59 protein-coding genes and 5 pseudogenes (2 of these 64 running past the window's edge) are annotated in these 57399 nt (G+C 42.3%); 17 read left to right on the forward strand and 47 right to left on the reverse strand.

Features of this window, described 5'->3' with window-relative positions; genetic code table 11:
• Positions 1-313: the 5' portion of a SepM family pheromone-processing serine protease gene (locus G4V62_RS05075; RefSeq protein ID WP_165199872.1), read on the reverse strand. 728 nt of this gene lie to the left of the window's left edge; the window shows 313 of its 1041 coding nt (coding positions 1-313); the start codon lies at positions 311-313; its stop codon lies off the left edge, out of view.
• A 99-nt stretch (positions 314-412) separates the two neighbouring features.
• Here G4V62_RS05075 and spoVV point away from each other — a divergent pair, with 99 nt between their 5' ends.
• Entirely contained in the window at positions 413-1603 is a 1191-nt protein-coding gene (spoVV, locus tag G4V62_RS05080; protein ID WP_165199874.1) for a dipicolinic acid transporter SpoVV, read from the forward strand.
• On the opposite strand, the gene coaD is transcribed toward spoVV, so the two are convergent.
• Both coaD and rsmD read right to left on the reverse strand, forming a co-directional pair.
• A complete protein-coding gene (gene coaD, locus G4V62_RS05085; RefSeq protein WP_165199876.1) occupies positions 1593-2075 on the reverse strand; it encodes a pantetheine-phosphate adenylyltransferase in 483 nt (160 codons plus the stop codon). The genes spoVV and coaD overlap by 11 nt on opposite strands.
• Positions 2068-2640, reverse strand: coding sequence for a 16S rRNA (guanine(966)-N(2))-methyltransferase RsmD (gene rsmD / locus G4V62_RS05090; RefSeq protein WP_165199878.1), 573 nt, complete (start codon positions 2638-2640; stop codon positions 2068-2070). Before rsmD ends, coaD begins: the two co-directional genes overlap by 8 nt.
• Before the next feature lie 544 nt (positions 2641-3184).
• Between rsmD and G4V62_RS05095 the strand changes: the two genes are divergently transcribed.
• The gene (locus G4V62_RS05095; RefSeq protein WP_165199880.1) at positions 3185-3583 is read left to right on the forward strand and encodes a DUF7147 family protein; all 399 of its coding nucleotides are present in this window, start codon (positions 3185-3187) and stop codon (positions 3581-3583) included.
• A gap of 65 nt (positions 3584-3648) precedes the next feature.
• Here the strand turns inward: G4V62_RS05095 and G4V62_RS05100 are convergent, their stop codons facing one another.
• The 8 genes from G4V62_RS05100 to G4V62_RS05135 all read right to left on the reverse strand — a co-directional run bounded on the left by G4V62_RS05100 (position 3649) and on the right by G4V62_RS05135 (position 8778).
• The gene (locus G4V62_RS05100; protein WP_312855430.1) at positions 3649-3960 is read right to left on the reverse strand and encodes a YlbG family protein; all 312 of its coding nucleotides are present in this window, start codon (positions 3958-3960) and stop codon (positions 3649-3651) included.
• A gap of 3 nt (positions 3961-3963) precedes the next feature.
• Positions 3964-4413, reverse strand: a complete 450-nt coding sequence (locus G4V62_RS05105; RefSeq protein ID WP_165199884.1) for a YlbF/YmcA family competence regulator — start codon at positions 4411-4413, stop codon at positions 3964-3966.
• Between the two features lie 27 nt (positions 4414-4440).
• Positions 4441-4803 (reverse strand): hypothetical protein, encoded by a 363-nt coding sequence (locus tag G4V62_RS05110; protein WP_165199886.1) that lies wholly within the window; start codon positions 4801-4803, stop codon positions 4441-4443.
• A 96-nt stretch (positions 4804-4899) separates the two neighbouring features.
• Positions 4900-5142 carry a YlbE-like family protein gene (locus tag G4V62_RS05115; protein ID WP_165199888.1) on the reverse strand — a complete coding sequence of 81 codons (243 nt, stop codon included), beginning with the start codon at positions 5140-5142 and terminating at the stop codon, positions 4900-4902.
• A 3-nt stretch (positions 5143-5145) separates the two neighbouring features.
• Positions 5146-5520 carry a spore coat protein YlbD gene (gene ylbD / locus G4V62_RS05120; RefSeq protein ID WP_165199890.1) on the reverse strand — a complete coding sequence of 125 codons (375 nt, stop codon included), beginning with the start codon at positions 5518-5520 and terminating at the stop codon, positions 5146-5148.
• A gap of 156 nt (positions 5521-5676) precedes the next feature.
• A complete protein-coding gene (locus G4V62_RS05125; protein WP_165200060.1) occupies positions 5677-6654 on the reverse strand; it encodes a Gfo/Idh/MocA family protein in 978 nt (325 codons plus the stop codon).
• A complete protein-coding gene (locus G4V62_RS05130; RefSeq protein ID WP_165199892.1) occupies positions 6654-7655 on the reverse strand; it encodes a Gfo/Idh/MocA family protein in 1002 nt (333 codons plus the stop codon). The genes G4V62_RS05125 and G4V62_RS05130 overlap by 1 nt, the downstream gene beginning before the upstream one ends.
• A gap of 97 nt (positions 7656-7752) precedes the next feature.
• Positions 7753-8778 (reverse strand): CAP domain-containing protein, encoded by a 1026-nt coding sequence (locus G4V62_RS05135; RefSeq protein WP_165199894.1) that lies wholly within the window; start codon positions 8776-8778, stop codon positions 7753-7755.
• Positions 8779-8902: 124 nt separating this feature from the next.
• Between G4V62_RS05135 and G4V62_RS05140 the strand changes: the two genes are divergently transcribed.
• Complete coding sequence (locus tag G4V62_RS05140; protein WP_165199896.1) at positions 8903-9265, forward strand: YugN family protein; 363 nt, start codon at positions 8903-8905, stop codon at positions 9263-9265.
• Between the two features lie 118 nt (positions 9266-9383).
• Here the strand turns inward: G4V62_RS05140 and G4V62_RS05145 are convergent, their stop codons facing one another.
• The 9 genes and pseudogenes from G4V62_RS05145 to cyoE form a co-directional block, all read right to left on the reverse strand.
• A complete protein-coding gene (locus G4V62_RS05145) occupies positions 9384-10538 on the reverse strand; it encodes a GNAT family N-acetyltransferase (RefSeq protein ID WP_165199898.1) in 1155 nt (384 codons plus the stop codon).
• Positions 10535-11032: a GNAT family N-acetyltransferase gene (locus G4V62_RS05150; protein WP_165199900.1), complete on the reverse strand. Its 498-nt coding sequence runs from the start codon at positions 11030-11032 to the stop codon at positions 10535-10537. The genes G4V62_RS05145 and G4V62_RS05150 overlap by 4 nt, the downstream gene beginning before the upstream one ends.
• Before the next feature lie 165 nt (positions 11033-11197).
• Positions 11198-11659, reverse strand: coding sequence for a DUF420 domain-containing protein (locus G4V62_RS05155; RefSeq protein ID WP_246218267.1), 462 nt, complete (start codon positions 11657-11659; stop codon positions 11198-11200).
• Positions 11660-11674: 15 nt separating this feature from the next.
• On the reverse strand, positions 11675-12553 hold the full coding sequence (gene ctaG / locus G4V62_RS05160) for a cytochrome c oxidase assembly factor CtaG (protein ID WP_312855431.1): 879 nt from the start codon (positions 12551-12553) through the stop codon (positions 11675-11677).
• A gap of 144 nt (positions 12554-12697) precedes the next feature.
• Positions 12698-13039 carry a cytochrome c oxidase subunit IVB gene (gene ctaF, locus G4V62_RS05165; protein WP_165199902.1) on the reverse strand — a complete coding sequence of 114 codons (342 nt, stop codon included), beginning with the start codon at positions 13037-13039 and terminating at the stop codon, positions 12698-12700.
• A gap of 7 nt (positions 13040-13046) precedes the next feature.
• On the reverse strand, positions 13047-13655 hold the full coding sequence (locus G4V62_RS05170; RefSeq protein WP_165199904.1) for a cytochrome (ubi)quinol oxidase subunit III: 609 nt from the start codon (positions 13653-13655) through the stop codon (positions 13047-13049).
• Positions 13655-15519, reverse strand: a pseudogene (gene ctaD, locus G4V62_RS05175) (cytochrome c oxidase subunit I). The gene G4V62_RS05170 and the pseudogene ctaD overlap by 1 nt, the downstream one beginning before the upstream one ends.
• Positions 15520-15543: 24 nt before the next feature.
• The gene (gene coxB, locus G4V62_RS05180) at positions 15544-16599 is read right to left on the reverse strand and encodes a cytochrome c oxidase subunit II (RefSeq protein WP_165199906.1); all 1056 of its coding nucleotides are present in this window, start codon (positions 16597-16599) and stop codon (positions 15544-15546) included.
• Between the two features lie 54 nt (positions 16600-16653).
• Positions 16654-17543 (reverse strand): annotated as a pseudogene (gene cyoE, locus G4V62_RS05185) (heme o synthase).
• Between the two features lie 457 nt (positions 17544-18000).
• Between cyoE and G4V62_RS05190 the strand changes: the two are divergent.
• On the forward strand, positions 18001-18948 hold the full coding sequence (locus G4V62_RS05190) for a COX15/CtaA family protein (RefSeq protein WP_165199908.1): 948 nt from the start codon (positions 18001-18003) through the stop codon (positions 18946-18948).
• A gap of 140 nt (positions 18949-19088) precedes the next feature.
• On the forward strand, positions 19089-19385 hold the full coding sequence (locus G4V62_RS05195; RefSeq protein ID WP_212508673.1) for a hypothetical protein: 297 nt from the start codon (positions 19089-19091) through the stop codon (positions 19383-19385).
• A 19-nt stretch (positions 19386-19404) separates the two neighbouring features.
• On the opposite strand, the gene G4V62_RS05200 is transcribed toward G4V62_RS05195, so the two are convergent.
• The 3 genes from G4V62_RS05200 to glsA all read right to left on the reverse strand — a co-directional run bounded on the left by G4V62_RS05200 (position 19405) and on the right by glsA (position 22054).
• Positions 19405-20598, reverse strand: coding sequence for an FtsW/RodA/SpoVE family cell cycle protein (locus G4V62_RS05200; protein WP_165199910.1), 1194 nt, complete (start codon positions 20596-20598; stop codon positions 19405-19407).
• Positions 20599-20734: 136 nt separating this feature from the next.
• Positions 20735-21019 (reverse strand): Fpa/YlaN family protein, encoded by a 285-nt coding sequence (locus tag G4V62_RS05205; protein ID WP_165199912.1) that lies wholly within the window; start codon positions 21017-21019, stop codon positions 20735-20737.
• Positions 21020-21124: 105 nt separating this feature from the next.
• A complete protein-coding gene (gene glsA, locus G4V62_RS05210; RefSeq protein ID WP_312855432.1) occupies positions 21125-22054 on the reverse strand; it encodes a glutaminase A in 930 nt (309 codons plus the stop codon).
• Between the two features lie 97 nt (positions 22055-22151).
• On the opposite strand from glsA, the gene G4V62_RS05215 reads away from it, so the two are divergent.
• Positions 22152-22595, forward strand: coding sequence for a molybdopterin-binding protein (locus G4V62_RS05215; RefSeq protein ID WP_165199916.1), 444 nt, complete (start codon positions 22152-22154; stop codon positions 22593-22595).
• 264 nt (positions 22596-22859) lie between these two features.
• Here G4V62_RS05215 and G4V62_RS05220 read toward each other — a convergent pair whose 3' ends face one another.
• Together G4V62_RS05220 and hbs are read right to left on the reverse strand one after the other, a co-directional pair.
• On the reverse strand, positions 22860-24182 hold the full coding sequence (locus tag G4V62_RS05220; RefSeq protein WP_165199918.1) for a PhoH family protein: 1323 nt from the start codon (positions 24180-24182) through the stop codon (positions 22860-22862).
• 503 nt (positions 24183-24685) lie between these two features.
• Positions 24686-24958 (reverse strand): non-specific DNA-binding protein Hbs, encoded by a 273-nt coding sequence (gene hbs, locus G4V62_RS05225; protein WP_165199920.1) that lies wholly within the window; start codon positions 24956-24958, stop codon positions 24686-24688.
• Positions 24959-25184: 226 nt separating this feature from the next.
• Between hbs and G4V62_RS05230 the strand changes: the two genes are divergently transcribed.
• On the forward strand, positions 25185-25370 hold the full coding sequence (locus G4V62_RS05230) for a YlaI family protein (protein ID WP_165199922.1): 186 nt from the start codon (positions 25185-25187) through the stop codon (positions 25368-25370).
• A 5-nt stretch (positions 25371-25375) separates the two neighbouring features.
• A complete protein-coding gene (locus G4V62_RS05235) occupies positions 25376-25810 on the forward strand; it encodes a hypothetical protein (RefSeq protein ID WP_165199924.1) in 435 nt (144 codons plus the stop codon).
• Between the two features lie 84 nt (positions 25811-25894).
• Here the strand turns inward: G4V62_RS05235 and G4V62_RS05240 are convergent.
• The 3 genes and pseudogenes from G4V62_RS05240 to typA all read right to left on the reverse strand — a co-directional run bounded on the left by G4V62_RS05240 (position 25895) and on the right by typA (position 29073).
• Positions 25895-26649, reverse strand: a pseudogene (locus G4V62_RS05240) (class I SAM-dependent methyltransferase).
• Between the two features lie 149 nt (positions 26650-26798).
• Positions 26799-27191: a YlaH-like family protein gene (locus G4V62_RS05245; protein ID WP_376768273.1), complete on the reverse strand. Its 393-nt coding sequence runs from the start codon at positions 27189-27191 to the stop codon at positions 26799-26801.
• A gap of 46 nt (positions 27192-27237) precedes the next feature.
• The gene (gene typA, locus G4V62_RS05250; protein WP_165199926.1) at positions 27238-29073 is read right to left on the reverse strand and encodes a translational GTPase TypA; all 1836 of its coding nucleotides are present in this window, start codon (positions 29071-29073) and stop codon (positions 27238-27240) included.
• A gap of 178 nt (positions 29074-29251) precedes the next feature.
• Between typA and G4V62_RS05255 the strand changes: the two genes are divergently transcribed.
• Positions 29252-29440 (forward strand): DUF5325 family protein, encoded by a 189-nt coding sequence (locus G4V62_RS05255; protein ID WP_312855433.1) that lies wholly within the window; start codon positions 29252-29254, stop codon positions 29438-29440.
• 114 nt (positions 29441-29554) lie between these two features.
• Here the strand turns inward: G4V62_RS05255 and G4V62_RS05260 are convergent, their stop codons facing one another.
• Positions 29555-30352 carry an inositol monophosphatase family protein gene (locus G4V62_RS05260; RefSeq protein ID WP_165199930.1) on the reverse strand — a complete coding sequence of 266 codons (798 nt, stop codon included), beginning with the start codon at positions 30350-30352 and terminating at the stop codon, positions 29555-29557.
• Between the two features lie 274 nt (positions 30353-30626).
• The gene (locus tag G4V62_RS05265) at positions 30627-30830 is read right to left on the reverse strand and encodes a YkzI domain-containing protein (protein ID WP_165199932.1); all 204 of its coding nucleotides are present in this window, start codon (positions 30828-30830) and stop codon (positions 30627-30629) included.
• Between the two features lie 202 nt (positions 30831-31032).
• On the opposite strand from G4V62_RS05265, the gene G4V62_RS05270 reads away from it, so the two are divergent.
• Together G4V62_RS05270 and G4V62_RS05275 are read left to right on the forward strand one after the other, a co-directional pair.
• Positions 31033-31668 (forward strand): YktB family protein, encoded by a 636-nt coding sequence (locus tag G4V62_RS05270; RefSeq protein WP_165199934.1) that lies wholly within the window; start codon positions 31033-31035, stop codon positions 31666-31668.
• A gap of 91 nt (positions 31669-31759) precedes the next feature.
• Positions 31760-33232, forward strand: coding sequence for an aminotransferase class I/II-fold pyridoxal phosphate-dependent enzyme (locus tag G4V62_RS05275; RefSeq protein WP_165199936.1), 1473 nt, complete (start codon positions 31760-31762; stop codon positions 33230-33232).
• Between the two features lie 358 nt (positions 33233-33590).
• On the opposite strand, the gene G4V62_RS05280 is transcribed toward G4V62_RS05275, so the two are convergent.
• The gene (locus tag G4V62_RS05280; RefSeq protein WP_165199938.1) at positions 33591-34313 is read right to left on the reverse strand and encodes an SDR family NAD(P)-dependent oxidoreductase; all 723 of its coding nucleotides are present in this window, start codon (positions 34311-34313) and stop codon (positions 33591-33593) included.
• A gap of 125 nt (positions 34314-34438) precedes the next feature.
• Positions 34439-35428, reverse strand: a complete 990-nt coding sequence (locus G4V62_RS05285; RefSeq protein WP_246218268.1) for a polysaccharide deacetylase family protein — start codon at positions 35426-35428, stop codon at positions 34439-34441.
• A gap of 88 nt (positions 35429-35516) precedes the next feature.
• Here G4V62_RS05285 and G4V62_RS05290 point away from each other — a divergent pair, with 88 nt between their 5' ends.
• Positions 35517-35903: a hypothetical protein gene (locus tag G4V62_RS05290; protein WP_165199940.1), complete on the forward strand. Its 387-nt coding sequence runs from the start codon at positions 35517-35519 to the stop codon at positions 35901-35903.
• 186 nt (positions 35904-36089) lie between these two features.
• Here the strand turns inward: G4V62_RS05290 and lpdA are convergent, their stop codons facing one another.
• The 5 genes and pseudogenes from lpdA to G4V62_RS05315 all read right to left on the reverse strand — a co-directional run bounded on the left by lpdA (position 36090) and on the right by G4V62_RS05315 (position 42091).
• A complete protein-coding gene (gene lpdA / locus G4V62_RS05295) occupies positions 36090-37502 on the reverse strand; it encodes a dihydrolipoyl dehydrogenase (protein ID WP_165199942.1) in 1413 nt (470 codons plus the stop codon).
• Between the two features lie 3 nt (positions 37503-37505).
• Complete coding sequence (locus tag G4V62_RS05300) at positions 37506-38819, reverse strand: dihydrolipoamide acetyltransferase family protein (RefSeq protein WP_165199944.1); 1314 nt, start codon at positions 38817-38819, stop codon at positions 37506-37508.
• Positions 38820-38855: 36 nt separating this feature from the next.
• Complete coding sequence (locus tag G4V62_RS05305; RefSeq protein ID WP_165199946.1) at positions 38856-39833, reverse strand: alpha-ketoacid dehydrogenase subunit beta; 978 nt, start codon at positions 39831-39833, stop codon at positions 38856-38858.
• Positions 39834-39836: 3 nt separating this feature from the next.
• A pseudogene (pdhA, locus tag G4V62_RS05310) lies at positions 39837-40879 on the reverse strand (pyruvate dehydrogenase (acetyl-transferring) E1 component subunit alpha).
• 531 nt (positions 40880-41410) lie between these two features.
• Positions 41411-42091 carry a YkyA family protein gene (locus tag G4V62_RS05315; RefSeq protein WP_165199948.1) on the reverse strand — a complete coding sequence of 227 codons (681 nt, stop codon included), beginning with the start codon at positions 42089-42091 and terminating at the stop codon, positions 41411-41413.
• Between the two features lie 149 nt (positions 42092-42240).
• On the opposite strand from G4V62_RS05315, the gene def reads away from it, so the two are divergent.
• Entirely contained in the window at positions 42241-42795 is a 555-nt protein-coding gene (gene def / locus G4V62_RS05320) for a peptide deformylase (RefSeq protein ID WP_165199950.1), read from the forward strand.
• Between the two features lie 67 nt (positions 42796-42862).
• Here def and G4V62_RS05325 read toward each other — a convergent pair whose 3' ends face one another.
• On the reverse strand, positions 42863-43633 hold the full coding sequence (locus G4V62_RS05325; protein WP_165199952.1) for a Cof-type HAD-IIB family hydrolase: 771 nt from the start codon (positions 43631-43633) through the stop codon (positions 42863-42865).
• Between the two features lie 346 nt (positions 43634-43979).
• On the opposite strand from G4V62_RS05325, the gene G4V62_RS05330 reads away from it, so the two are divergent.
• Both G4V62_RS05330 and rnjA read left to right on the forward strand, forming a co-directional pair.
• Positions 43980-44189, forward strand: coding sequence for a DNA-dependent RNA polymerase subunit epsilon (locus G4V62_RS05330; RefSeq protein ID WP_165199954.1), 210 nt, complete (start codon positions 43980-43982; stop codon positions 44187-44189).
• 3 nt (positions 44190-44192) lie between these two features.
• Complete coding sequence (gene rnjA, locus G4V62_RS05335) at positions 44193-45860, forward strand: ribonuclease J1 (RefSeq protein WP_165199956.1); 1668 nt, start codon at positions 44193-44195, stop codon at positions 45858-45860.
• A gap of 63 nt (positions 45861-45923) precedes the next feature.
• Here rnjA and G4V62_RS05340 read toward each other — a convergent pair whose 3' ends face one another.
• The 4 genes and pseudogenes from G4V62_RS05340 to G4V62_RS05355 form a co-directional block, all read right to left on the reverse strand.
• Positions 45924-46592 (reverse strand): potassium channel family protein, encoded by a 669-nt coding sequence (locus tag G4V62_RS05340; RefSeq protein WP_165199958.1) that lies wholly within the window; start codon positions 46590-46592, stop codon positions 45924-45926.
• 289 nt (positions 46593-46881) lie between these two features.
• Positions 46882-48699, reverse strand: coding sequence for an ABC transporter ATP-binding protein (locus tag G4V62_RS05345; RefSeq protein WP_165199960.1), 1818 nt, complete (start codon positions 48697-48699; stop codon positions 46882-46884).
• An 18-nt stretch (positions 48700-48717) separates the two neighbouring features.
• Positions 48718-50477, reverse strand: a pseudogene (locus G4V62_RS05350) (ABC transporter ATP-binding protein).
• Between the two features lie 428 nt (positions 50478-50905).
• Entirely contained in the window at positions 50906-51448 is a 543-nt protein-coding gene (locus G4V62_RS05355) for a peroxiredoxin (protein WP_165199962.1), read from the reverse strand.
• A gap of 241 nt (positions 51449-51689) precedes the next feature.
• On the opposite strand from G4V62_RS05355, the gene G4V62_RS05360 reads away from it, so the two are divergent.
• Positions 51690-52529: a mechanosensitive ion channel family protein gene (locus G4V62_RS05360; RefSeq protein ID WP_165199964.1), complete on the forward strand. Its 840-nt coding sequence runs from the start codon at positions 51690-51692 to the stop codon at positions 52527-52529.
• A 180-nt stretch (positions 52530-52709) separates the two neighbouring features.
• On the opposite strand, the gene G4V62_RS05365 is transcribed toward G4V62_RS05360, so the two are convergent.
• The 4 genes from G4V62_RS05365 to abbA all read right to left on the reverse strand — a co-directional run bounded on the left by G4V62_RS05365 (position 52710) and on the right by abbA (position 55913).
• A complete protein-coding gene (locus G4V62_RS05365) occupies positions 52710-53822 on the reverse strand; it encodes an N-acetyldiaminopimelate deacetylase (protein WP_165199966.1) in 1113 nt (370 codons plus the stop codon).
• A 120-nt stretch (positions 53823-53942) separates the two neighbouring features.
• Complete coding sequence (dapD, locus tag G4V62_RS05370; protein ID WP_165199968.1) at positions 53943-54665, reverse strand: 2,3,4,5-tetrahydropyridine-2,6-dicarboxylate N-acetyltransferase; 723 nt, start codon at positions 54663-54665, stop codon at positions 53943-53945.
• Positions 54666-54750: 85 nt separating this feature from the next.
• A complete protein-coding gene (gene ccpC / locus G4V62_RS05375; RefSeq protein WP_165199970.1) occupies positions 54751-55623 on the reverse strand; it encodes a transcriptional regulator CcpC in 873 nt (290 codons plus the stop codon).
• 104 nt (positions 55624-55727) lie between these two features.
• A complete protein-coding gene (gene abbA, locus G4V62_RS05380) occupies positions 55728-55913 on the reverse strand; it encodes an antirepressor AbbA (RefSeq protein ID WP_165199972.1) in 186 nt (61 codons plus the stop codon).
• A 137-nt stretch (positions 55914-56050) separates the two neighbouring features.
• Between abbA and G4V62_RS05385 the strand changes: the two genes are divergently transcribed.
• On the forward strand, positions 56051-56977 hold the full coding sequence (locus G4V62_RS05385; protein ID WP_312855434.1) for an AEC family transporter: 927 nt from the start codon (positions 56051-56053) through the stop codon (positions 56975-56977).
• A gap of 66 nt (positions 56978-57043) precedes the next feature.
• On the opposite strand, the gene G4V62_RS05390 is transcribed toward G4V62_RS05385, so the two are convergent.
• On the reverse strand, positions 57044-57399 hold the 3' end of the coding sequence (locus tag G4V62_RS05390; RefSeq protein WP_165199974.1) for an ATP-dependent Clp protease ATP-binding subunit. The gene runs 1750 nt beyond the window's last position; the window shows 356 of its 2106 coding nt (coding positions 1751-2106); its start codon lies beyond the right edge, outside the window — the gene reads right to left on this strand; the stop codon is at positions 57044-57046.

Consider the following 57399-nt stretch of genomic DNA (forward strand, 5'->3'; position numbering starts at 1 on the left):
ATTCTTCATCAGATTCCCCGTCCATCCGAAGTTCTTCGGCAGGATAGAGCTCCCAATAATCTTTAAAGCTCCCTAAGGCATATTCAACGAGATTGGTCTCATTGCGACTCATTGATATCGTTGTGAGCATTAATTCTCCTTGCTTCACATCTTCATCCGCACCGACTTCAACCATTGGACTAATCGTGATGGCGTGACCTGGCATCGTTAAGTAGAATGGCAAACGGATAAAATAAAGCAACGCCACAACAATAACGCCAAGAGTAATCCACAGCTTATGTTTTGATATACGGCGGTTGTCCGACCTTTCCATGGCACGTCTCCTCTCAGTAAAACAGATAAGTATAATGTGCGCCTTTCTCATATATATATGAGGGACAAGGAGTTCACCCTGTTTGCACGGAGGCGAAAGATGTTCTCAAAAACGAAAACTTTTACTGCATTGCTCTCATTCGCTGTCATCACCTTAGTCATGGCTCTTATCACTTTTCCTAAAGAAGCTGTGACCGCCTCAGCACGCGGGCTCGACATATGGTGGGGAACGGTCTTTCCTTCTTTATTACCTTTTTTTATTATGTCTAACGTCATGGTCTCGATCGGTGTCGTACAGTTTTTCAGTGTGTTATTCGAGCCGTTTATGCGTCCTTTATTTAAAGTACCTGGCTCAGGAGGTGTCGTCTGGGCAATGAGTATGGCATCTGGTTTTCCCTCTGGTGCCAAAATGACAACTGAGCTTCGTCAAGAAAACCTCCTCACTCAAACAGAAGCGGAAAGACTCGTTTCCTTTACAAATGCATCAAACCCACTGTTTATCATTGGTGCTGTAGCGGTCGGGTTTTTTCATGAGCCTGCGTTAGGGATCATCCTTGCAGCGGCGCACTATGGAGGGAATTTCTTTGTCGGCTTGATTATGCGCTTTTATAAAGCAGAAGACGCTAAACCGTTTGAATTCAAATGGCCTTCTTTACGTGAGGCATTTCGGTCTCTCCACAATCATCGGATTAAACAATATAAACCTTTAGGGGCGCTCCTAGGAGATGCCGTCATTACTTCTGTACAAACGTTATTAATGATCGGTGGATTTATTATTTTATTTTCCGTACTCAATGAACTATTGTCTGTTCTTCACATCGCGACAACCGCTAGTTCAATTGTTGCACTTATACTAGAACTTCTGTTTCTTCCGCCAGAGCTGAGCAAGAGTATCGTTTCTGGGATATTTGAAATTACTCTCGGAGCACAACTCGTCAGTGAGACAACTGTCGAGCTCCAGTACCAGATTATCGTTGTAAGTTTCATTTTAGCGTTCAGTGGCTTATCCGTCCATGCACAGGTCGCCTCCATTTTAGCAAAAGCGAATATCCGTTATACCCCTTTTTTAGCAGCAAGATTCATGCACGGGTTAATTTCTGCCGCGCTGGCATTAGCCATCTTCAACCTGGCAGAACCCTACCCAAAAACGACGGTTGCTATAGCTGACAATAGCTTCACGATAGACAAGAGTGTTCATCATTTGTTTGAGTGGGGACCTTTGTTTACGATCGTCATGCTACTTGTCTATTGTTGGTCATACGCCCGCGCAAACAGAGTATTTAACGGCTAAACTTCGCCTTCAATGCCTCTGATACGTTCTGCGGAACAAGCTGATCAACATTTGCGCCATACTGCGCAATCTCTTTAACCGTGCTGGAGCTTAAAAATGAATATTGGCTATTCGTCATCATAAAAAAGGTTTCGACATCCTCAGCAAGCATTTTATTTGCTGTCGCAATCTTCATTTCATATTCAAAATCGGATACAGCACGAAGTCCTCGCAAAATGACTTGTGCATTCTTTTGCTTTGCGTAATCCGTCAAGAGGCCTCCGTGCTGCTCGATCGACACATTGGCAAAGGCGTCTGTCGCTTCACGGAGTAGCTCAAGCCGTTCATCTACTGAAAATAAAGGCTGCTTCGATTGATTATTTAAAACCGCGACATAAATATGATCAAACACTTTAGTCCCTCGCTGAATGATGTCTAGATGTCCGTAGGTCACAGGGTCAAAACTGCCAGGACAAACTGCAATTTTATCCATTGGAGTGCATCTCCTTTGCCTCATAAAGAGTCATTTGTGTTTGGCTGCCATAAGTTTGCTTGCGGAAGGCTGTAAACGTGTCCAAAGCTTCTGGCAGTTCTACGGACTGATCATGTTCCGCGACAATCAGTCCTTTCGGTAAAAGAAGTTGATGAGTATCGATGACCTGAAGTAGTTTTGGCAAGATGGTTAATGCATACGGTGGATCGAGAAAAACTAAGTCAAAACGGACGTCTTTTTTCGCTAACATCGCCAGCGCTTTCAAAGCATCGCTGCGGTACACCGTTGCCTGATCGGCAAAATGACATTTTTCAAGGTTTTGCTGAATCACATGAACTGCCTGTGCCGACTTATCGACAAAAACAGCCTGGTCCATACCGCGACTGAGAGCCTCTATACCAAGTGAGCCGCTTCCGCCAAATAAATCGAGGACGGTACCCCCATGAAAGAAAGGCCCAATCATTTGAAAAAGCGACTCCTTCACCTTATCTGATGTAGGGCGTGTATTTTGCCCACTCATCGTTTTTAATGGGTGGCCTTTCGCCGACCCCGCAATGATTCTCATAAAACCAGACCTTTCTTTTCCGTTAAATGATACACGAATCACATAAAACCGACTTTAATCCTACCATATTTACACTATAGGCACCACTAAGGAGAAATGTATATAAACCAGCAGATGCGGGTATGCTTACAGATGAACAACATTATATGATGTTGTTGCCAACCGTAACGAAGGCTTACATTTCCCCATAAGTTCTTCTACGGTTTCTCCTCTCCCTTATTCTTTTCTAAGAGAGGCCTTGCTTCTCTTTGGAAAAGAGCCCTGCACACAAATGTACAGGGCTTTTTTTTAGCTTCAAAACAGCCTTATCTTGTCAAAAAAACAACGGTGAGAGCTCTGATTTTTAAATTATTTATTATCCACCTGAACCATTTGCCACGTAAAATTAAGCGAAGACACATGATAGCGCTTCAGACATTGTGCATACGTGAAACAAAAGGCTTAAAGAACAGCTTGGCAACAAGCTTATCCGAGATATCTTTTGTTTCTCACTAAATCATGGTACATTGAAAAGTAGATGTTGAAAAAGCAAGGAGAGGACCTTATGAATTATAAAGTGATTCATCTAGGTGAAGGATACAATGATGTATACGAATTACTAGAAGTCGCCCGTACGAACAGACAACGGCTCCGCCACTTCCTCACCTTAACAGCCACAACCCCTGAGGAAAGCAATCCTTATTACTCTTTGGCAATGATTTTAGCGCCAGCATCAGGCGCCCGTTTTCAACCTGTTTACATCTGTCGTGAAGGTATTCGTTCTCTGTCTTCCAAGCGATTTGCCGACTTTAAGCGCTTGGCTGAAGACCTCGGGCTTCCGACGATTGAGCTTGAAGTGAAAAAAAGTGATGCATTTTATGATTTAGCCCAATACGATGCCTACCTGCTCGGGGCTTTAAAAGTGAACCGAATGCTTGAAACAGATCAGCTTGCCTGGTCATAAACAGACGAAAAGGCTCTTTTTATCCTCTATGCAAGACACATAGGGTAAAAAAGAGCCTTTTCGCATTAAACTGACGTCGCTTGTATATCAAGCATAGGTTCCTTTTGATGCTGATCAAGCTCTGCTTTTGTCAACTTTGTAAAGTCAGAACGAACATCAGCTCGGTAGGAAGGCTCGATACTTTTGACAAATTGCAAGCGTGCTAACTTTTCCATCAGATTTTCTGCTTCGTCTTTGTTACAGTAAATAATTGCGTACCTCAATTTTTTCGAAACGTACATGACGTGTCCGAATTTTTTTAGAAGCCTAATCTGCTTTAATGTGTGCATCCAAACTATGATACCTTGGCGTTCACTTAAATGCATACCGTCCCTCATCGGTTACGACGTTTTGCAGCCGCAGCTGCCTCCGCTTCCACAACCGCCACTACATGAGCTGGCATTGTCAAAAAACGGGTTCCCAGTAGGTATTTTAATTTGTTCCGAAACAGCGCCACCGATGGCCTGCGCAATTTCAGTCAATAAAGACTGCAAATTATCCTCACATTGTTTATATCGAGCTATGCTCGGATGTGTATCTAATTCACGCTTCAAGTCCCTCATTTGCTTCATCACTGTTTTATAGTCTGGATGATAGTGACCGAAACGCTGAACTTCTTCATAACGCTCCTTTAAATCCTGAAATGACCGAATGAGCTTTTGGGCTTCAGGATCGTTGTCCATTTGAGTCTTCGCCTCCCGATAAGCGATGGCGCACTCGGATTGAATGAGGATATTGGTAAAACTGTCCACACGGTCAAGAACGCTGACAGCTTCCATAGTAGCTAACATCTTTCCACCTCCGCGAAACTTCATAATTTAGGCGTGGGGAACCAACACAGTAAAAGACTCTTTCTCATTATAAGGGGTTATGTCTGTTGGAACAAGCGTCAGCTCTATATCATGACGTCCCGGCGCTACATTCGTCAAAATAAAAGCGCCACTTTCAAACGTATCGACGAGGTCCCCGTCTACACTGACCATCACTTTGCCCGGGGATGTCCGCTTATGCTCCGCATGCGTGCTTCGGTAAGCATGATTTTTAAGATATGTTTCAATATAGATGTGATTCCCTTCAATAAACCACGTCGCCGTAAATGAAGCTTGTACATTTGACATAGGGATAAGTGTAAAGAGCAAAAGACTCGTGACCGCAACAAATACGTCAAAACATCGTCTCACCTTTTCAAAGCACCTCCTCGTCCTATTATCATATGTACATTTTGGATCAACCATGCGGTAGACATAAAAAAATGGCCTCTGCCAGACATATGTTGGCTATGACCCACGGTCTTGATCCTCTTGCATGAGCATAAAGAGCATCGAGGCCATTCCGAGACGCTCATGGATTTGCTGAAGCTTATGCGGCCACGTCCGTTCAAAAAACTCATCCGCTGCTTTTTTAAACGCCGGCCACTGATCAGGCGTGCGACGTAACGTGATATACCATTCTGGATGCGTATGCAAATAAAAAGACAAGTCTGGATGCTGCTGAAGCCACGTAGATAGCTCAGGGCGCATTCGTTAATCTCGTCCATGCGTGCGCTCAAACGCACGATTGTTTTGCTGCCTAGGAAGAGCCTGACTTTGACTTCCTTGAAATTGTTTTAATACTTGTTGAATGTTCTCAATCGCCGTACTGACTGACGAAATTTTTTTCTGAATATCTTCAGCATCCATGTTCTTCAAAAAATCCATTGCCTGCTTCATCACATCCTGCTGCTCTTTTTTCGTCGCTTTCGTATATTGCGCCCATTGTTCATCATCTTCGCCTAATAAATACCAGTCTTCGAATATATGCTGCCACGTTCTTTTGTTTCGTTTGACTTCTTCTCCTAAACCGGGGTGAGCTTTTACAAATGTTTTGAAAGCATGAAGCGTTTCTTCTTTTGAAGGCAAAGCAATCCCCTCTTTCTCCTAGGTTCTTGCTTTATCTTATCCGCCTATGCCTTGAAATGTGCATAAGATCGCTCATCTTTTTTCATTTGTTTTTTTACAACAAAAAAGACTGCCCACCCGTGCGACGAGTGAGACAGTCTTTCTTTGCGTAAATGCTTAATGTTTAATAGAGACCGGCTGCTTCTTCTGGAAAGATTCATATGCGGCCAGACCAACCTGCATCGCCTTTAAGCCATCAAGGCCAGTAATGCTTGGAGGACGGTTCATTTGAACGCTTTCAATAAAATCCTGGACGAGCCCGTTATCGTGGTCGTCACCCCAAAATTGTTCTTGTACTGCTTTCCCCTCATCACTAAAAAGCAACATATTTTGCTTGAAAGCATCGAGGCGGGTCACGCCTTTTGAGCCGATCACATCCATCGTGACGTCTCCCCAAGTCGGGAACTGTTTGTTCCGTGACCAGCTCGGGTCGAGCGTTGCAATCGTTCCATTTTGAAATGAGAACGTTAACAAGCCACAATCGTCTGCTGTCGTCGTGCCAAAGGACGAACCAACCTCTGCATACACTTCAGCAACCTCACTTTGTAAAAACCAACGCATTAAGTCAACGACGTGCACCGTATGGTCTAATACCGCGCCGCCACCTGAAAGCGCAGGATCGATAAACCATCCACCAGGGTTTGTTCCCCGATTCGTTCCGTGGATCGCTCGAATATCACCAAGCCCTCCACTGTCAATTAACCCCTTTAACTGTTGGACAGGCGGGTTAAACCGAACAGGAAACGCGGTTTGTAAAATGACACCTGCTTTCTCACATGCTTCAATCATTTCTTCAGCGTCTTGAACACTTGTTGCGATCGGCTTTTCACACAAGCTATGTACACCTTTGGCAGCCGCAGCGAGCACAGCTTCCTTATGATAAACGTTTTCTGTACAAATGACGACCGCTTCAACATCATCAAGTAGTGCCTCCATTGATGGCTGATACGTCGTCCCATACGTGTTTGCGACCTGCTCACCTCGGTCGGCATCTTTATCATGAATTCCGACCAATGTGACAGCTGGATGATTTTTTAACGCTTGAGCATACGCATGGGCATGCAAGTGAGCAAAACTAATCATACCGACTCTAATCATGCTGTACCTCCTCCCAATGTCACCACTTGATTGGTTTCAATGGATTCCCTAGCAGCTAGTCCAACCTTTAACGCGATTAAAGCATCTTGCGGCGTCACGATAGGCTCTGTACCGTGCTGCAGGCAGTCCATAAAATGACGAAGCTCGATTTCGTACGGATTCTTTTCTGTAGGACTAGCAGGGACTTGCACATTCGTTTGGGAAGCGTTTTCTTCAGACGCCTTAAATGACTGTTCGAGCGGCATCGCGTCTGTACTTTTATGGCGGACAATGCCTTTTGTACCAGCTAATTCAAACTCAGTCATAAACCCTTCAGCGTACGCCCATGACCCTTCGATGTGCCCAATCACTCCATTGGCAAACCGTAAAGAAATAACTCCGTGAACATATGCTGATCCTTCATCATTTTTAAAGCCTTTCGCATAGACACGAGCTACGTCGCCAAACAACCAGCAAACGTAATCAATGTCATGTATACATAAATCCAAAAACACGGAGCCGCTTCTCGCATCATCCGCATACCAATTTTCATGAGCTCGTGGAAATGTTCCTGCTCGTTTAAGTCGAGCCGTTCCTGGCGTGCCAATTTTTCCATTCTCTACAAGCTGTTTTGCCTGACTAAATTCAGGGAAAAAGCGCACAACTTGGCCAATAAATAGCTGAACACCTGCTTTTTCACACGTTGCAATCATTTCTTCTGCTTCTTGTACAGTGCGAGCGATTGGCTTTTCACAAATGACGTGCTTTTTGGCCTCCGCTGCTTTTTTCACATATTCTGCATGGCGATCAGTAGGAACACATACGTCGATCACATCGGGTGCTTCTTTTTCTAGCATTTCCTCAAACGATGCGTATAAAGGCACTTGAAAAACAGAGGCCGTTTCTCTTTGCTTCTCGTCAGTATCAACGATGCCTGCAAGGGTAACGCCTTCCATTTTCGTGTATGCATCAGCATGCACTTTTCCCATTGTTCCAGCGCCTACAATTGCTACTTTCAACATGACTCCTCCTTTCATACTATCCAGTAATTCAATTCGACAATTCTTGCACTTATCCTCCTATCACCGTCTATTAATCGAAAATTTTTTTCAGCGGTTACCAAAACGACCAATCTTGCAAAAAATTTTGCGTATAATATTTCTCCGTAACACCGACACCAAGCTTATCGAATTCATCGTTTAGAAGGGTCTTGCGATGACTAGGGCTGTTTAACCAACCCTCTACAGCTGCCATACCATCAACATATTGAGTGGCAATATTTTCGCCTGCGAGCTGATACGTGACCTCCCCTGCAGCCATTCTTTGTCCTAAATCTCCAGCATCCGGTGAGACATGCGAAAAATAATTGTTCTTAAACATGTCATGGCTATGCTGTTTGGCTACTTGAGCAACATCTTCATCCCATTCGAGGAGAGAGAGATTAAAGCGCTTCCTTATTTCATTGGTCATTTCAAAGATAAGTTGCTCATTCGCTCGATCGATTTGTTCATCTGTCTCTGGCGATTTTTCCACTTCTTGAGGGAGCTTTCCACGATACGTTAAGTGATACGGCTTTTGCCTTAATAATACATCTTGATTTAAGACGCGTATACTAGAAACGGAGTCTTTAACAGTATCAAAGTAAAGTTGGACATAGTTTTCATTCACTTGAATTAGAGGCTTGGCTCGTTGCTCATCCTCAGTTAAACGAAAAGTATATTGACTCCCATCACTTTTAAGCTCAACGTGCTCTTGGAATGACCCTGCCTCGTTTGCCTCTTTCCACGTTTGATTTAAATAATAAGGAGAGGTATTTGCCGATTGACCTGTCAGAAATAGAGTAACAACTTCTTCCTTTTCTATGCCAATCATTAACAGAGCTTCATGGCGTGGATAAACCCACCACTCGTAGCCATAAGCACTTGCACCTTTGCTTTTTGGTTCCCCAAGCTGTCCAATGACCTTTTTTGTCGGCTGACCTAAAAAAGAAAATACACCCTCATACTTCATAGCTTTTTCGTTTGGTGTTCGTTGAGATAACTCAGGTGCCCACTCAGCTTTTTGCCTAGGCCGATCTTGAACTTGTCCATAAATGATAACGAGAACGAGCATGATCAAGGCAATCCATAAAATACGGTTCATTACATTCTCCCCCCAAAAAGAGACCTCGCGAAAAAAAGCTATGGTCCGTTGCATCTTTTCGTTAAACATACTATGATAAGATTGGTAAGAATATGGCTTTAGTGTGCGAGGAGTGAAACCGGAAATGAAATTAACAGATTTTTCACTAGAGGGAAAGCGCGTTCCTCTACCAATTCTTGACGGAATCATGGATGATATCGGCTTTATCCGTGCCGGTCAATGGGACTATGAACGAGTGACATATGATTACAAATTTGAGGAAATGATGACCGGCAATGTGTATTATCTCAGATTGCAAGGCTTTGCGACTGAAGGTGACGTAGATAAAGGGAACGCAATCATTGAAATACTTACACCGTATCTCGGCAGACATTATTATCCTCATGGCGTCGAGTATGAGGGAGAAGATTTTGCTGATGGCATCGTAAAGCATTCAAAAGAAAAATTGCAACTCGTCACCGATCGAGTCAATGAAGCAACCGCATAAACAGGAAGCTTGAAAACTCACGTAAAAGTCGAGCAGACGACGAGTTTGTGAACGGTTGTCAAAAAACGATAAGATGGCTCTTCATAGCTATCTTATCGTTTTTGATGTCTAGTACAGTTTAATACCCATCAATGAGATAACTTGGTGCAAGTGTGAGGATACTTTCAAGTCGTGTTAAGGTTGCAGGAGAAGCTTGTAGCCATTCTGATTCACCCAGCGCAACTGGTGAGACGCCGGAAAGAAAAATGGCCGAGAGTGATTGAATGTCACAAACGATGTCAGCCTCATCATCCGTCATATCAACATCGCCGCCAGGCTGCAATGTATATGTGGCTTCATTCCATGGCGCCCAATGATCTTTAACCGCAATGGTCAATGGCTTTTCAACCTGTTGAAAAGGATACATACGTAAAAAAGGGAGCACATCGACAATTCTTCCCATAAAATAAGGCTCTAAAGTTTGCTTGAACGCCTGTTGGCGATATAATAATGAACTTTGGTCAACTTCGGGCATGACGACTGTGAGCTGATCAGCCATTGAATCGTGCTGTTTAAACACGTTCCACAGCGTCTTTTTCGCTTCCTCAGTTAAAAATATAAAGTCTCGGACGTGTAATTGGCGATCCATCATAGAAAACAGCATGTACCCCTGACATTGCCCACTCTCATCAATCGCTAAATAGCCGTGTTTCGCTGCCTCAGACTCTAGAATCTCAGACCACCAATCATCTGTCCGAAAAAGCATATTTTGAAACTTTTTTGCAAACTGTTCATAAACCGGAGCTAAACGATGCTGATTTTGTTTGGACATGCGTTCAAGTCGAAGGCTTGTCTCAAATGGGCGAAATTGAAGATCCTCATTCGTGAACGTATATCGCTTACGTGTCATCAAAGTCTCATAACCTAATCTACGATAAAACGCAAATGAGAACGGGGCTAAAAAAGAAACCAACTGCCCGTGATCTCTCATCGCTTCGAACGCCTTTGCAAAAAGCTTGGCAACGTGACGCTGCCGTCGATACTCTGGCCAAGTTGCTACGTTACTCACCCCGCCCATCTTGACTAAGGTATCTTTCATATAGACATGCATCGGCCTTATTCTAAGCTTTGAAGCAAGTTGTCCGTCTGAGAAGTAGCCAAAAAACTCCTCCGGAGGCGTCTCCATCCTTTTGTTATACTCTTCCGTAGAAAGCACTCTTTGAAATGCGTATTGTGATAATTCGATTGCTGCTTTCACATCTTCTTTCGTCAGTTGATGAATGCCTTGCTTCATTTAACCAGCTCCCATTGTTTAAATTCGTGTTCGATTCCTTGTTCTACGAGCCCGACTCTTTGTAGTAAACGCTCAGAGGCAATATTCCCTAATGCCGTCTCAGCCACGATTTTCTTCAGGTCCGACCCTCTTGCCCACTCACAGACAGCGTTCACTGCTTCAAAACCGTAGCCTTGCAAACGATGTGTTGACTCGATTTGATAGGAAAGCTCCAGCTCACGTTTTTGTCTTCGTGGCTTTAATATGACCTCACCGATGATCTCTACATCCTCTAAAGAAATAATGACCCAAAAAAACGGTGTATCGTCACCAGCTTCCTTCGCTTCTAAATAAAACGGTAAAAACATTTTGACCCGATCAGAAGGCCAAGCATCGGGAATTTTCACAGGAGACCGTGCGCGCAATTCATCCATATATAGAGCAATGCTTTTTGCAAAATGCACAGAGCACGGCAACAGCACAAGGAGTTCTGTGTGCAGTCGTTGATCCATCATTTTCTTCCCCCCATCCCCGATCAATGAGCTAGTGACAAAAACAACCCTCATGAATAGTGTATAAGAAATGAAGGAGAAATGTCACTTTTCAAATAAGAAAGCCTAAAACGAAATCAACACATATATTTACTTCTTTACAGAAAAAAAAGCTTTAGGATATTATCCCTAAAGCCCAAAAGTCAGCAAGTTGAGTGTATAGCTATCCCATGGAAAAACATATAGAACCAAGTACACAAATACACCAGTAAGCGCAGAAAGAAGCCAGATGAAGCTTGCCCACGGGCCGAGGCGACGATGCTTTTCGTACCGTTCTCGGTAACCGAGCTGTAACGTGACAAGCCCAAGCATCCCACCAATACTCGCCAGTAAAATATGGAAGATTAAAAAGGCAATGTAAAACCCTTGCAGTGTTTCTGGGCCTGGAAATGGTGTATTCCCATAGTTCACTAATTTATAAATGTAAATAACGAAGAATGCAGTTGCAAATATTGCCGCTGTATTCATGAACTGAATATGAGCATCGTATTTTTTCAGCTTCACTAAAATCCAGCCAATGATGACACACAAGGCGCTAATGACAATGCTCACTGTGGCTAATGTAGGGAAAAACATAGGATTATCAAGCATTGATCTACCTCATCCCTATTCGGATGGCTGCGGTTCTTTGCTAACGGAGAAGTCCTTAGGAAGCGGATCGATTTTTTCGCTCTCTTTTCCAAACCAACTAAAGAAAACGCGGAATAGAACAATACCATATACAATTTCTTGCATGATTTTCATTAATACGCCGCCAAGCTGTTGATCTTGTGTAATCGGAAGCATTTGGAACATATCTGGCGTACCAATGTTCGTGTTCTGTAAAATTTCGACGGGCACACACAACGCAAGTGCCTGAGTCCACGCCTGAGGGTCTGTATACGTGCTATACAAAGGATTTGTTGCAAAAATAAGCAACGCACACGCAGGCGTTAAGAGTACACTTCCTAAAAAGATATAACCAATTTTTTGTAATGCACTTAGCGTTGCCCATTCTTTTAAGCGATCTAACATATTCCACCACATAAAAAGAGAAAGCGTAAAAATCGATATCGTCATAGAACCATGAAGCAACCAATGGCTTTTAACAGTATCAAAAACGATTGGCAAATGATACATCGAAAAAACAAAGTTAAACAGGATAATCGCAACCAATGGGAAAGTCATCACTTTAAAGATCCGATGAAAAAGCTTTATACGAAGGAATGAACGCCAAAGCCAAACAGGAATTCCTTTAATAATCAGCGGAGGGATGACTAAGTAAAGTAAAGCCATTTGTACCATATGGGCTGAAAAAGTTAAGTGGGCTAATAAATCAACCGGGCTCCCTTTAACAACATATAAAAGACCCAATCCCGCTAATAAAAAGGCTTGTTCCTTTTGTGTAGGCGCTTTTGCATCTTTAAAGTTATCACGCATTGGTCCAGTCAGTAAGTAATACACAACCATTAATAAAATCGTAAATAAAAAAAGTAAGGACTCCATAAAGCTCTAAAACCAAATATGCCTATGGACATGGCGAAACACCCTCTCTTTTCATGGAACTATACATCTCAGAGCTTGTCGAGTAAACAATACACAACACAGGCCGGTGCAAGTGGCGCCGACCTGTGTCATATCCATTTTTGTTTAAGACCAGGTCACAAGTGCCATCATTGCAAGAATCGTTAGTGCGGCGACAAAAACACCGGAATACAAAAAGAATGATGCAATTTGGTGACCTTTATTTTTCATGTGCATAAAGTAATACAGTTGATAAGCGACTTGAACAATCGCTAACAGCAAGATGAATGGAACAACAAAGCTTCTGCTGAATTCTTCATAGGCGACAGCAATAAATGAAACAATTGTTAAGATAATCATTAAGATAAAACTAACAAGCTGATGCTTCATTTCTTCTTTATGCTGTCTTCTTCTAAATGATTTTAGCGTTTCATTTTCGTGCTGATTTGTAGTTGTTGTTGATGCCATGACTTAATCACCCCAGCTTTCCGATGAGATAGACAACCGTAAAGATAAACACCCAAACAACGTCGATAAAGTGCCAATACAAGCTGGCTACATAGTATTTTGGTGCGTTGTAAAGATTCAGGCCACGTTTCATATTACGGATAATCAAAGCCGAAATCCAACAAACCCCAAACAAAACGTGGGCACCATGCAAACCGATTAAACCGTAAAAGCTCGTAGCAAATCCACTATGGGTAAATCCTAGGCCTTCGTGGAGATAATGACTGAACTCATAAATCTCAATTCCGATAAATGCAGCTCCTAGGAGGACAGTAATTGTAAGCCATAACTGCATTTTTTTAAAGTCATTGTTTTTCATATGATACATCGCGTATACACTCGTCAATGAGCTAGTTAATAAGATCATCGTCATAAGAAACACGAGTGGGAGCTGGAAAAGCTCTTTTTCCATCGAGCTATCCCGCAATGCTAAAAATGTACCAAACATTGAAGCGAATAATACAGTCTCTCCACCTAGAAACAACCAAAGACCAATGAATTTATTTTTTCCTTCAAGTGTTGTTTTTTCTGGATCAGCAGGAAAGTTTTTATCTGTCAAACGATCATTGACATCCATTAGACGTTCGCCTCCTCATCCGGTTTCTCTAGGTCTTCCTTGTGAATATGGTATCCGTGATCATCCTTGAGAGAACGGACAAGCATTGAACCAAACGTCACGACAAGCCCTAAAATTGCAACGATAATCGCAGGCATACCGTACGTTAAGATCGTCATAATTCCAGCGGCAAGAATAAACAAGCCGAGTGAGATCATAAATGGAATAAACGAGTTGTTTGGCATATGGATATCACCAAATGGCTCTGCAGGCGTCATTCCTTTACGCCCTTCCATCTTCTCAATAAACAATGGGTCCAATCCGCGCACTAAAGGTGTTTGAACAAAGTTATATTCAGGCGGCGGAGATGAAACAGCCCATTCCAATGTACGACCATCCCAAGGATCCGCACCTACTTTTACATTTTTAACTTGTGTAATAATTACATTAATCACGAGCACAATAGCGCCAAAGGTCATAAATGCTGCCCCAATGGACGAAACGAGGTTTCCAAGCTCCAGCCCTTGACCTGGCAAGAACGTAAAGTTCCGACGAGGCATGCCCCACAATCCGAGGAAATGCTGGATAAAAAACGTTAAGTGAAAACCAATTAAAAAGGTCCAAAACGTAATTTTCCCTAATGTTTCGTTTAGCATTGTGCCAAACATTTTTGGCCACCAATAATGCAGCCCAGCAAAAATACCGAACACAACACCACCAACGATGACATAGTGGAAGTGAGCAACAACAAAATAAGTGTCATGGTATACGTAGTCAGCAGGTGCTGATGCAAGCATAACCCCTGTCATTCCACCGATGGTAAACGTCGGGATAAAACCAAGTGCATACAGCATCGGCGTCGTAAACTTGAGTTGCCCGCCCCATGCTGTGAAAAGCCAGTTAAAGATCTTAATTCCTGTAGGAACCGCAATCGCCATTGTTGCAACGGCAAAAATAGCGTTCGCTACAGCACCGAGTCCAACTGTAAACATGTGGTGAGCCCAAACCATAAAGCCTAAAAAGCCGATTAATACTGTAGCAAAGACCATCGCTGAGTAGCCAAAGAGTCTTTTACGTGAGAAGGTCGAAAACACTTCAGAAAAGACACCAAATGCAGGCAAGATTAAGATATATACTTCAGGATGCCCAAAAATCCAGAATAAATGCTCCCAAATGATCGGGTTTCCGCCATTGACTGCATCAAATACTGAACCGCCAAAAGAACGGTCAAACATCATAAGTAATAAACCAGCTGTCAATGCAGGAAACGCAAACAGAATAAGGGCAGATGTAATGAACGTCGTCCATGTAAATAGTGGCATACGCATATAAGTCATTCCAGGCGCACGCATATTAATAATGGTTACGAGAAAGTTAATCCCGGCAATCAACGTCCCTAATCCGGAAATCTGTAAACCTAATACATAAAAGTCAACACCAAATCCTGGCGAGAAAGTCGATAACGGTGCATATGCCGTCCAACCAGCGTCAGGCACATGGCCGACGAGCCAACCAATATTTAGAAAAAGCCCGCCAAAGACAAACAACCAAAGTCCAAGTGAATTTAAAAACGGAAACGCAACGTCTCGTGCCCCGATTTGTAACGGGACAACTGCGTTCATTAGTGCGAAGAGCAACGGCATCGCAGCGAGAAAGATCATCGTCGTGCCGTGCATCGTCATCACTTCGTTAAATAGTTGGGCATCCATAAAACCATTATTCGGAAAAAGTAATTGAATTCGAATTAGAATAGCTTCGATTCCGCCCAAAACAAAGAAAAATCCTCCTGCCACTAAATATAAAATGGCAATTTTTTATGGTCTACCGTGGTTAAATAATCCCACACGGTAGCACCAAAGCCCCTTTTTTGTGCAACAGTACTCACCTTTATACCTCCCCTGAAGCCGTATTATTCATCCTGCACTTTTAATTCCAGCAGGTATTCCGCCAGTGCGTCTAGGTCTTCATCAGAAATCTGCTCTGCTGGAAATGCTGGCATATTGTTTCCAGGTTTAAATTCCTGAGGATCACGGATCCACTGTTTTAATGTTTCTTTATCGTGGTCGAGGAAACCAGCAATTTTCGTACGGTCTCCAAAGCTCGTTAAGTTTGGACCGACACCACCTGGAGCTCCAGCTTCAACAGCGTGACAGCTTGCACAGCTTTGTGCAAATATTTCTTCGCCAGCAGCAGCCACTTCAGAATCAGTCTCGCCCGGGCCTTGACGCATATCGTCTAGCCATGCATCAAACTCTTCCGGAGATACTGCAATGACCCGAAAGTCCATGAGTGCGTGTGATGGTCCACAGAACTCGGCACATTTCCCCCAATACACGCCTTCTTCATCTGCTTCAAGGAAAATCGTGTTAATGTTTTCATCCCCAGGGTTCGTATCCATTTTACCTTGGATTGCCGGGACCCAGAACGAGTGAATGACGTCAGCAGAGGATAAGTTCACAAATACTTTTTCGCCTGTAGGTATGTACAAATCTTGCGACGTTGTGACTTCCTCACCTTCGTACTCAAAGTTCCACCAGAACGTGTGGGCGGTTACATTAACAACATGGTTCTCACTGCCTTCAGCGTCCCGCTCTGATGTGTCTGCAAGTTGAAACGTATACGCGACTGTTGGAACAGCCAAAACAAGCAGTAGCAGGATTGGAATAACTGTCCAGATAATCTCTAGGTTTCGGTTTCCTTCAACCTGTTCTGGAATAATATCCTTATCCCCTTTTTTCTTTCTGAAACGAACAATGACATACGTATAAATAGCAATAACGACTAAAAAGACAGCAATCATGATAACAATGCTGAGCACCATTAAGTCGAAAAGCATGTTCGCTCCTTCACCTTTTGGCTGCAATGAAGACAGATTCTCAGTTCCACAGCCGGCAAGTACTAAAGCCAATAAACTAAGTACAGAATACTTGAGCGGCAACTGCCACTTGTTTCTTACGCTTTTCATGCGTCTCGTTCCCCCCACTTTCCTCATTGTTGTTATTCATCATACGTACTGCTCTTAAGGGAGCAGCACGTCTGGTAGTGTAACTAAGACCATCAGCACAAACAGTATGGTCAAGTAATTTAATGAATAGACAAATACGCTTGTTGCCCACTTCATTTGATCTTTCCACTTCAAACCGTAAATCGCTAAAAACAACCAACCAATATTCAGCAATGTCGCTGTCACCATAAACATAGTTCCTAGTGACGCTAAATAAAACGGCAACGGTAACAAACAGACCATATAAATCAATATTTGTCTTTTTGTCATATCAAAACCGTATACGACCGGAAGCATAGGAATACCTGCTCGCCGGTAATCCTCTGTTTTTTAATAGCAAGTGCAAGAAAATGCGGTGTTTGCCATAAAAACATAATCAAAAACAGTACCCAAGCAGCTGGATGCATTAAAGATGGGTCAATTGCAGCCCAACCAATTAAGGGTGCCACAGCTCCTGGAAAACTGCCTACAACAGTGTTTAACGTGTATCTTCGCTTTGACCATAAAGTGTATAGCACAACATAGAAAAACCAACCAATGATTCCGATAATGCCGGCGGTTGTGCTTGCTACGAATAAGAAAAGTGTTCCGAGCAATGAAAACAGCACACCAATAAACAGCACAAAGCGAATACTGAATCGGCCTGTGACGGTTGGTCGACTCTTCGTGCGGTTCATAACAATGTCAATATCCCTGTCGAAATAATTATTGAGTGTACAAGCACCAGCCATTAAAAAAGCTGAGCCAAGCACTGCAAATATGGCTGGAAACCAATAATCAATGATTTTCCCGTCTGTATAAAAGAGCGCCAACCAAACTCCGGCAAACGCCGTAATTAAATTTGAGTTAATGATGCCAATTTTGATTAGGGCAAAAAATTGTGGCAGAAATCCTTGCTTTATCACCTTGACCTCCGCATCGTCTACAGCGGATTCCGCCTGATCAACAGCCCTGTATGACTCGTTGACATTCATAGTATCCTCCCTCTCCAAAAAATGCCTACTAAGACGCGTCCGTCTCTTTTCCAATTGTACCACGTTTTCATTCAAAAAACAGAAAACGCTATCTATGAGATCCATAAAGACGAGCGCCGTTCCCATTAAATCATACTCGGGCATCTTATGGGGGTGAAGTTTCGACTAATATTATGAACGTTTTGTGACCTTTTTTCACATTTCCGAATTTCGTCAAGGATTTGAGTGTGAGCAAAACCCCTCATCTATTTCTAGCAAACTGCTGGATAGTTTTCAAGCAGTTTTTACAATCCTTCAAAGAATTTTCGGTTTTGTTGCCCTTTTTTTGGATTTTCTAAGGTTTCCTTTTGAACTTTTTAGGTGGGGGCTATATGATGAAATAGGATTCATGAATTTTAAAGAGGGTGATGAATTGCAACGGCTCATGAGATGGCTAGGAGTCTTCTCAATTTTTTGTATGTTACTCGTTCTTTTAGGCGGTGCTCTTGTAACAAAGACAGATTCTGGTGCAGGGTGCGGTACCACCTGGCCATTGTGTCACGGCGAATTTTTACCACAGGATTTGTCAAAAGACACTTTAATCGAATGGAGTCACCGTGGCATTAGTGCATACACGGGCATTATCATTGGTATTTTCTCCATTTGGACTGCGGTTCATTTTCGCAAAAAAGAAGTGTACTGGTTGTCTGCCTTATCTTTATTCTTTTTAATTTTACAAGCATTAATTGGCGCCGGTGCGGTCGTTTGGGGTCAATCTGATGTTATTCTTGCGCTTCATTTTGGCATTTCTTTAATTTCGTTTGCATCAGTCGTTTTACTGACCATTAATGTCTTTGAACGGACGTCCAGTAAAAATCCTTCGCACACGCGATCTACATTTATTCCAATAAACTTGCGGAAAGAATTTGTCTGGATGATCGTTTACCTTTATATTGTTGTATATTCAGGAGCTTATGTTAGACACATGGGAGCAAGTCTCGTTTGTCCAGGCCTGCCATTTTGTGCAGAGGATTCTGGAGCCGTTCCACAAAATGTTTTTCAATGGGTGCATATGGGACACCGGACGTTGGCTAGTCTCATTTTTGTTTGGCTGCTCATTTTGCTCATTCGTGTATGGAGAAATAAAACACTCGATCCATTCGTTCAGCGTCTCATCACCTTGTGCTTCATTTTTGTGACGCTACAAGCATTGACGGGAATGCTCGTCGTTATCACGATGATGTCCCTCGTCATCTCACTGCTGCACGCTTTATTCGTAAGCTGTTTGTTTGCCGTTTTAAGCTATTTAATTCTTTTATCCATTCGCAATTACCAAAGCGAGACGAGCACAAAATAAGCGACTGCCTGATCAGTCCCTCAATATAAAAACACATACTGAGAAACAGATGGTTTTTCAGTATGTGTTTTTTTCATCTGTCGCTTTTTAGTGAGTTCATTCAGATGAATGCTGACGCTTTCTTTAGGTTGTGGCACTTTATGAACCTTGCCAGAGATCGCCCAATTGTTCTTAGAGTCCTTGATGAGGTAATGGACGTTATAGATAAGGCGAGTGTAACTCAGCGCGACATTCGAGATTTAATCGACCTTGGACATATCGCATTAGAAGGAAATAAAGTCGTTTGGTTGGGCGACGACTACGATGTTAAAGCGAAATACTCCGGTATTATGCAACGTGCTAAGGCAGGCACTTTGTTTTACCACCGCGGAGTTGAGCGATTTTTGAGTTTTTTTAATGAAAAGATACAAGGGCTCCAAAAAGTCAGGTGTTATTGACCTTTTGAACAGCCCTTATTTACGAAAAACGATGCGCACTTGAAATGGATACTTTATTTGAAGCACTATGATCTGCTAGAGGGTCCGCCTCATTTTCTTTAAGGCGGCGATAGCGAACGAACATCGAGATGTTACATAAAATGCCAGCAGATGCCATAAGAAGCACAAGTGATGATCCTCCGTAGCTAATAAATGGTAATGTAACGCCTGTGACAGGAAGCAAGCCTGACATCGCACCGATATTGACGAACGTTTGTATGCCAATCATCCCGGAAATGCCGACCGCTAATAAGCTACCAAATGTATCCTCACAACGAATCGCCGCTTGCAATCCTTTGATGACGATAACCGCTAAACTAATAATGACAAAACCAACGCCAAAAATACCTAGCTCCTCAGCAATAATGGCCAAAATAAAATCTGTATGCGGCTCGGGAAGAAAACCTTTTTGAATGCTCTGACCGAGCCCTACACCCGTTAACCCACCTGTGCCCATTGCTAGATAGGACTGAATGAGCTGAAATCCGGAGTCTCCAGGCGAATCAAAGGGCTGGTAAGCAGCCGCGAACCGATTGGCTTGATTGGATGTCGTTAAAAAGATGAGCATTAACGTCACCGCTACGCTTCCTAAACCAATTAAACCAAGCAAATGTTTCCAACGTAAACCAGCACAAAAAATGACTGTCGCTGAAATCATGATCACAATCATGCCGGTACCTAAATCAGGCTGCAAGTAAATCAACCCAAAGATTAATATGATAAATACTAGTGGGGGAACGACAGCCGTTGAAAATTGACTGATGTACCGTTGCTTTTTAGAAAAAACGCCAGCAAGATATAAAATGATCGCAAGCTTGGCAAACTCTGCTGGTTGGATGGTAAATCCGCCGATTGAAATCCAAGATTGCGCCCCCCCACTGACCGTACCAATGATAAGCACAGCTAAGAGCGCTCCAACGCAAGCAAGCACAAGCCATTTATACATTGACAAATAGATGCGATATGGCAATAACGCAGTGACGATAAACACAACAACACCTATAGCGAGCCACATCAACTGCTTTTTAAAAAAATAAGCAGGTTCTACCGCAAATTCATTGGACACCGCGACGACCATACTGGCACTAAATACCATTAATGCACCAAATAATCCTAATAATATGGGCAAAGAGATGAGCACGTAGTCATAGTTTTTAAGCATCTTTTTTAACATAACGCATAGGCCACCTCAGCTGCTATTTTCTCATTTTTATACTATTCGTTCCTTAATAGGATAATCCTGTCCAACAAATATGTTTTCCTTATGTAAAAAGAAAAACTCAAACCACCGCTATATGCGACAGCTTGAGTTATTTAGCGTCCATGGTGGCTTCATGCAGAGCAGAAAGCTCCTTTTCAAGTGATTCTAAAATCTCACGTCCAGCTTCCTCATCAACCAATCCGAGTCGTACAGCAAAATGAATCTCTCTGGACAAGCCGAACATTTGTGTATCTAAAACCTCTTCGTATAACGGACATTGTGGCATAGTCAGATTTTCCATTTGCACCTTTATCAGCTGTAAGATTTTATCTGCATCTTGCTGTAAAAGTGCGTATGCCTCGCTACGATGGTCAACAGCTATTTCTGATGCCATGTTCCAATCCCTCCGTTCAGCGCGGTCTACCTGTCTTTTTATCATATCGTCTAGCAAAGCAAATTGCAAGCTTAAAAACGGACAAGAACACGCTCTCTGCATTCCTTAAAATATATGCAGCTCATAATTGGAAGATAACATTTCCAACAAATGAATCCCTGCAATACTATTCCCCTTTTCATCTAACGCCGGTCCAAAAATACCAATGCCACCCCATTCTGGAACAGAAGCCATAATTGCACCAGAAACGCCGCTTTTGGCTGGAATCCCAACTTTGATGGCAAACTCTCCAGATGCATTGTACATGCCACAAGTTACCATAAATGTCTTACAAATACGGGCGATATGAGCAGGGAGGATCGTTCTGCCGCTCTCAGGATCCTGTCCTTCTCGGGCAAAGATTGCACCTATTCGAGCCAAATCATAGCAAGTGACTTCTATTGCGCATTGGTAACAGTACAATTCTAGCAGTTCTTCGATATCGTCTTCAATGACTTTATGCTGCTTTAAAAAATACGCAAGGGAGCGATTTAAATGAGCCGTATGATATTCCGACATGGCTACAGCTTCGTCATATTTCCGTTCTGGCGCACTCGTCATTTCATGAACGAAGCTTAACAAGCGGCCGATCTTCTCTTGCAGCCCCGCTCCTTTAATTAATGATGTTACAACAAGTGCCCCGGCATTGATCATTGGATTTAAAGGACGTGCAGTTTTTGTCGATTCCAGCTTTGCAATGGAATTAAAAGGATCTCCCGTCGGCTCCATGCCCACTTTTGAAAAAACGACTTCTTGGCCATGATCCATTAAAGCCAATGCTAAGGCAAGAACTTTAGAAATGCTTTGCAATGTAAACGTATGCTCTGTGTTTCCAACAGTAAAACACTGGTTTTGACCGTGATAAATACTCATTGCCAGCGTATTTTTATCGACATTTTTTAAAGCAGGAATATAATGAGCGACCTCACCTTCTGTTGTCACCTTTTGTGCCCGTAAGAGAAATGTCTCTAATTCGGCTGATGTTTGGCAATACACGTAGATCCCCCTGTCTTTTTTACCTACGATGCCCATAGCCATGACATTTTAGACAGGAAGCTTTATACTGGACTATGTTGAATCAAGGAGGGTACATATGAATCCACCAATTGTTATGATTACTGGAAATGTTCATTATCCAATTACACTCGATCCAAGCGTCTGGATTTTTGATCCTGGTCGTATTGATCTTGCCAGCTTTTTAGAGCATGGCAGTGACATCATCCCAAAGGAAGACCCGAGAGTAGAGAGTCAAAAGATGAGTCGCCAAGAACGAAAAGATGTCCTGGAAAAATCATTTGGAATACCGATTAAACGCTTTGTGGAACGTGCTGAGCCAAAAGCAAATGCGAAGACTATGCGTATTCATTCAGAAGGTAAGACAGCTGATGTCCCACTCGATGTCGGCATGGATATGGTCGCAGCCTTCTCCCATCTAGGTAAGCCATTAAAGGAAAACGGCCCCTTACACTTGTATTACGCCGATCTCACAAACAAAGAAACACCCTTTACGACCGTTACGGAGATTGAAATTGTGTAAACCACTGCTAGTGACTTTTGCTCGAATTGTCACACTAGGATAAGACGACTTTTGCGCGAGTATTGCGGCTTCTTTAGGCATTACCCTGTCGGTTTAATGCCTTTTGAAGCCAGCAATACTATTTTTTCATAAGAATAGAATTGAGCTCTTGATCATTACAACTGAGCACAATGCCAAAACCGTCTTTTTTTTTGACCATACATACTATCCTTTTACAATATACCGTATACCGTTCAAATACTTTATTACAGGCAAAATTCTTTTTTATAACAGCTTTGCCGAAATCCCTGCAAGCTTCGATCGTTCTCCCTTCACAAGGTGAATGTGTCCGCTAATTTCCTCATTTTTAAACTTTTCTACGACGTGCGCAAGCCCATTATTGTATGGATCCAAATAAGGATGGTCAATCTGCTCGGTATCACCCATAAGAATGATCTTACTACCTTCACCGATTCGAGTAAGAATCGTTTTAACCTCATGACGAGTGAGGTTTTGTGCCTCATCAATGATTACAAATTGATCGGGCAAACTGCGTCCCCTAATATAACTAAGCGCTTCAACCTCGATGGCTCCCATTCCAGCTAAAATACGATCAAGCTCTTCTCTTTTTTTCACGGAAAATAAATGCTCAAGGTTATCAAAAATCGGCTGCATCCACGGCTTCAGCTTTTCCTCTCGCTCACCTGGCAAATAACCAATGTCTTTTCCGACTGGAACAATCGGTCTGGCAACGAGCATTTTCTTATAATACTGCTTCTCTTCTGTCTGTTGCAGCCCTGCCGCTAAAGCGAGTAACGTTTTTCCTGTTCCAGCCGGGCCAACAAGCGTAACGAGACGAATGTCTTCCCTCATCAAAAGCTCACAGGCCATCTGCTGATGGACATTTCGTGGACGAATCCCCCAGACTGGCTCTTTATCCACTTTGATAGGACTAATGGCTGTTCCCTGTCCGTCTGCAATGCCAAGCGCTGACACAGACGGCTCCTGCAATGATTTTAGCAACACACACTCGTTAGGATGAAGAGGCATATCCTCTTTCGCATTTAATTTTCCATGTTTATACAGAGATTGGATGACTTCACTATCAACATAGTGTTGACTAATCCCTTGATATGAATCATTTGGCTCAACGACACGATCATTTAGAAAATCCTCAGCCTCCACGCCCACAACATCTGCCTTCACTCTGACCATGGCGTCTTTAGATACAAGCACTACCCGTTTTCCATCTACTTTGTCTTTTTCTTCAAGCCTCAAATTAAGAGCAACCGCGATGATGCGATTGTCGTTTGTATGTTCTACAAAGGTTTGTTCCAATATTTTTAGCGAACGATGATTAAGTTCAACCCGAATGCTTCCCCCATGCTTCAGTGCCACGCGTTCATAAAGCTTTCCTTTTTTTCGCAGGTCATCCATGAGACGAGCGACCATTCGAGCATGCATTCCGATCTCATCCGGCAGTTTCTTTTTCGCATCCGTTTCCTCGAGGACAATCGCAGGAACGACCACTTCATTTCCTTGAAAAGCAAAGAGCGCGTATGGGTCTTGCAAAAGGATGTTTGTATCTAAAACATAAATGGTGTCCAAAGGCCAAGCCTCCTACGACAATTTTATTCTTCAAATGACTCAAACAAGCGCTATACGTTCAACTTGCTTTAGCATATGACGTCATTGCAGGAAAAAGAAGGACAACTCTCGTTTAAAATAAAATAAGACTGATCAAAGCTAAGCTATAATCAAAACGCCCTTTTCAAAAGATCTCGCTCCTACAGCAGATGAACCTTAATGAACGACCTACGAACAATGGATCACAAGCTCTTCCTGCTAACCATTTGACACTTTGCGCACATCATTAACATTTTGGCTAAGGGACTTGAACACCAAACGAAAAATGACTGCATACTGCTAATCACTTATCTAAATTCAATTAACTTGCAGGCAACTATGATCATATTTTCCACCAATAAATAGACAGCCACTGATGTGAGTATTATTACTAAAAGAAAAGACTAAAAAACGACTATACTTCTATTTTAAATAGACCATAGCCGTTTATTAGTTATTAGCAATAAATTTTTAGTTATTAAATTTTAGTTCACAACGTCTTTTAATTGTTTTCCAGGCTTAAATGCCGGTACTTTACTTGCGGGGATCGTAATTTCTTTTCCAGTCTGTGGGTTTCTACCTTTTCGCTCAGAGCGTTCACGGACTTCAAAATTTCCGAAGCCTACAAGCTGAATTTTCTCACCATTTTCAAGCGAGTTTGAAATGACCGAAAAGACTGATTCGACAGCATTGGTTGCATCTTTTTTTGACAATCCACTTTTTTCAGCAACTGCATCAATTAATTCACTTTTATTCATATTCCGAAAAACCTCCTCAGGATAAATAAAATCTTTATATCAGTTATTGCCTACTTTCCACAAATTAAACAAAAATTCCTTCTTAAAACAACAAAAAACCGTTTTTTTCGAAAACATTTTAATATACAAAAAAGGCGTGCATATTAAAATCGCTTGCAAAACAGCCCTTTTCTTTTCTATTCTAGAAAAATGTGCGAAAATACGTTTAAAAGGAGGAGCGACACTGATGAAGGTTAAATGTGCATTATGTGAGTCAATTCATACGATTGATAATTGGTCAATCCAGGCAAAACGTTTACGAAACCGGCCTATACATACATTTTTATGTCATGACTGTCACAGCCGCATCACTGAAAAAACGTTAAAAAACCAGGACGCGAGACAGTCGAAAGAATATCAGGAAGGTATTTAAAACTAATGTGGTTTAAGAGATTTATTGCTGGTGTATCCAGTGGTATTTTTTCTGGTGTTATTTTAGGGTTGATCCTAGCAGCTTTTGAGGAAATCAGCGGAAAGCGAGTGTATACACTATTACTTAATATTGATTTTATCCCTTGGCTCTCCCGTTGGAGTGGTAACATGTGGATAGAATGGGTATTACATATGACTGTCGCCGTGTCGATCGGCTGTATACACGTCTTGCTCACAGAAATATACAAATGGCCTGACGTCTTAAGCGCAAGTGCTTTGACGGTCATCGCACTCTTCATGTATATCCCTTTAAGCACGCTTGCTCTAGGTCCTGCCCCGAGTCTTATAGATGGAATGGCTTGGGGATTATGGTTTTTAGGACATCTTTGTTTTTGCGTGTCGCTCATATGGAGTAGCCGCTCTTCAGTAAAAAATGCGTAAGAGTTTTTGTAGCTGGCAAGGGGGCTCCTCACCTACTTGAAGTATAGCCCCCGATCTTTAAACAGCCTTTGCGTCCTCATCCGTTTATTTTCTTAATTTAAACACAATAAAGTCAGCACACCTAAAATCTTCCGCAAACGAAGGATATTTTTGGAGCATTTCTTTAGAAGGGACAGGTTCTTCAATCTCTTCTAAAACAAACCCTGTTTTGATCAATGTGTTGATATAACTTGTTAATGTTCTATGGAAGAAGAGCATTTTTTCTTCGCTCCCTAAGCATTGCTCATACGCACCTTCATAAAAGTATTGATCAACGTTCCAGTGCAGCTTTTCACCACGATCTGTTCTTTCCCAGCCGCTTTCTGGTGTGACGAAGCAAGGGTGCGTAATCGAAAAAATAAAACTTCCCCCCTCCACTAGTAATCTATACATTTCTTGAAATGCTTTTTCATAATGAGCGAGGTCTTGAATCACCATATTAGACACAATGATATCAAAGCTTTTATCTTTTAAAGCAACCAGCCTCTCACAATTCCCTTGTTTATAATCAATCGATAATTCATTGGACGTTCGTTCTGTCGCAATGTCAATCATTCTTGGAGCGTAATCGACCGCCGTCACAATCGCACCAGCCTTGGCCATCAGCCTGCTTAAGTACCCTTCACCACACCCTGCATCTAATACTTTTTATTGCTTATATTTCCCATCATTGAAAATAAAGTAGGGTTTAAAAAAATTTCTTTATGCCGATCACCTTGTTCTGTATGACTTTCTGAATATGTATCAGCAAAGGCATTCCATCTTTTCACTGCTTCTTCAGTACTGCTATTTTGTTTGATTTTTCATTCCTCCTCAAAGTCAATACTTAGAGATGCTTTTTCCTTCTAGCTTTACTCCTCGCGTTAAAGTAGTAAACCTCCAAAAAAACCTCATTGTCAAAAAATAAAAAAAGAGCCTGTACCTGATCGATCAAGTACAAGCTGACTTTCTATGCATGATTGGTTTGTTGCTTTCTTCCTTTATGCATCCTGAACCGATACACACCGAAAATAATCGCGATGACAACTAAAGCCTCTGCTACAGGCAAGCCAATCGCCATAAACGTGAGCGGCCAGCAGCCGATAAACAGAAGGGCATAAATAACGACATTTTTAAGAACCGGCAGCTTCTTCGCAAACCCAAGGTTGTACACCAAAATGCTTAAAATGACAATAATGCCATAAAGCATAAACACCTGTGGGAGCATTTCGTCAATTGGTACTTCCTCCCCAACGATTTGTTGAAAGATCAAATGCGCCGTTGGAGACATGTCGCTAGGGACTGTAATCAGATCGATATCTATGTTTGTATTGTCCATCGCCATACGATCACCTCGATTCAAAAAAGAGCTTCCGGCATTAAAACCGGATTTTTACCTACTATCGCGCTTACGAATCACTCAGCGCTTTTTTACGACGTTTTTCATAACGTTCTCTTTCTGTCTGAGAGAGGATTTTTTTCCGTAAGCGAATGGCCTCAGGCGTGACTTCGCAAAGCTCATCCTCTTCCATATATTCTAAAGCCTCTTCCAAGCTCATGTCACGTGTTTTCCTCATCGTCTGTGTTTGATCCTTCGTCGCAGAGCGCACATTCGTCATCTGCTTCGCACGAGTAATGTTAACGGTTAAGTCGTTTTCTCGCGAATGCTCACCAACGATCATTCCTTCGTACAAATCGATGCCTGGCTCGACAAACACGATACCGCGATCCTCAACTTGCAAAATCCCGTATTGGGTTGATTTACCCGGCTCTTTATTCACAAGCACACCCCGACGTCGACCACCTGTGTATCCAGTGACGACTGGACGATATTCTTTAAAGGAATGATGCATAATCCCCATCCCTTTCGTCATCGTTAAAAACTCGGTACGATAGCCGATCAGTGCACGTGACGGAACAATAAATTGCAGTTGAGTTCGTTCACCTAGCGACGTCATGTCACTCATTTCACCTTTTCGTTCACCTAGTGATTCCATCACTGCACCAGTGAATTCTTCAGGCACTTCAATGTGAACTTGTTCAAAAGGCTCAGAACGAACACCATCCACTTCGCGCACGATGACCTCTGGCTTCGCAACAGCAAGCTCATAGCCTTCACGACGAAGATTTTCAATAAGGATGGACAAATGAAGCTCGCCTCGTCCAGACACGATCCATTCATCTGGCGTAGCGCCTTGCTTGACGCGTAAGCTGACGTCTGTTTCCAGCTGTTTGTCTAATCGCTCTTCAATCTTTCGCGCTGTGACAAACTTTCCTTCTCTTCCAACAAAAGGGCTGTCGTTGACGTGAAAAGTCATTTGAAGCGTAGGCTCATCAATGCTCGTCACAGGTAAAGGATCTTCGTGACCTGGCAAAGAAACTGTGTCTCCAACATTAGCTTGAACACCAGCAATCGCCACTAAATCTCCTGCGCCTGCTTCCGCAATCTCTAAACGCTTTAACCCTTCAAAGCCATACAGCTTAGCAACTTTCCCTTGTACAATTCGACCATCTCGCTGCGTAAGGGAAATCGTTTGCCCTTGTTTTAAAACACCTTTAAAAATACGACCGATACAAATACGTCCGACGTAATCATTATAATCAAGCAAAGATACTTGGAACTGAAGCGGCTCGTCCCTTGTATCATCAGGTGATGGTACATGGGTCATAATTGCTTCAAATAGATCTTTCACATCTTCTTTTGATTCATTTAAATCATTCGTGGCGATCCCTTTGATCCCAGAGGCATAGATGACGGGAAAGTCGAGCTGATCATCATTGGCATCTAACTCAATGAATAACTCCAAAACTTCATCGACCACTTCTTCAGCACGTGCTTCAGGTCGATCCATTTTATTGACAACAACAACAGGAGTCAATCCAGCGTCTAATGCCTTCTTTAAAACGAATCGTGTCTGCGGCATGCATCCTTCGTAAGCATCCACAACAAGAAGAACACCATCCACCATCCGCATGATCCGCTCGACTTCACCGCCAAAATCAGCATGACCTGGGGTGTCCAAAATATTCATTTTGGTCTCTCCATACCGAACAGCAGTATTTTTTGAGAGAATTGTAATGCCTCGTTCTTTTTCAATATCGTTTGAATCCATTGCCCGCTCTTCAACATGCTCGTTATCGCGAAATAATCCTGATTGATGTAACATTTGATCAACCAAGGTCGTTTTCCCATGATCGACGTGAGCGATAATAGCTATGTTCCTAATATCATTCCGTTTGTTCAAATCGCATCACTCCTTCTAGATTGCGAAACAGTTTGCCAACCTTAGCATTATAACACACTTTAAACAAAGATATTTCATTTACTTCAAGATTAGAGCATTGTCGAGTTGTCCTGGATTATGCTACAGTAAAATCAGTGTTTGATTGGTTATGATTATGTTCAAAGGAGTCTTACGCAAAGTGAAAACTTCTGTGAAATTAAAGTATTTTTTACTAGCGCTGTTAAGCGCGCTTAGCATTAGTATGATCGGTGTGGCGATTGGCTTGTCTAGCTGGCCAATCGGGATTGCGGCAATTCTTGCTGTCATTGTGTTAATGGGTGTCGGTTTCTCTCAAAAAGCGAAAGATCGACGTCTCGGCCGACTGTAAAACTCAACTGAGAAAAGACCCTGACGGTTGAAAGGGCCTTTTCGACGTGCAGACAAAATGTAGCGTAATTTTGTCTGCACTCTTTTTTATGGAGCACTCTCGCGCTTCTAAAAATTACGTTATCTTTAGTCGTTGGACGATTTCCTCATGGACTCTTGGCGCGGCGATCAGTACGGATTGCCTACTCAATAGATCAAGCGGCTCTCCTTGCAGTGTCGTTGCGACCGCCCCTGCTTCTTGTGCAATCACTAAGCCGCCTGCATAATCCCAAGGACTTAAACGTAACGTCGCATATGCATTTAACCGACCAGCCGTCACATAAGCAATTTCTAAAGCAGCTGAACCGTATGAACGAATGCCTCTTGCATCAGACACGAGAAAGTGGAGAGCATCGGCATGAAGATGCTTATTCGTCGTCAACCAATTTGCATTTAAACCGATTAGCGCCTTTTCCAACCCGATCTTATCATCGATATGTAAAGGTGTACCTTCCGTCTCTGCCCCTTCCCCCCGTAATGCTGAATACATTTCATTCGCCATGACATCATAAATGAGACCGATCTGTCCTACCCCATCATGATAAATACCGACAGAGATAGTAAAGTGCCTCTGTTGGTGAACAAAATTCATCGTACCGTCAATGGGGTCAATAATCCAGACTGTGCCATTTAAATCTTTAAACTCATCCCCAAAACCTTCCTCTCCCATAATCTTATGATCATGATATGTATCTCGAATTCGGGAGACAAAAAACTGTTCAGTCGCTTTGTCCATATTGGTCACAAGGTCATTTGGGTTAGATTTCGTTTCTACAGTCAAAGGAGAAGCGAGTGATATCCGAATGCGTTCTCCCGCCTCTCGCACCCACTGTTCTGCCTGTGTTTTGATGTTTTGCCAATGTTGATTGTTCATCTTCAGTCGCCCCCATATTTGAAATCCTTTTGTTTATTATGCCATGAAATGAGTCATTTTTAAAAATTTACCACTTTGTTTTAAATACGGGGCAAATAAGTCAAAGCAGACGATTAGGATCACGTGAATAAATGGTGCTACAGCCTACATTATGTGTTTAGTAGAATTTGAAGACAAGAACTTTCTCAGCCTGACTCGAAGCAATGATCCGATGAACAACAACGGATGATGGCTTTCTCAACAGGCTGAGCACAGATAAAGCGCATTCATTTTATTACTTTTTAGAAGTTTCGTGGACAAGCATAAGCCATTCTCTTCGATATAACTCTAACTTTCTTTTTGAATCTTGAATTTTCTTTTTATTTTGATTTTGCAGCGCTTCAAAAAGAGTCGCTAATTCGTAATCAATTTCCATCCTGAGGACCGGAAGCCTTCTTTCCGCATTTTCTTTCTGTAACGACGCCATGAGCTGTTTCATTTAGGTCTCTCCTTTATTTGACGATAAACACAAAACCTACGACAGCTGCCACTACTCTTTACACATAAGTTATGTCGCTTTTGAGCTAATCGACACGGCACTTTTTAAATGTCAGTCGTTTTTTCCATGTACAGAACGTCTACACGTCGCTAAAATAGGGTATGGTAAGCTAACAAGAACGATGAAAAAAGGAGTGATGCATATGTCTTTTACCGGTTTTTCAGCAAATGATTTTGCTGTTTTTCACATCGATGGTTTAGAAGAGAGAATGGCTGCAATCCAAGAGCGGATTCAACCAAAATTCAAAGCGCTTGGTGAAGAACTTAAGCCTTTTTTAGAAGAACAGACCGAGCAACCGATTTATATACATATCGCTCGTCATGCGAGAAGAACAAAAAATCCACCAAACGACACGTGGATGGCGTTTGCCAATAACGCTCGAGGCTATAAAAAGCATCCCCACTTTCAAATCGGACTCTTTGATGATCATGTCTTTTTATGGCTAGCACATATTTACGAAATGCCCGATAAAGAGAAGGTCGCTGATCATTTCTTGGAACAAATGACGGAAATAAAGCGTCTACCGCAAGATTTTATGATTTCACAAGACCATACGAAAAAAGAGGCTGCTTCCTTGCATTCGCTTGATCACGAAGGATTAGAAGCCGTTTTAGAACGGTTTAAAAATGTAAAGCGCGGCGAATTTCTCATAGGGGCTCACCTCTCTACAGATGACCCTATTCTTTCTGACGGCAATGCATTCATTGAAAAGGCTAAGGACACGTTTATCAAACTAGCTCCCTTTTACAATGCTGCCTTGACATCGATTGAGCAATAATTAAACATGTGGGCAATGCGAAACAATTTTGCTATAATCACTCCGGATGCCAGCTGGCACCCTTATTCTTAAATGAAGCAGGTGGACGTAAGTGTCACAACAAGAAACGCCATTATTCAGCGGGCTCCTCCGCCATATTGAAAAGGATCCTATACAGTTCCACATCCCTGGCCATAAAGCAGGAAAAGGGCTGGATCCTACGTTTCGTGAATTTGTAGGCTCCTCTGTTCTTGCGATGGATTTGATCAATATCGCTCCTTTAGATGACCTGCATCATCCAAATGGTATCATTCAACAAGCGCAAGAGCTGGCTGCTGAAGCATTTGATGCGGATGCTACTTTTTTTAGTGTTCAAGGTACGAGCGGGGCGATTATGGCTATGGTGATGGCGGTTTGTCAGCCTGGTGACAAAATTATCGTTCCCCGAAATGTCCATAAATCGGTCATGAGTGCCATCGTATTTTCAGGAGCTACACCAGTGTTTGTCCATCCCGAACTAGACAATGCTTTTGGGATTGCTCATGGAATGAGCGCTGAGGCCGTGCAAAAAGCTGTGGATCAGCACCCTGATGCAAAGGCACTGCTTGTCATTAACCCTACGTATTACGGCGTTGCTTGTGACCTAAAACAAGTTGTCGACATCGCACACAAAGCGAATATACCCGTTCTTGTTGATGAAGCGCACGGTGTTCATATTCACTTTAATGATCATTTTCCGTTATCAGCGATGGAGGCTGGGGCAGATATCGCTGCAACAAGCATGCATAAGCTAGGTGGGTCAATGACTCAGAGTTCGATTTTAAATGTCAAAGGGCGACGTGTGTCGGTGACTCGATTACAATCGATTTTAAGCATGCTGACGACGACATCAACATCATATCCGCTACTAGCATCACTTGACACAGCGCGTCGGCAATTGGCCCTGCATGGAAAAGGATTGCTAAATGAAGCGCTTGCCCTAGCAGAGGCAGCTCGACAAACGATCAATTCGATACCAGGATTATATTGTGCTGGCCGCGAACTGCTGCATTCGAGTGCAACGTATGACATGGATTTAACGAAATTGCTCATTTCAGTCAAGGACCTTGGCATTACAGGAAATGATGCGGAGCAGTGGTTGCGAGAACAAGCAAGTATAGAGGTTGAACTATCTGACCTTTACAACATCCTATGCATCGTTACCCCAGGAGATACCTTTAAAGAAGTGCAGGCGTTAACAGAAGCACTCAAACAGCTTTCGCAGCTACATGCAACATTTATTCGAACAGCAGAGTCACCTAGAGTTAAAGTTCCAGACATTCCCATCTTAACGATCTCGCCTCGCGAAGCATTTTATGCCGATACGGAATTAGTCCCATTTCATCAATCTTCAGGACGGACAATCGCCGAGTTTGTCATGGTTTATCCGCCTGGCATTCCTATTTTTGTCCCGGGAGAAACCATTTCAACAGACAATCTACTGTACATTATGGAAAATATAGAGGCAGGTCTGCCTGTTCAAGGCCCCGAGGATTCAACATTACAGCATTTACGTGTCGTGAAAGAATATCGGGCGATCTATTGAAATACGGCTATTTTGCTCGCTGTTATAAGTTCAAAAACTTTTCATCAGTTCTTCACTAAAAAACACAGGTCGGAGAAATCAAATGATTTTCCGCCCTTGTGTTTTTTTGATTTCATTTACGAAGACATGCTTAAGCGCGAAGTTCTTTTTTATTTTACATTGTTCTTTAATTTAAAAAGAAGCCCAAAAAGTCCAGTGCTTAGCGACTTTTTAGACACCCCTTTGAACCGTTGTAGCGAGTTGCTGCCTGGTTATGGCTGAAGCCATTTGCTTATTGATTCACGAAGAGTTTTTTTGACTTGTCCTCCACTGGGGGACGTCTGAGATACGGCAAGGCTCTCCACTTGCCTAAAAATTGTCACGCATTCAAATCTGTCATCGCAGGAATATTGATTTCCTTCACGCAAGACACTGGTGATAACTGAATGACGCACTGAACAATGGTGACGATATCTTGTACAGGGATGCGCGTCCCTTCATACAACTTAATTGCCGTTTCTGCCCCCTCTTCAAAAGGCACTTCAGCAGCAAGCTCCCCTGGATTAATACACGTTACCGAAATCTTATCTTTTCTTAGATGCTCGCGCAAAGCATTTGTAATCCCACGCAAGCCAAACTTAGATGTCACAAATGACACCTGCGCATTTCCTGTATGCGCTAAGCCTGCGGTTGAGCCGATAAATATTATTTTTCCGTTTTCAGCCTGTCTTAAATGAGGTAAAAGCGCTTGAACGTAAGTAATCGTTGACGTTAAATTGATATTCATCAAACTTGCAATATCTTCAACCTCATCGAGATCAAACGTATAGTCATCTTCAAAGCCCCGCTTTTCCCATACACCAACATTGTAAATCAATACATCAATGGCAATGTCTTTCATCGTTTCCTTCAAATATGGGATTTGTTGTTGGCTAGACAAATCAATGGCAAGCCATCTACGGTTCACACCATCATTGACATCTAAACTGTTCGGTCGCGTACGTGACACTATCCAAACGGTATCGCCTTCTACTGGCAAACCTTTGACAAATGCATCGCCCAGCCCTTGGCTTGCACCAAATATGATATAGTTTTTACTCATTTGATCACTCCTCCTTACACCTATCATAGCTTAATAGACGAAAAATAACCTAGATAAAGAATCGATTATGAGGGTGCGTAAACCGTCAAAAAAGCGCAAGCAGACAAAGCAGCTCGCGCTTTTGGTTACTGTGTATTTACTTGAATCAACTCTGGATCAACGAGACTGTAGCCTTTATCTCTTAAGCCAGTGATTATGTCCTCTAGCGCAGCATTTGTCCATTCGCGATCGTGCATTAGTAAATTTGCTCCTGCAGACAACTCAGGTGCATTCACCATAATATCGCCAATAGCCTCCTTCGTCATATACCCATCGACGAAATCATAGCCGTAAGACCAATTCATCCAAGCCATTCCTTCTTCTGTCACAATTTGTCTTGATGTGTCTGTATTTACACCAAAGGGCGCTCTAAAGAAGACTGGCTTTTCCCCTGTAATGGCTTCAATCTCTTCGTTTACAGATATAATTTCGTCCCTTTGCTCTTCCGAAGAAAGGTCGCTTAAATTTGCATGACTAGACGTATGATTCCCTATTGCAAAACCCATCTCGTGAATTTCTTTTAACACTGCTTTTTCTTCTTCTGTATCGATAAAGTGGCCATTAACAAAGAAAATTGCCGGAGCTTCCAACGAATTTAATGTTTTCGCCATCTCAAGTGCATACTGATCTGGTGCGTCATCAATCGTTAATAAAACGACATTTTCTTCAGCGTCGTCAAGTGGTTCAATTTTATAGTTTTGTGGATTAATTTGATAAAGAGGCTCCATAGGCGCTTCTGCTTCCTCTTGATCTTGTGCAGGCTGATCAGACTCATCTTTGTCATCCTCTTCTGTTGCCGATTTTTCATTCTCGGTTGTTTCCGTTGAATCGCTCTCAGCAGAAGGCGTGTTTGCCTCTGATGCTTCAGCTTGTTCACTCGTTTCTTCTGTCGTTTCACTTTCTTCTGTAGCTGGTGCCCCTTGGCAGCCAGCGACGATCAATAACAGACTTACGATCCCTGTCCAAATCATTTTTTCATACGTATGAGCTCCTTTTCGACAAACTTCATAAGATGTTGCAACGTTTACTATACCACTGGAAACAGGCGCTTGCAAAAAATGAATGACTGTTTTCATTCTCCTTACAAACCTGTTACAAGTAAGCTTTTAACAATTGGACATGATACAATAATGGCAATATTATCGACCGGAAAGAGGGTTTGCAATGAAGCCTACTCCAATGATTCTCCTCATCGTTTTTTCCATTGCACTTGTTTCCTGTCAACAGGATCAAGCGTTTATACAACAGCTAGCCGAAGAAGATGACTTGCACGTTTTTATCGTAAGCAATAATGAAAATCCGCAAAAAGAAGAAGAATTATACGATGTGCTCCTTCAATTAAAAAACAAATACCCGGATGAACTCAGTCAATTCAAGCTCATCACTGGAAAAGAGGCGGAAACGCTACCTGGAAAAAATGACATCCATGAGTTCCCTTGCGTTGTCATTACTAGTAAAGGTCAAACACTTGGCGTGTTCGGAGGAGAATCGATGCCAAAAGAAGAGCTAGCCTCGCGTTTAGAGCACATTGTCAAAGCGTTTAAATCTTAAGCAAATTATTTTGATTAAAAAGGCCTTATTTCTTGATCGTAGACAAACCCCTACTTATTGTTTTATCAATCATTCCTTAGCCTCAGCGAAAAGACTCACGAGAAAACGTCTACGTTTGACGAAAAAAAGCTCCCTGTCAGGAAACAGTCTGATCACTGTTCCTAACGAGGGAGCTTTTATTATTTCTTATTTTACGATATGAATTGGTGTGCCAAGGGCAACCTCAGCAGCCTCCATCGTAATTTCTCCAAGTGTTGGATGTGCATGGATCGTTAATGCCATATCTTCAGCCGTCATACCAGCTTCAATGGCTAAACCGATTTCTGCAATCACATCGCTAGCACCTGCTCCAGCAACTTGTCCCCCGATAATGACACCATCTTCGGTGCGGGTAACAAGCTTAACAAATCCGTCAGTCTCATTTAATGAGAGCGCACGTCCATTTGCAGCAAATGGGAATTTAGCTGCCTTCGCATCAATACCTTCTTCTTTAGCAGACTTCTCTGTATGTCCAACTGAAGCCAATTCAGGCTCGGAAAAGACAACTGCAGGGATGCCTAAGTAATCAATTTCTGAAGGCTCACCACTAATGGCTTCAGCGGCAATTTTCCCTTCATAAGAAGCTTTATGAGCTAATGGAGGACCAGAAACGATATCACCGATCGCAAAGATCGTATCAACGCTTGTACGTCCTTGCTTGTCCGTTTCTATGATACCTTTGTCGTCGATCTTGACGCCAATATCCTCAAGGCCAATCTCGGCTGTGTTCGGCTTACGTCCAACCGTGACAAGAACGTAGTCCGCTTCAATAACTTCTTCCTTACCTTTAATTTCAGCGGTAATTTTCACACCGTCGCTTGTCTCTTCGACAGAAAGTGCTTTTGCTTTCGTATGAACTTCAACGTTCCCCTTTTTCTTAAGGTTACGTTTCACTAAAGAAGTCATTTGTTTCTCGAAACCAGTTAGAATATCATCCATCGCTTCAAGAATAACGACCTCAGAGCCGAAGTTTGCATACGCTGTTCCAAGCTCAACGCCGATATAACCGCCACCAATCACGACGAGCTTCTTCGGCACTTCCTCTAGTGCAAGTGCGCCTGTTGAGGAAACAACACGGTCACTCCACGGGAACGAAGGAAGCTCTGTCGGATGAGATCCAGTAGCAAGGATACAATGTTTAAACGTATACGTTTGTGAATTTTTCTCATCCATAATTCGAACCGTATTTTTGTCAACAAAGTATGCCTCTCCAGAAACAATATCCACTTTGTTTCCTTTTAGAAGCCCTTCGACGCCTCCAGTCAGCTTATTAACGACGGAGCCTTTCCATTCTTGGACTTTGCCGAAGTCGACAGAAACGTTTTCCGCCGTAATACCCATGTCATCCGAATGTTTAGCGTGTTGAACACGATGTCCTGCGCTAATTAATGCTTTAGAAGGAATACACCCGACGTTTAGACAAACGCCACCAAGTGTACCTTTGTCGACGATGGTCACTTTTTGGCCAAGCTGGGCTGCGCGGATGGCAGCCACATATCCCCCTGGGCCAGCGCCTACTACAAGTGTGTCTAATTCAATGGGGAAATCTCCAACAACCATGTTTTACGCCTCCATTACTAGTAGTTGTGGATCGTTCAGCAAACGTTTGATATGGTTCATAGCAAGCTGAGCAGTCGCACCGTCAATTATACGGTGATCAAAGCTTAATGACAATGCTAGAACAGGTGCCGCAACGATTTCTCCGTTTTCGACCACTGCTTTTTCTGCAATACGACCGATGCCAAGAATAGCTACTTCTGGATGATTAATGACCGGTGTAAACCATTGTCCGCCTGCAGATCCGATATTCGTAATTGTGCAAGAAGCGCCTTTCATCTCATCAGAAGAAAGAGAGCCGTCACGTGCTTTTGTTGCAAGATGATTAATCTCATCGGAAATTTCAAAGACGGATTTGCGATCTGCCTGTTTCACAACTGGAACGAGTAGACCTTTGTCCGTATCCGCAGCAATCCCGATGTTGTAATAATGCTTGTGAACAATCTCTTCACTGCTGTCGTCAAGTGATGTGTTTAAAGCTGGGAACTTTTTCAAGGCTGAAGTTAATGCTTTAACGACATATGGCAAGTACGTTAATTTAACACCTTGATCAGCCGCAACTTGTTTAAACTTCTTCCGATGGGCGACAAGGTCAGAAACAACGACCTCGTCCAGCAATGTTACGTGAGGAGCCGTTTGTTTAGAGTTGACCATCGCTTTTGCAATCGCTTTGCGGATGCCGCTCATTTTTTCGCGTGTCTCTGTTAAACCTTCAGTCGAAGCGCTAGCTGCTGGTTGTGCTACTTTTTCGCTTGTCTCTTCTGGAGCTGTTTGCGCCTCTTCTTGTGGTGCAGTTTGCGCTCCGTTGACATAAGCATCAATGTCTTCACGGACAATGCGATTGTTTTTTCCACTGCCTTGAACTTGTGCAATGTCTACACCTTGTTCACGGGCATACTTTCTCACTGAAGGCATTGCAATCACGTGACTAGATGTGCTTTTCTTTTCTTCAGACTGCTCCTTTGCGTCTGAAGATTGTTGTGCCTTAGCCGCTTCTTCTTTCCCAGTTGTTTCAGGGGCTTCAGCTTTAGCACTCTCGCTAGACTCTTCCTTACTATCATCTGAACCACTGTCTTCATAGCCTTCAGCATCAATCGTTAGAATAACGTCGCCAACGATCGCCGTAACGCCTTCGTCAACTTTTAATTCTTTCACTGTACCATCGACTGGGGAAGGAATTTCAACGACGGCTTTATCATTTTGGACTTCACACAGCACATCGTCTTCTTTAACTTCATCCCCTGGTTTGACGAGCCATTTGGCGACTTCACCTTCGTGGATACCTTCACCGATATCAGGGAGCTTAAATTCAAACGCCACAATGAAACCCTCCTATCTTGTTGTTGTTAACTCTTTTTAAAAATGAACAGCAGCTTTTGCTTTTTCGACAATATCTTCATGATTAGGCAACCAAACTTCCTCGGCTGCTGCGAACGGATATACTGTGTCAGGTGCTGCAACACGTGCAATCGGCGCTTCTAAGTGTAAAATCGCACGCTCAGAAATCTCAGCAACAATTTGATTAGCTATGCCAGCTTGCTTTTGAGCTTCTTGGACAACAACCACACGGTTTGTCTTTTTAACAGACGCAACGATTGTTTCAACATCTAGCGGGCTCACTGTCATTAAATCAATCACTTCAGCTGAAATGTCTTCTTTTTCAAGCTCTTCAGCCGCTTTCATCGATGCTTGAACCATCGCGCCATATGCGATTAATGTGACGTCCGTACCTTCTCTTTTTACTTTAGCCTTGCCAATTTCAACTGTGTAATCCTCTTCAGGAACTTCTTCACGGAAGGAACGATAAAGCTTCATATGCTCCAAGAAAACAACAGGGTCGTTGTCACGGATTGCAGAAATCAACAATCCCTTCGCATCATACGGATTAGATGGAATCACTACTTTCACACCTGGCTGCTGTGCAATCAATCCTTCAAGGCTATCTGCATGAAGTTCAGGTGTTTTTACGCCTCCACCGAATGGTGAACGAATCGTAATTGGCATATTGTACGTATTTCCTGAGCGGTACCGCATACGTGCCATTTGACCATTAATCGAATCCATTGTTTCATAAACAAAACCGAAAAACTGAATTTCAGGAACAGGACGAAACCCTTGGAGGGCCATACCAATGGCTAGTCCATTAATCGCCGATTCAGCTAGTGGTGTATCAAAGACACGATCTTCACCAAATTCTTTTTGCAAGCCTTCTGTCGCGCGAAACACACCGCCATTCTGCCCGACATCTTCACCAAAGACGAGAACATTTTCGTCATTCTTCAGTTCGGTTCTCAGCGCGTCAGTGATGGCTTGAATCATTGTCATTTGAGCCATAGCTTACTTCGACTCCTTCTCTTTATATTCTTCATATTGCTCTTGGAGATTTTGCGGAAGTGTCTCGTACATATTCTCGATTAACTCAGTTACTTTTTGCTTAGGCTGAGCATCTGCTTTCTTAATGGCGGCTTTAATCTCTTCTTTCGCCTGCTCAATGACTTTGTTCTCTTCTTCTTCAGACCAAATGCCTTTGTCTTCTAAGTATTTACGGAAACGCACAAGCGGATCGCGTTTTTCCCAATCGCTATCCATATCCTCAGTACGATAACGTGTAGGATCGTCACCAGCCATTGTGTGAGGACCATAACGATACGTAATGGTTTCAATAAGAGTAGGTCCTTCCCCGTTAAGGGCGCGGTCACGCGCATCTTTCGTTACTTTATAAACTGCAAGTGGATCCATTCCATCAACTTGAATGCCTGGAATACCCGCTGCTACAGCTTTTTGCGCAATTGTTTTCGCAGCAGATTGAAGCTCTACTGGGACAGATATCGCAAAGTGGTTGTTTTGTACGATAAAGATTGCAGGCGCTTGATATGCTCCGGCAAAGTTGATGCCTTCATAGAAATCACCTTGAGATGCACCACCATCACCTGTATACGTGACAGCAACGGCTTTCTTCCCGCGCTTCTTAATACCAAGTGCAACACCCGCAGCTTGGATAATTTGCGCACCAATAATAATTTGTGGGCTCAATGCATTTAGATCTTCGGGATATTGGTTCCCATGGTAGTGTCCACGCGAAAATAGGAAAGCTTGATATAGCGGAAGACCATGCCAAATTAATTGTGGCACATCACGATACCCAGGAAGAATAAAATCTTCTTTCTCCAAAGCATAGTGACTTGCCAACTGAGAAGCCTCTTGCCCAGCAGTTGGTGCATAAAAGCCAAGACGTCCTTGACGGTTTAAAGAAATAGAACGCTGATCCAGAATTCTTGTATAGACCATTCGGGTCATCAGTTCCTTCAATTGCTCATCGCTTAAATCAGGAACATCCTTCTTATTGACGACCTCTCCTTTTCATTCAAAATCTGGTACATTTCGAACTGTTTCTCGACTTGTTCGAGGTTTTGTGTACCCAATCATCTCACCTCTTCCTTAGTAATCAAGCCTCACGGCACGCTAAATACACTTGTCTTTAATGTGCCCTAAAAAATGAAAACAAGACATGTTTAGACCGCCGCTCGGCTTGTAACATCTTCAAGCAGCCGTTGTCGTTAAAACTGTATCACTTCATCAAAAAAATAAATGATACACCTTGCTTTCAAGATAAAGTGTACACCAAGGTATATTGTCCGTCAAATAAAGCTTACTCATGCTTTTCCCTTTGCAATAAAAATTAAAACACTTCTTTCACAGTACAATCTGTTATAACACAATAAAACCATCTGTTATAGTAAATCTACATCTCCCAATTCTCATTTCATTTCCTAATTTTTCTACACACCTTGCAGTAATTATACAAATTTTAGTCTATAAAATATAAAAAGTGTAGACAAAGCCCATTTGCTTTAGTCTACACTTTTTTATGAATCGTTTTTCAAATGAATTCACGCAGAGCGCAAGTATGTTTATGCTGCAGCTTCTTCACCTTGTTTTTCAAAAGTGACGTCTAATTCAGCTAACTCATAAAACGCCGGCTTTAACGTATTGTATTGATTTGTTAAATCATTAAACGTTGAATTCAAACCAGAAATTTCCTCATAAGATGTATTAATTTTATTCACTTGCTCTGTAAAAGCGTCCATCGTCATATCTTCATCAGTAATCATCGTATACATTTCTTTTTCAAGCGTTAATGCTTTCATATACACTTCATGAAGGCTCTGATAAGTAGCATACCTTTCTTCGATCACTGCGATAAGCTCTTCGGCTGCCTGCTTAAGCTCATCTGTTTCCAGCTCATCGACAAGCGGCTGAACATTTTTAAATTGCTCTTCAGACGCTTCCATACTTTCCTTTTCTTTTAAGAGAAGTTCCTCTCTCTCTTCAATGACATTCAAGCCTTCCTCAGCTAGAGCACTAATCTTATCCATCTCTTCCGTAGTGTATGTTATGATTTCTTCATAAATTTGCTGTTCTTTTTCTTCAAGTTCAACGAGGGGCTCCTGTTGTTCTTGGAAGCCTTGCTCAAGTGCCAAAGACTCCTCTAAATGCTCATACATATCCTCAGCTGGGGTAGTACCAAAACTACAAGCTGCTAAAACAAAAAGCATCACGGAGATGCTGGCAGCACGCTTTACTGCTCTCATCCTTAAACTCCCTTTCAAAAAACACTTTTTTATTATCGTAACACAGAGACTGTTCTCAAGAAATAGTCACCTTCCTTTTACACGTGCTTCAATTTTTTCACTATGGTAAACTATTGATAAGACTGGTCAGTATTCGGGGGTGCCATATAGTGTTAACAATGAAAGATGTTGTCCGGGAAGGCCATCCTTCCCTTCGAAAGCAGGCAAAAGAAGTAGCCATACCACCTACAAAAGAAGAGATTGCCCTGCTTAAAAGTATGCAAACCTTTCTCTCCAACTCTCAAGACGAAGAATTGGTTGAAAAATATGATCTGCGACCAGGAGTCGGCCTGGCCGCGCCTCAATTGGGCGTTGAAAAACGAATGATCGCGGTTCTTTTAACAGATGATAAAGATCGCTTATACGATTACGGTCTTTTTAATCCAAAAATCGTCAGTCATTCTGTCGAAAAAAGCTACCTTCCTTCAGGCGAAGGGTGTTTATCCGTAGACCGTGAAGTCCCGGGCATTGTTCCGCGCTATGCACGCATTACTGTGAAAGCGATCAATAGCGATTTAGAGCCGGTCAAGCTACGCCTACGCGGTTTACCCGCCATTGTTTTTCAACATGAAATTGATCATTTAAATGGCGTCATGTTTTATGATCATATTAACGAAGATGATCCATTCGCCATTCCAGAAAATGCTGTTGAAGTAGACCGTTAAACATTAGATCAACACGAAAAAAGCCGGTTTTCCATCAAGGTTACCGGCTTTTTCAATGGCTGGACGCTTAGAGCAATCCGACCTTTTCCAGGCCGTGGACAATCCCGCCTTCATCAACAGGCGATGTCACGACGTCAGCTTTCTTCTTAACCTCATCAGAAGCATTCCCCATAGCTACACCGCACCCAACAAACTCAAGCATCTCCAGATCATTCAAGCCATCTCCAAAAGCATAAACATTGGCGCGATCTATATTTAAGGTGTTCATCACTTGCTGAATCCCAAATGCTTTTGAACCACCCGCAGGTAAAATGTCCATTGAATATTTGTGCCAACGGACGAAATGAAGATTGTCAAAAGCTTCCCGATAAGGCTTTTCGTCACCCTCTTCACAAAAAAGCAACACTTGGAAAATATCATGGCTGTGAGGAAAATTAGGCAAGTAAGGCGGATGCTCAAAATGAAGCGTTTGTAAGCTCTCCTCGATCTTTTTTTCGTATTCTGTTGAAGCTGTCATTTGATCGGCTCCCATATATGTAAGAGCATGATTGTTCTTAGAAGCAAAGCTTTTTAAACGCTCTAAAGAACTTGGCGGAAGCGCATTTTTATAAATCACTTGATCTTCATGTACAACATATTGGCCGTTGTAGCTGATAAAAGTGTTAATCCCTAGCTCTTCACGAAGCTCAGGATACATAAAGGGGCCTCTTCCTGTCGCAATCCCTGTTTCAATACCATTCTTTTTAAGCAAATGAATGGCCTCTTTCGTTTCTCTGGGCAATAGCTTCTTTTCATTCAATAGTGTTCCATCGATGTCAAAAAACACGATCTTTTTCAATGGTTGCGGAACTCCTTTCTTCGTAAAAAAACCACACTATAAAAATCTTTACAGTCTCATTCGACATGAAACGATCAATTTGCCATATAATATAATTTAACTACGTTCCTGTCCATCCGGTCAATCCGCACTATGTATAAAACATATGAAGAAAGGAGATGATGGACATGTTAAAACAATTGAAACGGAAAATCAGAAGAAGATGGAAAGACTTGTTGCGAAAAAAAACATTGGCCTAAAGCCTTTTTTACTCTCCTCTTTCTTCTATAGCATTAAAATACATGAAAAAAAAATTAAAATCCTATATAATAAGCATAGACGATTATGAACGTAAGGAGAGAATATTATGATTTTTAAAGTGCTTTATCAGCCTTCAAAAGATCAAGCGATCGTTAGAGAAGGTACGAAAACACTGTATGTTGAAGAAGAATCGGAGCGCGCAGTCCGAAAGAAATTAGCAAAGCATCATTATAACATTGAATATGTCCAAGCTTTGTCCCCGGAACACTTGGCATATGAACAACAATCAAGCAAATTTAAAGTGGAGTCTCTGTAGCCTATGAAATCTGTTAAAAATGACCAAACTGCTGTTTTTGCGCTGGGCGGAATGGGCGAAATCGGAAAAAACATGTACGGTGTACAATTTCAAGATGAAATTATTCTAATTGATGCGGGGATCAAATTTCCGGAAGAAGAACTGCTCGGCATTGACTATGTTATTCCAGATTTTACGTACGTTGTAAAGAATAAAGACAAGGTAAAGGGTCTATTTATTACGCACGGCCACGAAGACCACATTGGTGGTATACCTTACCTGTTAAGAGAGGTAAACATCCCGATTTATGCCGGGAAGTTAGCCATTGGTTTAATTAAAAATAAGTTAGATGAGCACGGTCTTTTGCGTAAAGCGAAGCTAAATGTCATTAGTGAAGATGACGTTATCAAATTTAGAAAAACGAGCGTAACTTTTTATAAAACGACACATAGTATCCCTGATTCGTACGGTGTTGTCGTCAAAACACCACCGGGGAATATCGTGCATACTGGGGACTTTAAGTTTGACTTCACACCTGTAGGTGACCCTGCCAACTTGACGAAAATGGCCGAGATCGGCAAAGAGGGTGTACTCTGCCTGCTTTCTGATTCGACAAATGCTGAAGTTCCAGGGTTTACGATGTCCGAAAAACAAGTCGGCGATAACATCCTTGATATTTTCCACAAGGTGGACGGGCGCATTATCTTTGCAACGTTCGCCTCGAATATTCATCGCTTGCAGCAAGTCGTTGAGGCTGCCGTATCGACCGATAGAAAAATTGCCGTATTTGGCCGAAGTATGGAAAGCTCCATCGCCATCGGTCAAGAGCTTGGCTACATCCGTGCACCAAAGAATACGTTTATTGAGCCACAACAAATTAATCGTCTACCGGCTGATAAAATCGTTATTCTTTGTACTGGAAGCCAAGGAGAACCGATGGCTGCTTTATCTAGAATCGCTAACGGAACGCACCGTCAAATTCAGATCATACCTGGAGATACTGTCGTATTTTCATCGTCGCCGATCCCTGGAAACACCATTTCCGTTTCCAGAACGATTGATATGCTCTACCGAGCGGGCGCTGAAGTCATTCATGGTTCACTTAATGATATTCATACGTCCGGTCACGGCTGCCAGCAAGAACAAAAACTGATGCTTCGTCTCATGAACCCTAAATACTTCCTGCCGATCCACGGAGAATTTAGAATGCTGAAAGAGCACGTAAAATTGGCAACAGCTTGCGGTGTCCCTGAAGATCATAGTTTCATTTTAGATATTGGCGAAGTTTTGGCACTTGGCAAAGATACCGCTGAAGTTGGTGGAAAAATCCCCTCTGGCTCTGTCTATGTAGATGGAAACGGCATTGGGGATATCGGAAATATTGTACTACGAGACCGACGAATTCTTTCAGAAGAAGGACTTGTCATTGTCGTCGTCAGCATTAATATGAAAGAATTTAAAATCGCAGCCGGTCCAGACCTCATTTCTCGCGGATTTGTCTACATGAGAGAATCTGGTGATTTAATTAATGATGCTCAAGCCTTAATTGCTAAGCATCTTGAAAAAGTTATGGAACGCCGTACATCACAATGGTCTGAAATTAAAAATGAAATTACTGACACATTATCTCCTTTCTTATATGAGAAAACGAAGCGACGTCCGATGATTTTACCTATCATTATGGAAGTATAAGCTACTGACAATCAAAAAAAGCGGAATGAGCCTAATGAAGCTCGTTCCGCTTTTTATTCATGTTTATATATCTCCATCAATCAAATGCTTTTCAAAACGGCTAATGTCTTTGTCCGCGCCGATGACAATCATAATGTCGTTTGATTGCAATTCGGCTTCCGCTGGTGGTGATACGATAATATCTGGACCGCGCCGAAAGGCGACAATGTTGATGCCGTATTTTGCGCGAATGTCCAGATCTTGCAAGGTTGAGCCAATCATTTTATCACTAACTCGAACCTCAACAATTGAATGCTCGTCCGATATTTCAAGGTAATCAAGAACATTGTTAGAAAGTATATGATGTGCAATACGCCGACCCATATCACGCTCTGGATGTACGATACGATCAGCACCAATTTTACTCAACACTTTTTCATGATAATCGTTCTGTGCTTTGACAGTAATCTGTTTAACACCCAATTCTTTTAACATCAAAGTCGTTAAAATGCTTGCTTGAATGTTGTCCCCAATCGCGACAATGACGTGATCAAAATTTCGTAACCCTAGGCTCTTTAACGCCTGTTCATCTGTCGAATCAGCCATAACGGCATGGGAGGCTATCGTAGAAAATTCATTGACACGATCTTCGTCCATATCGATTGCCATGACTTCCATCCCTTGTTTGCTGAGCGCACGGCAGATGCTGCTACCAAATCTTCCAAGCCCAATGACTGCAAACTGCTTTTTCATACGGCAAACTCCTTCACTAAAATTCTTCTTTGTTTATTATGCGCTTGGACAATCATGAAAAGCAAGCGTAGATCATCACACAATCACCACACATCGCAACTAAAAAAACCGCCGCTTCCCATCACGACGATTCCTATACGTGTGACACTTATCCACATTCCACGGCCTTTTAACTTTCTTTAAGCGCATCTCTCATAAGGTGTTCCTACGGTGAAACAGGTATTTCAAAATAAAGCAGGTAGACAAAGTCCTTCCCGACTTTGTCTACCCCTTTAAAAATGAGCTATAGTCATGATGTCATTTGAAACTGGGATTGCACGAGACCAAAATAGATGCCTTTATGTTGCATAAGCTTCTCGTGATTGCCTCGTTCCATAATATGACCATGATCCAAAACAATAATTTGATCTGCTTCTCTAATTGTTGAGAGTCTATGGGCAATGATAATCGCTGTTCGCCCTTTGAGTAACGTTCTTAATGCTTCCTGAATACGCAGCTCTGACTCAGTATCAATACTTGCCGTAGCTTCATCCAGGATAATAATTCGTGGGTCAGCCAATAATGCTCTTGCAAAAGAAAGCAATTGTCTTTCTCCAGCAGATAAGATGTTTCCACGTTCTTCAACCTCGGTTTCATAACCGTCAGCCATTTTCATAATAAATTGATGCGCGCCGATCTGCTTCGCTGCTTCAATCACTTGTTCATCTGTAGCATCAGGATTACCAAAACGAATATTTTCTTTAATAGTCCCTGAAAAAATAAACGTGTCTTGCAAAACAATGCTGATTTGTGTTCGTAGACGGTCAAGGCTCAATTCTTTCACATCGATGCCATCAATTCGAACAGTGCCTGCCGTAGCGTCGTAAAATCGGCTGATTAAGTTCGCAATCGTCGTTTTCCCTGAGCCTGTATGACCGACAAGCGCTAAGGTTTCTCCAGCCTCAGCGTGGATATTAATGCTGTTTAGCGCTTTTCTTTTTTCATCATAGGCAAACTCAACATTCTCGAAATCGATGCGCCCTTTCATATCAATGTCTACAGGGTCATCGCTTTCCGGTACATTTGGCTGCTCATCCAAGTATTCAAAAATTCGTTCTGAAGATGCCATACCAACAAGCAGCTGGTTATACACTTGACCTAAGCGTGAAATAGGCTCCCAAAACATTCCTAAATAGATCGCAAACGTAACGAGATCTCCAGTCGTAATCGACCCAGTCGAGTACAAATAAGATCCGAAAACGATTAGAATGACCGTCCCAACCGCATTTGACATTTCTACGACCGGCCGGAACATCGCGTTTTTCTTAGATGCATCCTGCCAAGCCTCATACGTTTCTGTATTGACTCCATCGAAAAAGTCCATATTCTCTTTTTCTTGCGTATACGCTTGTGTCACGCGGACACCTTGAATGCTTTCATTCAAATGAGAATTCAACTTCGACTGACGTAAACGAACAATCTGCCAAGAACGTCTGATTTTTTTACGCAGCTTTGTTGACACTAAAAACATGATTGGCAAGATAATGACGACCGCAAGCGCGAACTCTGGTGAGATGCTGAATAACAGGATGACAATCCCTAAAAGCATAATCAAGTCCATCAGAATGTTGATAACACCGTTCGTAAATAAATCCTGTAACGAGTTGACATCATTCAAAATACGGACGAGAATCGATCCCGCCGATCGTTTATCAAAAAAGTTTAAGCTTAATCTTTCCACATGCGAAAACAAATGCTGACGTAAATCATAAATAACGTGTTGACCTAAGCGATTCATCCATCGCATACGAAAGTAGTTGGCAATGTAACTCAATACATATAAAAATGCGACTCCAGCCACTAGCAGCATGAGCGGCGAATATCCATCCGCTTGAAGCGCGTAATCTAAAGCAACCTTACCCGTCAACAAAGGAACGACGAGGCGCACCAAGGTTGAAATGATGACGGCAAAAATGGCTTTCGGAAGCAATGTTGTACTATAGGGCTTCATATACGTTAGGAGTCGCGCCATCTGCGACCAGTTAAACGGCTTTTCAATGGCGCGATCCTGAGAATAATAGAAACGTTTTAAGTGTCTAGGCATCATTTTTTCATTGTTTGTAGCCATCGGGATCCACCTCCATACTTACCCGATTCTCTGGGACTCTAGCACTGCTTCCCGGTCTTTATATTGAATATCATAAATTCGGCGGTATGCTCCTTCTTCTAAAGAAATGAGCTCATTATGTGTTCCTCGCTCAACAACTTCTCCTTCTTCCAAAACAAGAATTTCATCAGCATGTTGGAGTGAAGAAATACGGTGAGCAATAATAAACGTTGTGCGCCCTTCCATGACCGTTTCGAGTGCTTTTTGGATTTTCGCCTCTGTTTGCATATCAACGGCACTCGTCGCATCATCCAACACTAACACTGCCGGATTAATTAAGATGGCCCGAGCAATCGCAATTCGTTGTTTCTGCCCTCCAGAGAGTCCCATTCCTCTTTCACCGAGAATCGTATTGTAGCCATCTGGCATCTCCATAATAAAGTCGTGGGCTTGAGCACTTTTTGCGGCCGCAATGATTTCTTCCATGCTAGCCTCGGGGTTTCCGTAAGCAATATTATCTTGAATGCTTGAAGAGAACAAAAAGGTCTCTTGCAAAACAAAACCAACGTTGTTACGGAGTGTTTTCAACTTCATATTTTCAATAGGTATGCCGTCGAGTAAAATGCTTCCGCTCGTTCGATCATAAAAGCGTGCTAACAGCTGAGGGATCGTCGTCTTACCTGACCCCGTCGCGCCTAATAGACCAATCGTCTTGCCTGCTTCAGTATGGAAACTCACATGCTTAAGCGCGTAATCGTCTTCGGATGTATACTTGAGACTGACATCATCAAAGCGAACATCACCAGTTAATCTTTCTACAGCAACCGGCTCCTCAGGATCTTTGATTTCTTCGTCTTGATCAAGAATTTGCGATAACCGTTCTCCAGACGCTTTAGATTGTGAGAACGTGTTAATCATAAAGCCAAGGTTCATTAATGGTCCGAGAATGTACCAAACAAGGCTAAAGAAAGCGACAAGATCACCAACCTGCAGCGAATCATTTATGACGAGAAATCCACCAAAACCTAGCAAGAAAACGACACTAAATTGACCGATCAGCTCCATTAAAGGAAAATATTTTGCCCAGATATCGGTCGTAAACAGATTTCGATCACGATAATCCGTATTGGCATTCGTAAACTTGCGAATCTCAAAATCTTCACGGGACAACGATTTTACCGTATTTATCCCGCTGACATTTTCTTGAATATTTGTATTCAGGCGTGCGAGTGACAAACGGACATTCCTAAAGGCTGGATGCACCCTGCGATCGAATCGATAGACGACAATCGCAAGAAACGGCATAAAAATCATCGTCACGAGCGCCAAAGGTACCGAATAGTAAAACATGACGCCAAGTGAAATCGTCACGAGTAATAAAAAATTTAAGACTTGAGATGCACCAAACGATAAGAAGAAACGGAAAGCTTCGACGTCCTGCGTCAGACGAGACATTAAATCGCCAGTTCGTGCGTTATCATAATATCTAAAAGGTAAAAATTGTAATTTTTCATATAGTGCTTTCCTTAATGAATAAACGGAACGAATTCCAAACATTTCGCCGAAATACTGGTTTACAAAGCCTGCCCCCGCTTTAATCATCATGAGAACAAAAAAACCAATGGCGAGAATGGGAACGAGTTCATACCTACCTGCGATCAACACATCGTTGATTGTAATTTCCAACACGATCGGATAGACCACTGTAATACTCGAAACAAATAATAAAGCAAAGAGCGACCAAAAAAATAACGTTTATGCGGCCAGTAAAATCCCTTCAATCGCTTAAACGTGTCCACAGGATAACCTCTCTTCCAATCAATAAATAGTTCATTTCCCAAAACATTTGATTTACGAAACTTTTTTTGACAAAACACCCTCTGATTTTAAGATCATCTTCCTAAAAAACCAGAGCACTGCTCAGCTTTTACATCGGAATTCTCTCCCTTTGCTTTGTATGATCAAATCGTTAAAGAAATGCCTGAGTAACAAACATTTCTCGAACGTTTGATAATGAAAAGTCATGGTCTTAGTTATATTACACCTTATTTTTGCAAGGTCAAGAGGGTTTTTTAAAATATTTTCAAAAATGTGTTCTTTCCTTATAAAGAGGGATTTTCTGAAAATAATGTATCCATACAGTGCATATATTCGACTCAAATATCTTACGAGCATAAAAAAAACTGTCCCATAAAAATGGGACAGCCAAAAAGAAAAACGTAACTTCTTATAGTGTCTCTTGTCCAGGCTTCCAGTTCGCCGGGCACAATCCACCTGTTTGTAATGCCTGAAGTACGCGAAGCGTCTCATCGACGTCACGGCCAATGTTGTTGTGGTTAACAACAGAATACATAAGCTCTCCTTCTGGAGAAATAATGAACAAGCCGCGAAGTGCCACGCCCTCTTCCTCAATAAGAACACCATAGTCACGAGCTACTTTGTGGTTCGTATCAGCAGCAAGTGCGTATTTTAAGTCGCCAAGACCATTATCATCACGAGAAGTGTTGATCCAAGCAAGGTGTGTATGGATCGTGTCTGTCGATACGCCAATCACTTCTGCATCAAGATCTTCAAACTCATCAAAGCGATCAGATAATGCTGTAATTTCAGTTGGGCAAACAAATGTAAAGTCCATTGGGTAGAAGAATAAAACTGTCCACTGATCATTCTTCATATTTTCTTCCAAACTCACTTTCCCAAACTCTTTGTTCGGCATCACTGCATCCATTTCAAAGCGTGGTGCTTGTTTCGCAACCATACGTTCTGCCATATGTAAACCCTCCTAGATAATATTATCACTTACAGATTTAGTATACTCCAAATGATAATTAAAGTCAATATTAAATAATAATAAATGTAATCTGTGTTTTTTCTATGGTACACATTTATTTTACCCTACACGAAGCTTTTTCACACGCGGGATGCTTGGCACATATATTCTTTTTTTCATATATAAATGTGCTACACTTCACAATTGATAATACTATTTATTTCATAGGAGATGATGTCTAATGGGCGACTTCCAATTAAATAATGAAGTCATCACACGCCTAGTGACCCAGGCTGGCGGAATTATACTGAAAGTCGTTTTAATTCTTGTCTTATTTTTCATTGTTCGTGCGATTGGTCAGAAAGTCATCGATCGCTCTTTCCAAAGCTATCAAAAAAAGAATGAGGCTAACGGAGCACGCATACGCACACTTGAGAAACTTACAAAAAATATTTTCTCCTATGCCCTCTTATTTTTTACAGTCATTATGACATTGCAAAACCTCGGGGTGGAAGCAACTTCTCTTATTGCAGGGGCCGGTGTTGTTGGATTAGCAATCGGCTTTGGTGCTCAAGGGCTCGTCAGTGATATCGTCACGGGTTTTTTCGTTCTTTTAGAAAAGCAGATCGATGTTGACGATTACGTTACGGCAGGGTCTCTTGATGGCGTCGTTGAAGAAGTCGGCCTGCGTACGACCCAGCTTCGCGGCTTTGATGGAACCCTTCATTTTATTCCGAACCGCTATATTACAACCGTAAGCAACCACTCACGTGGCAATATGCGCGCGCTTGTCGATATGAGCATTTCATACGACGATGATATTAATAAAGCAATTCAAGTATTAGAGGATGTCTGTGAAAAAGTGGCTGCCGAAGATTCGTCCTTTGTCGAAGGACCGAATGTGATTGGTGTCCAAGCTCTTGGCGCCTCAGATGTCGTCCTGCGCGTCATCGGAAAAACGGAGAATGGTATGCAGTTTGCGGCAGAGCGGAAGCTTCGTCAAGCAATGAAAGAGGCACTCGACGCCAACGGCATTGAAATTCCGTTTCCTCATCAAGTGTACGTTGAAAAAAAAGCGTAAGCTGAAAAACATCCGCCTCTGTTTCTTTAATACGGAAACGAGAACGGATGTTTTTTCTTTAAAAAAGCAAAATTTATTGATAACATGGTAAGTCATTCTAATAGAAATGCGATCGTTTATACATCACTAACCCACTTAGAGTTGTTCATCCCCTACTTCGACACAACTTACCGATGCAGGTCAAAGGCTGAAGTATCGATGTAATTCCTGAACAATGGGCGCCATAACGTTCTCATCTGGGATGATGCGTGATGAGTGAAGTCCTTCTGTCGGACCGACCCCTAGCCAAAATAGACAGCCAGGCATTTCTTTTGTCATATACCCAAAATCTTCTCCTGTCATCGCAGCTTCTGCTTCAACAAAAGTAAATTCAGAAGAAGCTTGAAAAAAGGATGACAAACGTGCGGCCAAATCTGCATCGTTGTCAACTTGATAGTAATTCGCTCCGTAATCAATCTCAGCTTTACAATGAAAAGCTGTTTCAATAGCGCTGACATGCGCTTCTACTTCAAGTTTAAAACGTTGCATTGCTTCAGGCGTTAAGGTGCGCATTGTCCCTTCAAGCGTCGCTTCATCGGCAATCACATTTTGGACATACCCAGCCTCTATTTTTCCAATCGTTAACACAGCACTATCCATAGGATCGACACGTCTTGACACGACAGATTGTAATTGTGTCACTAAATATGAAGCGGCAACAACCATATCGTGCGTTTGATGAGGATAAGCTGCATGTCCTCCTTTTCCGCGCAACGTAATAAACAATTCTGACGTATTGGCAAATAATAACCCTGGCTTTAATGCAACTGTCCCTGCTTTATATTGTGGCGCAATGTGCAATGCATAAATTTCATCCGGCTTCATCTCCTGAAATTCTGGTGAAGCAATCATTGGCAAAGCCCCACCTGGACCTTCCTCAGCTGGCTGAAAGACAACGACGAACGTATCCTCAATCGGCTGGCGGACGACAGCTTCCAGCAGTCCTAGCGCGATTGTCATATGAATATCATGCCCACACGCGTGCATATAACCTTCGTGTTTCGACGCAAACGCAAGACCCGTTTCTTCCTTCATAGGAAGGCCATCCATATCAGCACGATAGCCAACTCTTCTTTTCCCGACAGTGCCTTTGACCTCAACAATAATGCCTGTTTTCCAAGTTTTCATCGTTAATCTCTCTTGAGGCAGTAGAGAAATTTTTTCTAGTAAAAATGTGTGCGTTTTATGTTCACAAAAGCCGATTTCAGGAATTTGGTGTAATTCCCTTCGTATATCGATTAAATTAAAAGCCACGCCTTATCCCCCCAATGTAGAAGTGTTATCTACTGTTTTTGATTTACTGTAAATAGCTTTTAACCCGCATATCGTTAAAAAGGGCACCGACACATTTTGGTCGATGCCCCTTGCAAAGTATTACTGATCTTTTTTCAGCTGCCTGAGCTCTTGTTTAATTTCTGTTTTCGAGCGTGTGTTATCGTCAATTTCTTTGATAACGCGTGCAGGGATACCTGCCACCACTGTATTCTCAGGAACGTCCTCTGTGACGACTGCACCAGCCGCAACGACTGCGCCTTTTCCAACGCGAACGCCTTCCAAAATAACCGCATTGGCACCGACAACGACATCATCTTCTACAATCACTGGTTGTGCAGATGGTGGCTCAATGACACCAGCAAGGACTGCACCTGCACCGATGTGACAGTTATTCCCGACTGTCGCACGCCCGCCCATTGTTACGTTCATATCAATCATCGTACCTTTACCAATGACAGCACCAATGTTAATGAGTGCCCCCATCATGATCACGGCATTATCTCCAATCTCAACCTGGTCACGAATGACAGCACCCGGCTCAATACGCGCATGAACATTTTTAAGGTCTAGCAATGGGATCGCAGAATTTCGACGGTCATTCTCTAGAACGTAATCGTCTATTTTTGTTTGGTTTGCATCAATTGCTGCTTTAACTGCTGACCACTCACCGAAAAGTACGCCTGTGTTTCCAGTAATAAACGTCTTCGTTCCCTCACCGAAGTCTATTCCTTCAAGGTCGCCCTTTATGTATACTTTAACAGGTGTTTCTTTCTCGCTGTTTTGGATAAATTTAATAATTTCGTTTGCATCCATTGTATTCATTATAACGAATGTCCTCCTCACAATTTCATAGTCTTACTTTAATGTAACAGAGCAGTGTTGATTTCGCAAACAATAATCAATGTGTCTATTCAAACTCTGATGATTCTATCATCTCCACAAAAGCTTTCACTTGCTTTAATTGCATCGCCGCATCCGAGCAAACGAGCCAAGTGTCCCTCGTTAATAAGCTACCATCTTTATTTTTCAAAGGAATTTTGTGAAACATATCATCTTCTGGCGTTAAGGCGATGGAAGGTAAAATTGCAAATCCAATCCCTTGACCAGCCAGCTTTTTACACGTTTCAATCTGGTCCACAACAATTGTTCGATGAGGAGCAGAATGATATAAATGATGCCACCAATCGTGAATTTCCTGATAATACGTAGAGTCACTTTTAAACAGAATAAACGGTTTTTCTGAAGCACTCAGTTCTTCAAATGTTGTAATCTCTGTGTCAACTAAGTAAAAATAATCTGTCATAACATGGATCTTCCGCCCACTCCACTCCGGATTGCCGCGCACGAACCCGAGGTGAAGCTCATTGTTATAAAGCTGCCTGATCATTTCCGAGCTCCGACCAGTAATTAGTGAAATACGAACTTTTGGATATGCTTGAACGTATGCCTTCAGACGAGAAGGTAGCCAATATTGCCCGAGAATTGAAGCGACAGCCAGCCTTAATGTTCCATATACTTGATCCTGCAAAGCTCTAAGCTCTTCACGAAGCTGTTCTTCACGCTGTAATGTAGTGGTTGCATAATCCAGCATTTTCTCACCAGCAGGTGTAAGCGCAACACCGCGTGCCGAGCGTAGAAAAAGTTGCGCATTCCATTGCTGCTCAATGGTTTTAAGACGCTGACTAAGTGCGGGCTGAGATACAAATAATCTCTCTGCTGCTTTCCGCATGTTTCCTTCCTCAGCCAATACTTGTAATAGTCTTAAATCGGATGAATTCATGGCAACCTCCACCTTCGTAACCTTTTCATGAAGCTATTGTAGCATATTCAAGTCGGACAACTCATGAAAATAGAAAAAGACGCCTTTTGGCGCCCTTCATGTGCTTATGTAACTGGATCGAGCTTGTCTAATAAAACGGACAATTTTTTAAGTCTGTCTTCAGCGGACGGATCAATGCGTTTTTCTAAATCAGCCATTTCTGAAGCAACAATCTCAACAGCAAGATTTTGACGAATTAATGTTTGCAACAATAATGATATTTCTTCTTCATTTAGTTTTTGTAAGTCCAACGTGATCTCCCTCCCGTTTGTTCCATTTTAGCATCGTCCTACACATCTTTCCTTAGGGAACCTTTTCCACTGTCCTTTACAAAACAATAGATTGTAAGGTAGCATTTGATGTGATATGAAGGAGGCGGCCTAGTCTAATGATGCAGCAGTGGATCACGATATTTTTTGACGTTTTATGTCCTGTCTTTATCCTCGTTTTAATAGGCGTATGGCTTCAAAGAAAGTTTTCTTTAGATATGTATACATTAAGTAAACTCAATATTTACTTTCTTGTTCCAGGTATTATTTTTACGAAGCTTTATGAGACTGCGCTTTCCATCAATATTCTCTTAACGATTGCCGGCTTCACTTTACTGCTTCTCGGCTTACTTTACCTCATTTCCAATGCAATTGCTTATCTATTTCGGTTTTCAAAAAGTATGAGAGTGGCTTTTTCAAATTCAGTGATTTTTTATAATTCCGGTAATTATGGTGTTCCTGTCAATGATCTCGTGTTCAAACAAGACCCTTTTGCGATGTCTATCCAAGTCATCGTGCTTCTCATTCAAAACATTACGACATTTTCGTACGGCATTTTTGCACTTCAATCGAATGATCGTAGCCCATTAAAAGCCTTACTCAGCTATTTGCGCCTGCCTGTGCTCTATGCCATGCTATCTGCTTTAGTGCTCAATATGGCAAATATCCAATTGCCAGATGCCATTTATTTGCCTGCTACATACATATCTGATGCAGTGATTGCGATTGCGTTAATTACACTTGGATGTCAAGTTGCACAGCTTCGTCTGAAGAAAAACCTCTGGAAAGTATACAGCTCTGTGAGCCTTCGCTTGCTTTTAAGCCCTGCTCTAGCCGCAGGAATTCTATTTTTATTTGATGTCCAAGGGGTCACCGCTCAAGCCTTTATGATCTCAGCCGCCATGCCGACGTCGGTCAACAGTGCGATTATCGCTCAGGAATATAAAAATGAACCTGAATTTTCGGCCCAGGCCGTGCTCGCTTCTACGATTTGCTCTGCGCTGACCGTTACTTTAGTGATCTATATCAGTGGGCAAATGTTTTAACTAAGTGTCATCCATAGCAGTAAACTAAAAAAGCGAGCCGAAGTAGGCTCGCTTCTTTTTTTATGATCATGATCGTTGAATAACAAGGTTTTTATTTTCATCAACGTCAACAATGATTTGTTCAATCGCTTCTGCGGTATCCATTAATTCATCGGCGATGGCGTCTTCTACATGCTCTTGGATCGCTCTACGGAGTGGTCGCGCACCAAAGGCTTGATGGTCGCCCAATTCCGCAATCCGCTCACGAGCGGCTTCAGTCACTTCTAGGGAAATGTTCTGTTCTCCAAGAGTATTATTGAGATCGGCAAGCATTAGACCGACGATTTTAACGAGATGCTCTTTTTCTAAAGGTTTAAATTGCACGATGCTATCAAAACGATTGAGAAATTCTGGTTTAAAGAAGTCCCCTAGAGAAGCGAGTA

Origin of the sequence: Litoribacterium kuwaitense, from assembly GCF_011058155.1 — a bacterium.
Classification (GTDB): domain Bacteria; phylum Bacillota; class Bacilli; order Bacillales; family DSM-28697; genus Litoribacterium; species Litoribacterium kuwaitense.

Excerpts from the sequence above, each read along its gene's own strand:
- G4V62_RS05260 (WP_165199930.1), bottom strand. The coding sequence starts at position 30,352 with ATGAACAATCAACATTGGCAAAACATCAAAACACAGGCAGAACAGTGG.
- G4V62_RS05195 (WP_212508673.1), top strand. The coding sequence starts at position 19,089 with ATGAACCTTGCCAGAGATCGCCCAATTGTTCTTAGAGTCCTTGATGAG.
- dapD (WP_165199968.1), bottom strand. The coding sequence starts at position 54,665 with ATGAATACAATGGATGCAAACGAAATTATTAAATTTATCCAAAACAGC.
- G4V62_RS05235 (WP_165199924.1), top strand. The coding sequence starts at position 25,376 with ATGTGGTTTAAGAGATTTATTGCTGGTGTATCCAGTGGTATTTTTTCT.
- G4V62_RS05280 (WP_165199938.1), bottom strand. The coding sequence starts at position 34,313 with ATGAGTAAAAACTATATCATATTTGGTGCAAGCCAAGGGCTGGGCGAT.
- G4V62_RS05100 (WP_312855430.1), bottom strand. The coding sequence starts at position 3,960 with ATGAGGGACGGTATGCATTTAAGTGAACGCCAAGGTATCATAGTTTGG.
- G4V62_RS05135 (WP_165199894.1), bottom strand. The coding sequence starts at position 8,778 with ATGAACCGTATTTTATGGATTGCCTTGATCATGCTCGTTCTCGTTATC.
- G4V62_RS05205 (WP_165199912.1), bottom strand. The coding sequence starts at position 21,019 with ATGGCATCAGAAATAGCTGTTGACCATCGTAGCGAGGCATACGCACTT.
- G4V62_RS05200 (WP_165199910.1), bottom strand. The coding sequence starts at position 20,598 with ATGTTAAAAAAGATGCTTAAAAACTATGACTACGTGCTCATCTCTTTG.
- ctaF (WP_165199902.1), bottom strand. The coding sequence starts at position 13,039 with ATGGCATCAACAACAACTACAAATCAGCACGAAAATGAAACGCTAAAA.
- lpdA (WP_165199942.1), bottom strand. The coding sequence starts at position 37,502 with ATGGTTGTTGGAGATTTCCCCATTGAATTAGACACACTTGTAGTAGGC.
- G4V62_RS05290 (WP_165199940.1), top strand. The coding sequence starts at position 35,517 with ATGAAGCCTACTCCAATGATTCTCCTCATCGTTTTTTCCATTGCACTT.
- G4V62_RS05305 (WP_165199946.1), bottom strand. The coding sequence starts at position 39,833 with ATGGCTCAAATGACAATGATTCAAGCCATCACTGACGCGCTGAGAACC.
- hbs (WP_165199920.1), bottom strand. The coding sequence starts at position 24,958 with ATGAATAAAAGTGAATTAATTGATGCAGTTGCTGAAAAAAGTGGATTG.
- ctaG (WP_312855431.1), bottom strand. The coding sequence starts at position 12,553 with ATGGAGTCCTTACTTTTTTTATTTACGATTTTATTAATGGTTGTGTAT.
- G4V62_RS05340 (WP_165199958.1), bottom strand. The coding sequence starts at position 46,592 with ATGAAAAAGCAGTTTGCAGTCATTGGGCTTGGAAGATTTGGTAGCAGC.
- G4V62_RS05115 (WP_165199888.1), bottom strand. The coding sequence starts at position 5,142 with ATGCGCCCTGAGCTATCTACGTGGCTTCAGCAGCATCCAGACTTGTCT.
- coaD (WP_165199876.1), bottom strand. The coding sequence starts at position 2,075 with ATGGATAAAATTGCAGTTTGTCCTGGCAGTTTTGACCCTGTGACCTAC.
- G4V62_RS05385 (WP_312855434.1), top strand. The coding sequence starts at position 56,051 with ATGATGCAGCAGTGGATCACGATATTTTTTGACGTTTTATGTCCTGTC.
- G4V62_RS05190 (WP_165199908.1), top strand. The coding sequence starts at position 18,001 with ATGAATTTTAAAGAGGGTGATGAATTGCAACGGCTCATGAGATGGCTA.
- spoVV (WP_165199874.1), top strand. The coding sequence starts at position 413 with ATGTTCTCAAAAACGAAAACTTTTACTGCATTGCTCTCATTCGCTGTC.
- G4V62_RS05270 (WP_165199934.1), top strand. The coding sequence starts at position 31,033 with ATGTCTTTTACCGGTTTTTCAGCAAATGATTTTGCTGTTTTTCACATC.
- G4V62_RS05315 (WP_165199948.1), bottom strand. The coding sequence starts at position 42,091 with ATGAGAGCAGTAAAGCGTGCTGCCAGCATCTCCGTGATGCTTTTTGTT.
- G4V62_RS05360 (WP_165199964.1), top strand. The coding sequence starts at position 51,690 with ATGGGCGACTTCCAATTAAATAATGAAGTCATCACACGCCTAGTGACC.
- G4V62_RS05140 (WP_165199896.1), top strand. The coding sequence starts at position 8,903 with ATGAAATTAACAGATTTTTCACTAGAGGGAAAGCGCGTTCCTCTACCA.
- G4V62_RS05355 (WP_165199962.1), bottom strand. The coding sequence starts at position 51,448 with ATGGCAGAACGTATGGTTGCGAAACAAGCACCACGCTTTGAAATGGAT.
- rsmD (WP_165199878.1), bottom strand. The coding sequence starts at position 2,640 with ATGAGAATCATTGCGGGGTCGGCGAAAGGCCACCCATTAAAAACGATG.
- G4V62_RS05330 (WP_165199954.1), top strand. The coding sequence starts at position 43,980 with ATGATTTTTAAAGTGCTTTATCAGCCTTCAAAAGATCAAGCGATCGTT.
- G4V62_RS05170 (WP_165199904.1), bottom strand. The coding sequence starts at position 13,655 with ATGGATGTCAATGATCGTTTGACAGATAAAAACTTTCCTGCTGATCCA.
- G4V62_RS05265 (WP_165199932.1), bottom strand. The coding sequence starts at position 30,830 with ATGAAACAGCTCATGGCGTCGTTACAGAAAGAAAATGCGGAAAGAAGG.
- ccpC (WP_165199970.1), bottom strand. The coding sequence starts at position 55,623 with ATGAATTCATCCGATTTAAGACTATTACAAGTATTGGCTGAGGAAGGA.
- G4V62_RS05285 (WP_246218268.1), bottom strand. The coding sequence starts at position 35,428 with ATGAAAACAGTCATTCATTTTTTGCAAGCGCCTGTTTCCAGTGGTATA.
- coxB (WP_165199906.1), bottom strand. The coding sequence starts at position 16,599 with ATGAAAAGCGTAAGAAACAAGTGGCAGTTGCCGCTCAAGTATTCTGTA.
- G4V62_RS05345 (WP_165199960.1), bottom strand. The coding sequence starts at position 48,699 with ATGGCTACAAACAATGAAAAAATGATGCCTAGACACTTAAAACGTTTC.
- G4V62_RS05095 (WP_165199880.1), top strand. The coding sequence starts at position 3,185 with ATGAATTATAAAGTGATTCATCTAGGTGAAGGATACAATGATGTATAC.
- G4V62_RS05150 (WP_165199900.1), bottom strand. The coding sequence starts at position 11,032 with ATGATGGATCAACGACTGCACACAGAACTCCTTGTGCTGTTGCCGTGC.
- G4V62_RS05215 (WP_165199916.1), top strand. The coding sequence starts at position 22,152 with ATGAATCCACCAATTGTTATGATTACTGGAAATGTTCATTATCCAATT.
- G4V62_RS05105 (WP_165199884.1), bottom strand. The coding sequence starts at position 4,413 with ATGTTAGCTACTATGGAAGCTGTCAGCGTTCTTGACCGTGTGGACAGT.
- G4V62_RS05145 (WP_165199898.1), bottom strand. The coding sequence starts at position 10,538 with ATGAAGCAAGGCATTCATCAACTGACGAAAGAAGATGTGAAAGCAGCA.
- G4V62_RS05230 (WP_165199922.1), top strand. The coding sequence starts at position 25,185 with ATGAAGGTTAAATGTGCATTATGTGAGTCAATTCATACGATTGATAAT.
- G4V62_RS05155 (WP_246218267.1), bottom strand. The coding sequence starts at position 11,659 with ATGCTTGATAATCCTATGTTTTTCCCTACATTAGCCACAGTGAGCATT.
- rnjA (WP_165199956.1), top strand. The coding sequence starts at position 44,193 with ATGAAATCTGTTAAAAATGACCAAACTGCTGTTTTTGCGCTGGGCGGA.